This is a genomic window from Achromobacter insolitus (assembly GCF_002209555.1).
Classification (GTDB): Bacteria; Pseudomonadota; Gammaproteobacteria; order Burkholderiales; family Burkholderiaceae_B; genus Achromobacter; species Achromobacter insolitus.
Genome location: NZ_NJIF01000001.1, coordinates 738,839 through 793,889, shown reverse-complemented (window position 1 = coordinate 793,889; position 55,051 = coordinate 738,839). Strand labels below are relative to the sequence as shown.

55 protein-coding genes, 1 pseudogene and 1 riboswitch (2 of these 57 cut by a window edge) are annotated in these 55,051 nt (G+C 65.9%); of the genes and pseudogenes, 22 read left to right on the top strand and 34 right to left on the bottom strand.

Annotated features, from left to right (window positions below):
• The 4 genes from CEY08_RS03540 to CEY08_RS03525 all read left to right on the top strand — a co-directional run.
• Window positions 1–443 carry the end of a LysR substrate-binding domain-containing protein gene (locus tag CEY08_RS03540; RefSeq protein ID WP_076815967.1) on the top strand. The gene continues 523 nt to the left of window position 1, outside the view, so 443 of the gene's 966 nt are visible here — the last part of the coding sequence; its start codon lies beyond the left edge, outside the window; its stop codon occupies window positions 441–443.
• Window positions 444–484: 41 nt separating this feature from the next.
• A complete protein-coding gene (argE, locus tag CEY08_RS03535; protein ID WP_042796679.1) occupies window positions 485–1,660 on the top strand; it encodes an acetylornithine deacetylase in 1,176 nt (391 codons plus the stop codon).
• A gap of 103 nt (window positions 1,661–1,763) precedes the next feature.
• Window positions 1,764–2,033, top strand: a complete 270-nt coding sequence (locus CEY08_RS03530; protein ID WP_076815964.1) for a hypothetical protein — start codon at window positions 1,764–1,766, stop codon at window positions 2,031–2,033.
• A 41-nt stretch (window positions 2,034–2,074) separates the two neighbouring features.
• A complete protein-coding gene (locus CEY08_RS03525) occupies window positions 2,075–2,641 on the top strand; it encodes a GrpB family protein (RefSeq protein ID WP_042797591.1) in 567 nt (188 codons plus the stop codon).
• A gap of 33 nt (window positions 2,642–2,674) precedes the next feature.
• Here CEY08_RS03525 and CEY08_RS03520 read toward each other — a convergent pair whose 3' ends face one another.
• Together CEY08_RS03520 and CEY08_RS03515 are read right to left on the bottom strand one after the other, a co-directional pair.
• On the bottom strand, window positions 2,675–3,883 hold the full coding sequence (locus CEY08_RS03520) for an NAD(P)/FAD-dependent oxidoreductase (RefSeq protein ID WP_063642126.1): 1,209 nt from the start codon (window positions 3,881–3,883) through the stop codon (window positions 2,675–2,677).
• A 155-nt stretch (window positions 3,884–4,038) separates the two neighbouring features.
• Entirely contained in the window at window positions 4,039–4,218 is a 180-nt protein-coding gene (locus tag CEY08_RS03515) for a hypothetical protein (RefSeq protein WP_042796681.1), read from the bottom strand.
• A gap of 256 nt (window positions 4,219–4,474) precedes the next feature.
• On the opposite strand from CEY08_RS03515, the gene CEY08_RS03510 reads away from it, so the two are divergent.
• The 7 genes from CEY08_RS03510 (at window position 4,475) to CEY08_RS03480 (ending at window position 11,607) form a co-directional block, all read left to right on the top strand.
• Complete coding sequence (locus CEY08_RS03510) at window positions 4,475–5,614, top strand: CaiB/BaiF CoA transferase family protein (protein WP_063960079.1); 1,140 nt, start codon at window positions 4,475–4,477, stop codon at window positions 5,612–5,614.
• Window positions 5,615–5,655: 41 nt separating this feature from the next.
• On the top strand, window positions 5,656–6,297 hold the full coding sequence (locus CEY08_RS03505; protein ID WP_063642124.1) for a TetR-type transcription factor C-terminal domain-containing protein: 642 nt from the start codon (window positions 5,656–5,658) through the stop codon (window positions 6,295–6,297).
• Window positions 6,298–6,391: 94 nt separating this feature from the next.
• Entirely contained in the window at window positions 6,392–7,168 is a 777-nt protein-coding gene (locus CEY08_RS03500; protein WP_076815961.1) for a crotonase/enoyl-CoA hydratase family protein, read from the top strand.
• Between the two features lie 3 nt (window positions 7,169–7,171).
• Window positions 7,172–8,182, top strand: coding sequence for an NADPH:quinone oxidoreductase family protein (locus CEY08_RS03495; RefSeq protein ID WP_076815958.1), 1,011 nt, complete (start codon window positions 7,172–7,174; stop codon window positions 8,180–8,182).
• Between the two features lie 65 nt (window positions 8,183–8,247).
• A complete protein-coding gene (locus CEY08_RS03490; protein WP_042796685.1) occupies window positions 8,248–9,204 on the top strand; it encodes a Bug family tripartite tricarboxylate transporter substrate binding protein in 957 nt (318 codons plus the stop codon).
• Between the two features lie 28 nt (window positions 9,205–9,232).
• Window positions 9,233–10,474: an acyl-CoA dehydrogenase family protein gene (locus CEY08_RS03485; RefSeq protein ID WP_076815955.1), complete on the top strand. Its 1,242-nt coding sequence runs from the start codon at window positions 9,233–9,235 to the stop codon at window positions 10,472–10,474.
• Window positions 10,471–11,607, top strand: a complete 1,137-nt coding sequence (locus CEY08_RS03480; protein ID WP_042796686.1) for a CaiB/BaiF CoA transferase family protein — start codon at window positions 10,471–10,473, stop codon at window positions 11,605–11,607. The genes CEY08_RS03485 and CEY08_RS03480 overlap by 4 nt, the downstream gene beginning before the upstream one ends.
• Window positions 11,608–11,627: 20 nt before the next feature.
• Here the strand turns inward: CEY08_RS03480 and CEY08_RS03475 are convergent, their stop codons facing one another.
• From CEY08_RS03475 to CEY08_RS03425, 11 genes are all read right to left on the bottom strand, one after another.
• On the bottom strand, window positions 11,628–12,263 hold the full coding sequence (locus CEY08_RS03475; protein ID WP_042796687.1) for a helix-turn-helix domain-containing protein: 636 nt from the start codon (window positions 12,261–12,263) through the stop codon (window positions 11,628–11,630).
• A gap of 84 nt (window positions 12,264–12,347) precedes the next feature.
• Window positions 12,348–13,802 (bottom strand): N-acyl-D-amino-acid deacylase family protein, encoded by a 1,455-nt coding sequence (locus CEY08_RS03470; protein WP_063642119.1) that lies wholly within the window; start codon window positions 13,800–13,802, stop codon window positions 12,348–12,350.
• 12 nt (window positions 13,803–13,814) lie between these two features.
• On the bottom strand, window positions 13,815–14,828 hold the full coding sequence (locus CEY08_RS03465; RefSeq protein WP_076815953.1) for an ABC transporter ATP-binding protein: 1,014 nt from the start codon (window positions 14,826–14,828) through the stop codon (window positions 13,815–13,817).
• An 8-nt stretch (window positions 14,829–14,836) separates the two neighbouring features.
• A complete protein-coding gene (locus tag CEY08_RS03460; RefSeq protein ID WP_063642117.1) occupies window positions 14,837–15,844 on the bottom strand; it encodes an ABC transporter ATP-binding protein in 1,008 nt (335 codons plus the stop codon).
• Window positions 15,845–15,852: 8 nt separating this feature from the next.
• Window positions 15,853–16,728: an ABC transporter permease gene (locus tag CEY08_RS03455; protein ID WP_076815951.1), complete on the bottom strand. Its 876-nt coding sequence runs from the start codon at window positions 16,726–16,728 to the stop codon at window positions 15,853–15,855.
• A 12-nt stretch (window positions 16,729–16,740) separates the two neighbouring features.
• Window positions 16,741–17,676, bottom strand: a complete 936-nt coding sequence (locus tag CEY08_RS03450) for an ABC transporter permease (protein WP_042796689.1) — start codon at window positions 17,674–17,676, stop codon at window positions 16,741–16,743.
• A gap of 51 nt (window positions 17,677–17,727) precedes the next feature.
• Window positions 17,728–19,299, bottom strand: coding sequence for an ABC transporter substrate-binding protein (locus CEY08_RS03445; RefSeq protein WP_076815949.1), 1,572 nt, complete (start codon window positions 19,297–19,299; stop codon window positions 17,728–17,730).
• 53 nt (window positions 19,300–19,352) lie between these two features.
• A complete protein-coding gene (locus tag CEY08_RS03440; RefSeq protein WP_076815947.1) occupies window positions 19,353–20,798 on the bottom strand; it encodes a M81 family metallopeptidase in 1,446 nt (481 codons plus the stop codon).
• 126 nt (window positions 20,799–20,924) lie between these two features.
• Window positions 20,925–21,341: a RidA family protein gene (locus CEY08_RS03435; protein ID WP_042796691.1), complete on the bottom strand. Its 417-nt coding sequence runs from the start codon at window positions 21,339–21,341 to the stop codon at window positions 20,925–20,927.
• A 29-nt stretch (window positions 21,342–21,370) separates the two neighbouring features.
• Window positions 21,371–22,507: an NAD(P)/FAD-dependent oxidoreductase gene (locus CEY08_RS03430; protein ID WP_042796692.1), complete on the bottom strand. Its 1,137-nt coding sequence runs from the start codon at window positions 22,505–22,507 to the stop codon at window positions 21,371–21,373.
• A gap of 112 nt (window positions 22,508–22,619) precedes the next feature.
• Window positions 22,620–22,991, bottom strand: coding sequence for a tRNA-binding protein (locus tag CEY08_RS03425; RefSeq protein ID WP_042796694.1), 372 nt, complete (start codon window positions 22,989–22,991; stop codon window positions 22,620–22,622).
• Between the two features lie 181 nt (window positions 22,992–23,172).
• Here CEY08_RS03425 and CEY08_RS03420 point away from each other — a divergent pair, with 181 nt between their 5' ends.
• Window positions 23,173–23,772, top strand: coding sequence for a nitroreductase family protein (locus tag CEY08_RS03420; protein WP_012478218.1), 600 nt, complete (start codon window positions 23,173–23,175; stop codon window positions 23,770–23,772).
• Window positions 23,773–23,871: 99 nt separating this feature from the next.
• Here the strand turns inward: CEY08_RS03420 and CEY08_RS03415 are convergent, their stop codons facing one another.
• A complete protein-coding gene (locus CEY08_RS03415) occupies window positions 23,872–24,639 on the bottom strand; it encodes a substrate-binding domain-containing protein (RefSeq protein ID WP_076815945.1) in 768 nt (255 codons plus the stop codon).
• A gap of 295 nt (window positions 24,640–24,934) precedes the next feature.
• Between CEY08_RS03415 and CEY08_RS03410 the strand changes: the two genes are divergently transcribed.
• The 3 genes from CEY08_RS03410 (at window position 24,935) to CEY08_RS03400 (ending at window position 27,541) form a co-directional block, all read left to right on the top strand.
• Window positions 24,935–25,759, top strand: a complete 825-nt coding sequence (locus tag CEY08_RS03410; RefSeq protein ID WP_063642112.1) for a lysozyme inhibitor LprI family protein — start codon at window positions 24,935–24,937, stop codon at window positions 25,757–25,759.
• Between the two features lie 429 nt (window positions 25,760–26,188).
• The gene (locus tag CEY08_RS03405; protein WP_076815942.1) at window positions 26,189–26,911 is read left to right on the top strand and encodes an META and DUF4377 domain-containing protein; all 723 of its coding nucleotides are present in this window, start codon (window positions 26,189–26,191) and stop codon (window positions 26,909–26,911) included.
• Window positions 26,912–27,097: 186 nt separating this feature from the next.
• Window positions 27,098–27,541, top strand: coding sequence for a CopD family copper resistance protein (locus CEY08_RS03400; protein ID WP_063642110.1), 444 nt, complete (start codon window positions 27,098–27,100; stop codon window positions 27,539–27,541).
• Window positions 27,542–27,575: 34 nt separating this feature from the next.
• On the opposite strand, the gene CEY08_RS03395 is transcribed toward CEY08_RS03400, so the two are convergent.
• A complete protein-coding gene (locus CEY08_RS03395; RefSeq protein ID WP_063642109.1) occupies window positions 27,576–28,025 on the bottom strand; it encodes a DUF6389 family protein in 450 nt (149 codons plus the stop codon).
• Window positions 28,026–28,085: 60 nt separating this feature from the next.
• A complete protein-coding gene (locus CEY08_RS03390; RefSeq protein WP_042796699.1) occupies window positions 28,086–28,991 on the bottom strand; it encodes a LysR family transcriptional regulator in 906 nt (301 codons plus the stop codon).
• A gap of 133 nt (window positions 28,992–29,124) precedes the next feature.
• Between CEY08_RS03390 and CEY08_RS03385 the strand changes: the two genes are divergently transcribed.
• The 3 genes from CEY08_RS03385 (at window position 29,125) to mntP (ending at window position 32,532) form a co-directional block, all read left to right on the top strand.
• Window positions 29,125–30,708, top strand: a complete 1,584-nt coding sequence (locus CEY08_RS03385) for a sulfatase family protein (protein WP_063642108.1) — start codon at window positions 29,125–29,127, stop codon at window positions 30,706–30,708.
• Window positions 30,709–30,757: 49 nt separating this feature from the next.
• On the top strand, window positions 30,758–31,726 hold the full coding sequence (locus CEY08_RS03380; protein ID WP_063642107.1) for a Bug family tripartite tricarboxylate transporter substrate binding protein: 969 nt from the start codon (window positions 30,758–30,760) through the stop codon (window positions 31,724–31,726).
• A gap of 36 nt (window positions 31,727–31,762) precedes the next feature.
• Window positions 31,763–31,953: riboswitch (yybP-ykoY riboswitch) on the top strand.
• Window positions 31,954–31,959: 6 nt separating this feature from the next.
• Entirely contained in the window at window positions 31,960–32,532 is a 573-nt protein-coding gene (mntP, locus tag CEY08_RS03375) for a manganese efflux pump MntP (protein WP_076817968.1), read from the top strand.
• A 36-nt stretch (window positions 32,533–32,568) separates the two neighbouring features.
• Here mntP and CEY08_RS03370 read toward each other — a convergent pair whose 3' ends face one another.
• On the bottom strand, window positions 32,569–33,519 hold the full coding sequence (locus tag CEY08_RS03370; protein WP_063642106.1) for a LysR substrate-binding domain-containing protein: 951 nt from the start codon (window positions 33,517–33,519) through the stop codon (window positions 32,569–32,571).
• 91 nt (window positions 33,520–33,610) lie between these two features.
• Here CEY08_RS03370 and dsdA point away from each other — a divergent pair, with 91 nt between their 5' ends.
• A complete protein-coding gene (gene dsdA / locus CEY08_RS03365) occupies window positions 33,611–34,945 on the top strand; it encodes a D-serine ammonia-lyase (protein WP_063642105.1) in 1,335 nt (444 codons plus the stop codon).
• On the opposite strand, the gene CEY08_RS03360 is transcribed toward dsdA, so the two are convergent.
• The 4 genes from CEY08_RS03360 to CEY08_RS03345 all read right to left on the bottom strand — a co-directional run bounded on the left by CEY08_RS03360 (window position 34,927) and on the right by CEY08_RS03345 (window position 38,521).
• Window positions 34,927–36,147, bottom strand: a complete 1,221-nt coding sequence (locus CEY08_RS03360) for a hypothetical protein (protein WP_063642104.1) — start codon at window positions 36,145–36,147, stop codon at window positions 34,927–34,929. The genes dsdA and CEY08_RS03360 overlap by 19 nt on opposite strands.
• Before the next feature lie 67 nt (window positions 36,148–36,214).
• Window positions 36,215–36,694: a hypothetical protein gene (locus CEY08_RS03355; RefSeq protein WP_063642103.1), complete on the bottom strand. Its 480-nt coding sequence runs from the start codon at window positions 36,692–36,694 to the stop codon at window positions 36,215–36,217.
• A 14-nt stretch (window positions 36,695–36,708) separates the two neighbouring features.
• Window positions 36,709–37,584, bottom strand: coding sequence for a leucine-rich repeat domain-containing protein (locus CEY08_RS03350; RefSeq protein ID WP_063642102.1), 876 nt, complete (start codon window positions 37,582–37,584; stop codon window positions 36,709–36,711).
• 76 nt (window positions 37,585–37,660) lie between these two features.
• Window positions 37,661–38,521 (bottom strand): DMT family transporter, encoded by an 861-nt coding sequence (locus CEY08_RS03345; RefSeq protein WP_063642101.1) that lies wholly within the window; start codon window positions 38,519–38,521, stop codon window positions 37,661–37,663.
• A 118-nt stretch (window positions 38,522–38,639) separates the two neighbouring features.
• On the opposite strand from CEY08_RS03345, the gene CEY08_RS03340 reads away from it, so the two are divergent.
• The gene (locus CEY08_RS03340) at window positions 38,640–40,025 is read left to right on the top strand and encodes an aminotransferase-like domain-containing protein (protein ID WP_076815940.1); all 1,386 of its coding nucleotides are present in this window, start codon (window positions 38,640–38,642) and stop codon (window positions 40,023–40,025) included.
• A 148-nt stretch (window positions 40,026–40,173) separates the two neighbouring features.
• Window positions 40,174–40,602 (top strand): annotated as a pseudogene (locus CEY08_RS03335) (VOC family protein).
• Between the two features lie 30 nt (window positions 40,603–40,632).
• Here CEY08_RS03335 and CEY08_RS03330 read toward each other — a convergent pair.
• From CEY08_RS03330 to CEY08_RS03290, 9 genes are all read right to left on the bottom strand, one after another.
• Window positions 40,633–41,337: an ABC transporter ATP-binding protein gene (locus tag CEY08_RS03330; RefSeq protein ID WP_042796709.1), complete on the bottom strand. Its 705-nt coding sequence runs from the start codon at window positions 41,335–41,337 to the stop codon at window positions 40,633–40,635.
• The gene (locus tag CEY08_RS03325; protein WP_042796710.1) at window positions 41,337–42,053 is read right to left on the bottom strand and encodes an ABC transporter ATP-binding protein; all 717 of its coding nucleotides are present in this window, start codon (window positions 42,051–42,053) and stop codon (window positions 41,337–41,339) included. Before CEY08_RS03325 ends, CEY08_RS03330 begins: the two co-directional genes overlap by 1 nt.
• Window positions 42,050–43,063 (bottom strand): branched-chain amino acid ABC transporter permease, encoded by a 1,014-nt coding sequence (locus tag CEY08_RS03320; protein ID WP_076815938.1) that lies wholly within the window; start codon window positions 43,061–43,063, stop codon window positions 42,050–42,052. Before CEY08_RS03320 ends, CEY08_RS03325 begins: the two co-directional genes overlap by 4 nt.
• A complete protein-coding gene (locus CEY08_RS03315) occupies window positions 43,063–43,944 on the bottom strand; it encodes a branched-chain amino acid ABC transporter permease (RefSeq protein ID WP_063642097.1) in 882 nt (293 codons plus the stop codon). The genes CEY08_RS03320 and CEY08_RS03315 overlap by 1 nt, the downstream gene beginning before the upstream one ends.
• Window positions 43,945–44,010: 66 nt before the next feature.
• The gene (locus tag CEY08_RS03310; protein ID WP_063960107.1) at window positions 44,011–45,270 is read right to left on the bottom strand and encodes an ABC transporter substrate-binding protein; all 1,260 of its coding nucleotides are present in this window, start codon (window positions 45,268–45,270) and stop codon (window positions 44,011–44,013) included.
• Window positions 45,271–45,317: 47 nt separating this feature from the next.
• The gene (locus tag CEY08_RS03305) at window positions 45,318–46,544 is read right to left on the bottom strand and encodes a serine hydrolase domain-containing protein (RefSeq protein ID WP_076815936.1); all 1,227 of its coding nucleotides are present in this window, start codon (window positions 46,542–46,544) and stop codon (window positions 45,318–45,320) included.
• Window position 46,545: 1 nt separating this feature from the next.
• The gene (locus CEY08_RS03300) at window positions 46,546–47,475 is read right to left on the bottom strand and encodes a phytanoyl-CoA dioxygenase family protein (RefSeq protein WP_063642094.1); all 930 of its coding nucleotides are present in this window, start codon (window positions 47,473–47,475) and stop codon (window positions 46,546–46,548) included.
• Window positions 47,476–47,497: 22 nt separating this feature from the next.
• Complete coding sequence (locus tag CEY08_RS03295) at window positions 47,498–49,042, bottom strand: class I adenylate-forming enzyme family protein (RefSeq protein ID WP_084738618.1); 1,545 nt, start codon at window positions 49,040–49,042, stop codon at window positions 47,498–47,500.
• Complete coding sequence (locus CEY08_RS03290; RefSeq protein WP_076815931.1) at window positions 49,039–49,887, bottom strand: phytanoyl-CoA dioxygenase family protein; 849 nt, start codon at window positions 49,885–49,887, stop codon at window positions 49,039–49,041. Before CEY08_RS03290 ends, CEY08_RS03295 begins: the two co-directional genes overlap by 4 nt.
• A 166-nt stretch (window positions 49,888–50,053) precedes the next feature.
• Between CEY08_RS03290 and CEY08_RS03285 the strand changes: the two genes are divergently transcribed.
• Window positions 50,054–51,019 carry an AraC-like ligand-binding domain-containing protein gene (locus CEY08_RS03285; RefSeq protein ID WP_076815929.1) on the top strand — a complete coding sequence of 322 codons (966 nt, stop codon included), beginning with the start codon at window positions 50,054–50,056 and terminating at the stop codon, window positions 51,017–51,019.
• Window positions 51,020–51,025: 6 nt separating this feature from the next.
• Here the strand turns inward: CEY08_RS03285 and CEY08_RS03280 are convergent, their stop codons facing one another.
• From CEY08_RS03280 to CEY08_RS03265, 4 genes are all read right to left on the bottom strand, one after another.
• Entirely contained in the window at window positions 51,026–51,346 is a 321-nt protein-coding gene (locus CEY08_RS03280; protein WP_076815927.1) for a DUF4148 domain-containing protein, read from the bottom strand.
• A gap of 297 nt (window positions 51,347–51,643) precedes the next feature.
• Window positions 51,644–52,729: a helix-turn-helix transcriptional regulator gene (locus tag CEY08_RS03275; protein WP_076815925.1), complete on the bottom strand. Its 1,086-nt coding sequence runs from the start codon at window positions 52,727–52,729 to the stop codon at window positions 51,644–51,646.
• Between the two features lie 285 nt (window positions 52,730–53,014).
• On the bottom strand, window positions 53,015–54,103 hold the full coding sequence (locus tag CEY08_RS03270; protein WP_076815922.1) for an ABC transporter substrate-binding protein: 1,089 nt from the start codon (window positions 54,101–54,103) through the stop codon (window positions 53,015–53,017).
• Window positions 54,093–55,051, bottom strand: partial view of a sensor histidine kinase gene (locus tag CEY08_RS03265; protein ID WP_223306422.1) — the 3' portion only. Its footprint extends 514 nt past the window's final position; 959 of the gene's 1,473 nt are visible here — the last part of the coding sequence; its start codon lies off the right edge, out of view; it ends in the stop codon at window positions 54,093–54,095. Before CEY08_RS03265 ends, CEY08_RS03270 begins: the two co-directional genes overlap by 11 nt.

Genomic DNA, 55,051 nt, shown 5'->3' with positions numbered 1-55,051 from the left:
GCGAACTGCATCCGCTGTCGCAGCAGATCGCGGTAACGCTGGAAGAGCTGGCGCGTTTGCCCATGGTGCTGCTGGACCTGCCCCTGAGCCGCGATTACTTCATGTCCTTGTTCGCGAAATTCGGCCTGGAGCCGAATATCGTGGCGCGCTCGCGTTCGGAGGAAGTGGTGCGATCCATGGTGGCCAACGGCATCGGCTACGCCTTGTTCAATGTGCGGCCCAAGTCCACCCAGGCGCTGGATGGCAAGCGGCTGGTGCGGCTGCGCCTGGTGGGCGAACACCGACCCATGCTGCTCGGCCTCACCACCTACAAACCGATGAAGCCGTCGCGCCTGACCGAAGTGTTCATGCAGCGTTGCCGCGCCTATATCTCGGATCAGTACATTCCGGGCATGAGCGAAGGCAGTTTCTTCGATCCCTACGTGCCTCCCGAAAGCAAATGAATGGGCGGCGCACGCCGTCCGTCTTCCGCAGGTCCCATGCCATGAACAAGCCTTCCCCGGACAACAGTCCAGACCTATTACGCGAATTGCTCGCGTTTCAATCCGTCACGCTGACGCCCAATATCGAACTCATAGAACGGATACGGGAATTGCTGTCGCGGGCGGGAATCCCGTCCACGCTGGTGGCGGATCCGCAGGACGCCAGGCGCAGCAATCTGTATGCCTCTGTCGGTCCCTCGGATGTGCCCGGCATCCTGCTCTCGGGCCACACCGACGTGGTGCCCGTGGCGGGGCAGCCCTGGACCACGCCGCCCTTCGAGGCGACCGAGCGAGACGGCCGCATCTATGGGCGGGGCAGTGCCGACATGAAGGGCTTCGTCGCATGCGCCGTGATGGCCATGATCCGCGCGGCCCGCCTGCCGCTGGCGCGCCCTCTGCATCTGGCGCTCTCGTTCGATGAGGAAATCGGCTGCGTCGGCGTGCGCCATCTGCTGCGCGCGCTGGAAAACGTGGAGCCGGCGCCCCTGCTGTGCGTGGTGGGCGAGCCCACGTTGATGAAGATAGGCACCGGCAACAAGGGCAAGGCGGCCTACCGGGCCATATGTTGCGGCCAGGCGGGCCATTCCGGGCTGGCGCCGCATTTCGTCAATGCCATCCATACGGCCAGCGATCTGATTGGCGCGCTGCGCGACGTACAGCGCGACCTCGCCGAACACGGGCCGCGCGAGGCCGGCTATGACGTGCCGTACACCACGGTGCATGCCGGCACCATCAAGGGCGGCACGGCGCTGAACATCGTGCCTGCGGAATGCGAAGTCAATTTCGAGATCCGCAACGTCGCGCAGGATGATCCGAATCAGATCCTGGAGCGGGTGCTGGCGTTGACCAAGGCGAAGATGCGCGCTGCGGGCGCCCGGCAGGAAGCGGAGCCGCCCCGGGTCGAAGTGGTCAACAGCTACCCTGGCCTGGCCACGGCCGACGACTCGGCGGCCGTGGCGCTGCTGGCCTCGTGGCTACCGCCGGAAACGCCGCTCACCAAGGCGGCCTTCGGTACCGAAGGCGGGCTGTTCCAACAACTGTGGGCGCAGACCTCGGTGCTGATCTGCGGACCCGGCAGCATCGAAGTGGCGCACAAGGCCGACGAATACGTCGAGCTCACGCAGCTGCACGCCTGCGACGCCATGCTGGAGAAACTGACGGAGTATCTGATGGTTTAGGGCTCGCCCGCCGCGCGGCAACGTTTTGAATCAATCGCCACGTGAGCCCTGGCTTCGAGAGCCTGCTATAAAAGCGGCTACAGCTTTTCTGTAGGGCCAGGAAATGTCCATTCAAACGTTGAGCCGCTGGGGTGTGGCGATTTTTGCGGCTGCGCTGATGGCGGGCTGTTCTTCGAGCGGTTCCAAGACTCCGGATAAGGGGGCAGCCAAGTCGTATTCGTCCACCGCCCGCGCTGGCGGCGAGTGTGCGAGCCGCAGCAAGTGCATCTACAAGGGCGCTTACGAGTCGGGGGAACGGAACTACGCCGAAGCGGAAGCCAAGCGCCTGAACATGGCCGAACTGGAGCGCCTGCGCCGCGCTTTCGGCAATTGAACCAGGCAGGAAACCGGCGCGCGCCCACGCCTGAAGAAATCATGCGGCACTACGACGCGGACCCGGACGAAGACCCCTGGGTTCGCGGCAGACCTGCGCCGGAGCCGGTCATGGTCGTAGCCTATGACCCGGCGTGGCCCGTCTGTTATGGCCGGCTGGAAGCACAGGTGCGCCAGGCATTGGGAACGGCCGCGCTCGCGGTCGAGCATATGGGTTCGACCGCGGTCCCCGGCCTGCCCGCCAAGCCGGTAATAGACATCGATCTGGCCGTGGCCGATCCCGTGCGCGAGGACGCGTATGTGCCGGCGCTGGAGGCCATCGGTTACGTGCTGGTCTTGCGGGAGCCATCCTGGCATCAGCACCGCCTGCTGCAATTGGCGTCGCCGCGCGTGAACTTGCATGTATTCGGCCCCGATTGCCCGGAGAATATCCGTCACCGAATGTTCCGGGACTGGCTGCGAGAGCATGAAGCGGACCGCGATCTGTATGCCCAGGCCAAGCACGACGCCGCCAGCGGCGTGATGCAGGTCATGGAATACAACAAGCGCAAAGAGGCCGTCTTGCGCCAGATCTACGAACGCATGTTCCGCGCGGCTGGGTTCATCTGAGGCGCGCCGCAGCGGGCGCGCCCGCTGCCCGTTTCAATAGTGGCTCTTGAGCGGCACGGCCGGGTCGGCCAGCGCTTCCCGGGGCGGATTCAGCCCCAGTTCCAGGAGTTTGCGCGCCGCCAGATGGTCCATCGGAGCGTTGATGGATTCGACGCAGACGAGGTGGCCGTCAGCGAAATGCAGGATCGAGAAACTGCCTGGCTTGGCGCCCGGGCGCAGCAAGCGTTCGGTGTCCGGCGGAGCCAGGCCGGCGATCTGCAGACGCAAGGCGCCTTGGTCGGACCAGAACCAGGGCAGGGCGTGATAGGGCGTTTTTGTGCCGAGCAGGACGCCGGCCAGCGTGCGGGCCTGATCATTGGCGTTCTGGACCGACTCCAGCCGCAGGGTCTTGCCCCAGCGCGCATACGGAAAAGAGGTGCAGTCGCCTATGGCGTAGATGCCGGGCGCCGAGGTCTGCATCAGGGCGTCGACCACGATGCCGTTCAGGCAGTCCAGGCCGGCGGCCTGCGCCAGCGTGATTTCGGGTACGGCGCCGATGCCGGCGACCAGCAGGTCGACCGGGTGCTCTGCGTCATTGACCACGATGCTGCGCACGCGGCCGTTCTCCGTCCGGATATGTTGCAGGTCCGAGGACAGGCGCAGATCGACGCCGGACTCATGCAGCACGCGGGCGACATGTTCCGAGGCCTCGGGCGACACGGAACGGGCCAGCAGCCGGGGCGCGGATTCGAAGACGGTGACCGGCCGGCCCAGGGCGCCGGCCGTGGCGGCAATTTCCAGGCCGATGAAACCGCCTCCCACGACGGTGACCGAAGGCGCATCGGCGATCGCGGCGCGCAGGCGCGCGGCATCGTCGGCGTTGCGCAGGTAGATCAGGTTCTGCAGATCGTCAGGCACGTCGGGCAGGCGCCGCGCGCGGGTGCCCGTAGCGAGTACCAGGGCGTCGTAGTCCAGTTGCTTGCCCGAGGCCAGCGTCAGGCGGCGCGCATCGCGGTCTATGCCGACGGCGGGATCCGCCAGCAGGACCTGCACGCCAGCGTTGGCGTAGGCGGTCTCTGGGCGCAGCAATTGGATCGGGGCTTCCGGATCCTTGATGAAAGTCTTGGAGAGCGGCGGCCGGTGGTAGGGCAGCGAGGCTTCCTCGCACACCAGCGTGAGGCTGCCGGGAAAGCCGCCTTCGATCAGGCTGGCGCACAATTGCGCCGCCGCGTGGCCGCCGCCGACAATGACCACCTTTTGCATGCATGACTCCTGTTCTGCCTGGCCCGGTTGCGGGCGGAATCGGCAATCCTACCGCAGGTGGCGGCGGGAAGGGCGGCATGAAGAGGAGGTGGCGGGCGTTGCGCGCATCGGGGAACGCGTGCCGCACCCTTGCGCGCGGCAGGGAAAAACCGGACTCAGGCGCCCGGCAGCATGTAGCGGGCGGAAACGGCCAGGATGCGCTGGGCGGATTCGCGCAGCATGCGCGCTTCGCGGTGGGCGTTCAGGGAAGCCACGGCGTCGTAGCGGCGCGCGCTGAGCGGGCCGGCCAGCAGCACGGGACGGCGGGTAAGGATCGGGGATATCAAACGTTGCATGTGGAGCATTCCTGCGGGCGCCAGGCCCAGTCGATGCCAGGCATCGTAAGTCGGCCAGGAGCGGCGGCCAACGAAATACCTTTCATATGGATATCCGGGGCGTTCCCGCCTGCGGGTTCCGGATTTCCGAACGCCAGTATGGCGCGCGAGTATGACAGCCATATGCCAGGCGGCCATGGGGTCTTCCCCAGGATGCTTGTGAATTCTAATACTACGCGGTAGCATTAAAAAAACGAATGCTGGATCGGAGACGGAAATGGCATTGCCCTTGGAAGGTCTGCTGGTGATCGCGGTGGAGCAGGCTGCCGCGGCGCCCTACGCATCGTCGCGCCTGGCCGATGCCGGCGCGCGCGTGATCAAGATCGAACGCGCGGCCGGCGATTTCGCGCGCGGCTACGACGGCGCGGTAATGGGCGACAGCACCTACTTCGTCTGGCTCAACCGCGGCAAGGAATCCATCGTGCTGGACTTCACGCAGCCGCAAGACCTGGCGCTGTTGCGCACCCTGATCCTGCAGGCCGACGTGCTGATCCAGAACCTGGGGCCGGGCGCGGCAGAACGCGCCGGCTTCGGCTGGAAGGAAATGCGCGCCGCGAATCCCCGGCTGATCACTTGCGACATCACCGGTTATGGTGAGTCCGGTCCGTATGCGGACATGCGGGCCTACGATCTGCTGGTGCAAGCGGAGTCGGGCATTGCGTCGGTGACGGGTACGCCGGAGGCGCCCGGCCGGGTCGGCATATCCGCCTGCGATATCGGCACCGGCATGTATGCGCATGCGGCCATCCTGGAAGCGCTGCTGCAGCGTGAACGGACGGGAGAGGGCAGCGCGCTGCACGTGTCGTTGTTCGATGCAATGGCCGACTGGATGACGGTGCCGTTGCTGCATTACGACTACGCTGGCACCGTCTGGCCGCGCGTGGGCCTTGGACACCCCACCATCGCGCCGTACGGCGCCTTTACGTGCCAGGGCGGCCAGTCGCTATTGATCGGCGTGCAGAACGACGGTGAATGGCGTCGCTTTGCCTGCGACGTCCTGCTGAAACCCGAATGGGTCGACGACGCGCGCTACCGCAGCAACCGCGACCGTGTGCAGCACTCGGAAGAACTGAAAACCGCTATCGAAACCGTGCTCGGCTCGGTGGACCTGGCGGAACTGCGGCGGCGCCTGACACTGGCGAAGATTGCCTTCGCCTCGGTCAATGGCGTCAAGGAATTGTCCGCGCATCCGCACCTGCGCCGCTCGGAAGTGCGCACCGCGCATGGCGTGGCATCCATTGTGGCGCCGCCCGCGCAGGTGCGCGGAGAACCGCGGCGCCTGGGCGACGTGCCCGCAATCGGCGCCCACACGCAGGCGATCCGCGCTGAGTTCGCGGGCGCCGGCAAGCAGGGCTGAGGGTAGAATTTCGCGTTTGTTTCCGGTACAGCAAGGACATTATGGGACGGCCTAGCCTGATAGACAGCACGGAAGGAATCGAGAAGCGGCTCGGCATTCTCGATGCGGCCGCGTCCGTGTTCATGAACCTGGGCTTCTCCGCGGCATCGCTGGACGACATCAGCGTGGCTTACGGCGCCACCAAAGGCATCATTTATTACTACTACCGCAACAAGTCGGCGCTGTTCTTCGCCGTGCAGCGGCGTGCCATGGAGCTCACCCGCGAAGCGATCGAGCCGCATGCCCTGTCCGCGGAGCTGCCGGCCGTCAAGCTGCGGAAAATGGCGCACGATCACACCGTGCTGATGATGGAGCACCTGGCTTATTTGCGCGTTGCCGCGCAAGGCCTGGAGCTGCATCTGACGGGCCGCACCACCGCATCCGAGCGCGCCGAACTGGAAGAGATCCTCAAACTGCGCGCCGCGAACGAAGCGCTCTATGTTCGAGTCATCGAAGAAGGAGTGGAGAGCGGCGATTTCCGTGCGATGGATGCGAAGCTGCTGGTCAAGCCGCTCCTTGGCGCCCTGAACTGGACGTCGCGCTGGTATCACCCGCGCAAGAACGAAACCGCCAAGGATCGCGAGCGTGTCGCCAGCGAGCTGGCCGGTTTTGCGGTCAGCGCCTTGTTGCCGCATCCGCAGTAAACGCCATGCCGCGCCGACAAGCCAATGCGCGCGGCTTTTTTTAACTCGTTTTAATACTGCTTAGTATTATTTAAATAACGGACGACAGCGATTCATGGCTCCGAAAATCCTGGTGGAACGCGCAGGTTTTATAACTACGGTCATCATCAACCGGCCCGAAGTGCGCAATGCGCTGGACCGCGAAGCAGCCTTCGAGCTGGCGCGCGCGCTACGCGAATTCGATGCCGACGAGCAAGCCCGGGTGGCCGTCTTGTGCGGCGCTGGCGGCGCCTTCTGTTCCGGCGCGGACCTGAAAGAGCTGGCTGCGGGCACCGATTACGAGCCGTGGGCGGGCAGCCCGGAGGGACCCTTGCACGCGCCGCTATCCAAGCCCGTCATCGCGGCGGTGGCCGGGCACGCCTGCGCGGGCGGGCTGGGGGTGGCACTGTGGTGCGATCTTCGCATCGCGGAGGAGAGCGCTTCGTTCGCCGTGCTGTCGCGACGCTGGGGCGTGCCCATGAGCGACGGCACGACCGTGCGCCTGCCGCGTCTGATAGGCATGAGCCGAGCGCTGGACATGTTGTTGACCGCCCGTATCGTGCAAGCCCCGGAGGCCGAGCGCTTTGGGCTGGTCAATCGGGTCGTGCCAGACGGACGCGCACGCGCCGAAGCCGAGGCGCTTGCCCATCAGATGGCGCAGTTTCCGCAGATCGCCATGCGTTCGGACAGGCAGTCGGCCTACGCCCAGGCAGCGCTGTCCGAGCGGGACGCAGTGGCCGCGGAGATGGCTTACGCCGCCGCCGCGCGCAAGCTGGAGGCGCGTGCCGGCGCACAGCGTTTCGAACAGGGGGCGGGCCGCCATGGCGCCTTGCCCGAGACCGATCAGGAGTAGACCATGCGAGCCGTTATCTGCCGGGGACTGGACGATCCGAGCCAAGTCAGCGTCGAGACCTGCGACGCGCCGCCCTTGCGGGCGGACAGCGTGCGCATCGAAGTGCATTCGTGCGGCGTGAGTTTCGCTAACCTGCTGGTGCTGCAGGGCAAGCACCAGAATCGGCCGCCGCTGCCCCTGACTCCGGGCACGGAAGTCGCGGGCATCGTGCGGGAATGCGGGCCCGGGGTAACACTGTTCCGGCCGGGCGACCGCGTGGTGGCAGGTGTGCAGTCGGGCGGCTTCGCCAGCGAAGTGGTGGCGCCGGTCGACACGACCTTCGCTTTGCCGGACGGCGTGGACTTCGACAGTGCCGTGCAGTTTCCGACCATTTACGCCACGGCTTACGGCGCCTTGCGCTGGCGCGCGCATCTGCAACCGGGCGAGACCGTGCTGGTGCATGGCGCCAGCGGAGGCAGCGGGCTGGCGGCGATTGAAATCGCCAAGCGACTGGGCGCGCACGTGATCGCATGCGCCAGCACTCAGGCCAAGCTCGATGCGGCGCGGGCCCATGGCGCCGACGAGGGACTGAATTATCGGACAGGCGGGTTCCGCGACGCGGTGCTGTCGCTGACCGGCGGACGGGGCGCCGACGTCATCTTCGATCCGGTAGGCGGCAAGGTGTTCGAGGAATCCCTGCGCTGCGTCGCGCCGGAAGGCCGGTTGATTCCCATGGGATTCGCCGGCGGCGAGATTCCGCAGATCCCCGCCAACATCCTGCTGGTCAAGAACGCCACCGCCATCGGCATCTATTGGGGCTACTACATGGGCTGGGGCAGGGTGGCCGTTCCTCCCGAGCGCCGCGCGGCGGTGCGCGCCGCCTTCGCCACGATGTTCGATTGGGTCGTCGAGGGGGCGCTGAAACCCTACACCCAGCAGACCTACGCGCTGGAAGCCTACGAGGACGCATTGGCCGCGCTGGCTTCGCGTGAGGTCATTGGACGGGTTGCGTTGCATCCACAGTCGTTTTCCTGACCGCGGGCACAGGCGCCCGCAATACCAAAAACCGATAACAAGGCACCATCAAAGGAGTTGGAGACATGAAGCGATTGACCACCATGCTCGCAGGCGCCGTGCTGGCGCTGGGCGCCCAGCTTAGCCACGCTTTTCCGGACAAGCCGATCCGGCTGATCGTTCCGTATCCTCCCGGCACCGGCACGGACACCTTGGCCCGCTACACCGCGCGCCAACTGGAGGCCAAGCTTGGCCAACCCGTGATCGCGGAGAACCGGCCCGGAGCAAGCGGCATCATTGCGACCCAGACGGTCGTGTCGGCGGCGCCCGACGGCTATACGCTGTTGCTGGCGGCCAATGCGCCGGTGGCCACCAATGTCGCGGCGTTCGCCAAGCTGCCCTACGATCCGCTGGTCGATCTGGCGCCGGTCGCAGTGCTGGCGCAGGCGCCGATGGGCTTCTACGTCTATCAGGACTCGCCTTACAAGACGGTCGCGGACCTGGTTGCCGCCGCCAGGAAGGATCCGAAGAAACTGAACTACGGAGCGGGTAGCGCTACCTATCAGATTGCCACTGAATGGTTCCTTTCACTGGCGCAGGCCAGCGCCAACGGCATTTCCTACAAGGGGGCGGGCCCGGCGCTCAATGACCTGGCGGGCAAGCAGGTCGATTTTGTGATTGCCGAGTACAGCGGGGCGCAGGCCCTGGTGCAGGCGGGCAAGCTGCGCCTGCTGGCAGTGACAACCGACAAGCGGCTGGCCAGCGCGCCGGACGTGCCCACCCTGCAGGAGCTCGGTTTCAAGGACTTCTTCAAGGTCGCATGGTGGGCCATGTTCGCGCCGGCCAAGACGCCCGCACCGGTCGTGAAGACGCTGCAGGACGCCCTTCTCGAGATCTATGCCGATCCCAAGACGCAGGCTTTCCTGGCGCAAAGCAATTTCATTTCCTTCATCGGCGATGCGGCCGCGTTGGCCAAGTTCCAGAAGAAGGAAATCGAACTTGAAATCGCCACCGCCCAGAGCGCCAACATTCCCAAGCAATAGCGCGGCATCCACCACAGGACGTTTCTTCATGAACATGCAGGCAACGCTCGCGTGGCCGTTCTTCGAGCCTCGCCACCAGACGCTGCTGCGGCAGGCCGACGCCTGGCTGGCGAGCATGCCTGCCGGGCCCGCCCCGCAGGGCCGGCCACAGATGGATGCGCAATGCCGGCGCCTGGTGGCCGGCATGGGCGAGGCCGGGTTGCTGGCCTATGCTGTGCCCGACCCGCGCGAGCCCGGCGCGGGCATCGACGCGCGAGCCATCTGCCTGCTGCGTGACCGGCTGGCGCAACATGGCGCGCTGTTCGATTTTGCGTTTGCCATGCAGGGCCTGGGCACGGCCGCCATTGCGCTGGACGGCACGGCCGCGCAGCGCGCGCGCTATCTGACGCCGGCCCGGGAAGGGCGGCACGTGGCGGCGTTTGCGCTGTCGGAGGCGCAGGCGGGTTCCGACGTGGGCGCGTTGTCGTGCGTCGCCAGGCGGGATGGCGACGCCTACGTCCTGGATGGCGAGAAAACCTGGATTTCCAACGGCGGCATCGCAGACCAGTACGTCGTCTTCGCGCGCGAGCCGGAGAGCGCCGGCACCAAGGGGATATCGGCCTTCATCGTGGATGCCGGTACGCCTGGCCTGCATATTTCGGAACGCATCGACGTCGTTTCCCCGCATCCCCTGGCCACATTGACGTTCAGCGCATGCCGCGTCGGAGGAGGTCAATTGCTGGGCGAGCCTGGGCAGGGATTCAAGCTCGCCATGCGCACGCTGGATATTTTCCGCACCTCGGTGGGCGCGGCGGCGCTGGGCTTTTCGCGCCGGGCGCTGCACGAGGCCACAGGGCACGCGCTGGCGCGCAAGATGTTCGGCAAGACGCTGGCCGATTTCCAGCTGACCCAGGCGAAGCTGAGCCAGATGGCGATCCAGACGGACGCGTCGGCGCTGCTGGTCTATCGCGCCGCATGGGCCCGTGACGCAGGACTCGGCTCGTCGCGCGACGCCGCCATGGCCAAGCTGGCCGCGACCGAACACGCGCAGCAGGTGGTGGACGCGGCGTTGCAGATGCATGGCGGGCTGGGCGTGCGCACAGGTCACATCATGGAGCAGTTGTACCGGGATGTGCGGGCGCTGCGCATCTACGAGGGCGCGACCGAAGTCCAGCATCTGATCATCGGACGCGATCTGCTGCGCGACGCGCGCGAACGGTCCGCGCCGCCGGCGTCCCTTTCAATCTCCCAAAGCCCGAACAGGGCGGCAATCAACCAGGAGCAGCCATGACTGGCCCTTTGTCCGGTGTGCGCGTCATCGACGCCAGCAATTTCGTTTTTGGACCGATGGCGACGCAGCTGCTTGCCGACATGGGCGCCGAGGTGATCAAGGTGGAGCCTCCACAGGGCGATCCGATGCGCATGGTCGGCAAATCGCGCAATGCCAGAATGGGGTCGTTCTTCCTGAACCTGAATCGCGGCAAGCGCAGCGTGGTCCTGGATCTGAAGCAGGCGGCGGACGTCGCGCGGCTGGATGAATTGCTGGCCACCGCCGACGTTTTCGTGCACAACATGCGGCCGGCGGCCGCCAGGCGCCTGGGCATCGACTATGACAGCCTGGCTTTGCGTCACCCGCGGCTGGTCTATGCCGTGGCGCTGGGCTTCCATCAGGATGGGCGGTATGCCGAACGCCCTGCCTATGACGATGTGATCCAGGGCATGAGCGGCGTGTCCGGCCTGCACGCAAGAATGTATGGCGAGCCGGGCTTCATTCCCATGCTGTTTACCGACAAGCTCTGCGGCGTTTACCTGGCGGGCGCCATTGCGTCGGCGCTGGTGGCGCGAGCCGCCACCGGCCAAGGGCAGCAGGTGGAGGTCCCCATGTTCGAAACCATGGCCTCGTTCAACCTGGTTGAACATCTGGCGGACAGCATGTTCGGCGGCGTCCAGGAGGCCGAGCCGCGTGGCTATGAACGGGTCTTCAGCCGTTATCACCGGCCTTTGAAGACACGCGAGGGCTATGTATGCCTGGTGGCCAACACCGATGCGCAATGGCAGCGCCTGTTTGCCTTGCTGGGCCGTCCCGAGCTGGCCGCCGACCCCCGGTTCGCGACCATGGGGGACCGCATTCGCCATGCCGAACCCTTGTACGAGGAAGTCAGCCGGAGCCTGCTGGAACGCGACGCGGCGCAATGGCTGGCGCTGTTTCTTGAGCATGACATCCCCGCCGGTCCGGCCAATGGCCTGGGCGACCTGCTGCGCGATCCGCATCTGGCGGACGTGGGCTTCTTCGAGACCGTCGAGCACCCGACGGAAGGGGAGCTGCTTTGCGCTGCCACGCCGTTCCGGTTTTCGGCGAGCCCCCGGGCACGCGCTGGCGTCGCGCCGGGACTGGGCGAGCACAACGCGGACCTGCTGCGCTAGGCGTCGGGCCCCGCGACGGCTCAGGCGGGAGGCTTGAGCCGGGACGGCACTTCGCCCACGTCGCTGCACACTGCCAGGACCTCGGCGGGCTTTTTGCTCATCGACAGGTAGACGTGGCCGATGCTGCTATCGAAGTAGGCGGTTTCCAGCTTGCCCAGCACGACGCTGTCGCCGTTCTCGAATTGGATACGGACCTTGCCGGACAGCACGACTGCGAATTCCTGGCCAGGGTGCCGGATGTAGTCCTCGAATTCGACGACCTTGCGAGAATCGATCAGCGCCAGCATGGGCGTCATTTTTTTGCCGGGGTACTCGCCCATGAGCAAGCGGTAATGGTAGTTCTCCGTGACGTAGTCGCGGGCGTCGCTGAGCTTGTTCTTGACGAAAGTGGGGGCGACGGCGGCCTGCGAGGCGTCTGGCAGCATGAACATGCGGGTCATGTCTATGCCGAGCGCGCGCGCCAGCGCGGCGAATTTCTCGTAGCTGAGGGCGATCTGCCCCAGCTCCGCTTTCGATAGCGTCGAAACCGCGATGCCGCTGGCGCGGGACAGCGCCTGCAAGGTCATTTTCCGCGCCTTGCGCTCGGCCCGCAGGCGAGCGCCCATTTCTTCCTTGCCCACGATCTCGGGTGGGGATGTAGTGCCGGGTAGGGGCATGTAGCGATCTGGCAGGTAGGGGGTGGTTGGGGGCAGGGCCCGCAAGCCCCGCTGCGTATGCCGGATTGTAAAGGCTGGCGGGGCTCAGGCTCCGGCCCGGTTGAGGACGCGGCCGGCATGCTGGCCAGTGAACGACTGGTCTTCCCAGACGGCCGCGCCGTTGACGTAGACCGAATGGATGCCCGCGGCGCGCTCGGTGGGATGCTCGAACGTGGCCGAGTCCGCCACCGTGGCCGGGTCGAAGACCACCAGGTCGGCGTAGTAGCCGGGCTGCACCTGGCCCCGTTCGGCCAGGCCGAATTTGGCGGCGGTCAGGCCGGTCATTTTCCAGACCGCGGTCTCCAATGGGAACAGGCCCAGGTCGCGCGAGTAGTGGCCCAGCACCCGGGGAAACGTTCCCCACAGGCGAGGGTGGGGGCGCTCGTCGTGGGGCAGGCCATCGGACCCGATCATGGTGGGGCCGAACGCCAGGATGCGCTGCACGTCGGGCTCGTCCATCATGAAGTAGATGGCGCCGGCGGGCTGCAGTTCGGGCACCACGTCGTACTTGGACTTGCCTCGCTCGGCGGCGATTTCTTCCAGGTCGCGTCCGCTCAGTTCGGGATAGGGCTTGCACCAGGTGATAAGCGTGCGGCCGGCAAGCAGGACGCGGTCCTGCTTGAGCATGGTGGAGCCCGCCACGTAGGGATAGGCGTCCAGCGATACGTCCTGGCTGGCCATGGCCGCCTCGATCAAGGCCAGCGTTTCCTTGGAGCGCCCGAAATTGGGCTTGCCCATGACCTTGTGGTGCGAGATAACGACCGGCACGTCCAGTTCGCGGCCGATGCGGAAGGTCTCCTCCAGCGCCTGGACGATATGTTCGCCCTCATCGCGCATATGGGTGGCGTAGACGCCGCCATGCGTGTTCAGGGGGCGGCAGACTTCGATGATTTCCTCGGTGCTGGCATGGGCGGCGGGCGGATAGAAGGCGCCTGTGGAAATGCCGATGGCGCCACTGGCCAGCGCATCGTCGGCCAGCGCCTGCATGGCCTGGATTTCATCGGCCGTGGCTTCGCGCCGCAAGTCGGGCATGACGGCGGCGCGCAGGGTGGAATGGCCCACCATGCAGGCGGCGTTGACGGCAGGCGGCGCGGCGCGCAGGGCTTCGAGGTAGTCCGAGAAGCGTGCAAAGCGGAACGAGCCGCCTTCATCCAGCAGATCCAGCGGCGCGGGCGGATTGGCGTGCGCCAGCGGGGCGAGACTGATACCGCAGTTGCCCGTGACCACGGTGGTGACGCCCTGCGAGATCTTGGGCGTCATGTCGCGGTGTTTCAGCAGGTAGTTGTCGTCATGCGTGTGCGAGTCGATGAAGCCCGGAGACACCACTTTTCCCGCCACGTCGATGCGCCGGCGGGCGCTGCTGGCGCTCAGGTCGCCGACGGCGGCAATCCGATCGCCCCGCACGCCCACGTCGGCGAGCCGGCCTGGCGCGTTCGTGCCGTCGATGACGGTGCCGCCGGAAAGTATGTAGTCGAACGGGGTGGCGTCGGGCTGGGACATGCGGTTCTCCGGCTAAATGGGGGTGGCGAAATGACAGGCGACCTGTTGCTCGGGGGCGATCTGGCGAGGCTGAGGTGTTTCTTCCGCGCAGCGTGGCTGCGCCATCGGGCAGCGGGTGCGGAAAGCGCAGCCCGAGGGGGGCGACAAGGGGCTGGGAATTTCCCCCTTCAGCACTTCCACGGGCTTGCGCTCGCCTTGGCGGGCGGAAGGCACGGCGGCCAACAGGGCGCGGGTATAGGGGTGGGCGGGGCGTTCAAAGATGGCATCGCGCGTGCCGGTCTCGACGATCTTGCCCAGGTACATCACGGCGACGCGGTGGCTGATGTGGCGCACCACGCTCAGGTCATGCGAAATGAAGACATAGGTCAGTCCCAGATCGCGCTGCAGATCCATCAACAAATTGATGACCTGTGCCTGTACCGACACATCCAGCGCCGACACCGGTTCATCGCAGACGATCAGGCCCGGGTCCAGCGCCAGCGCGCGGGCGATCACGATGCGCTGGCGCTGCCCGCCCGAAAACTCGTGGGGGTAGCGGTCGGCGGCGTCCGGGCGCAGGCTGACGCGGGCCAGCAACTGCGTGACGCGGTCGCGGATCGCGGCGCGGCCGTGGCCAAAGGCGCGCAGGGGCTCGCCGATGATGTCGCGCACCCGCATGCGCGGGTTCATCGAGGAAAACGGATCCTGGAAGATGAACTGCATGCGTTGGCGCATGGCGCGCAGTTCGCCGCTGTTCATCGCGGCCAGGTCGCGTCCTTCCAGAAGGATACGGCCCTCGGTAGGGTCCGTCAGGCGGATCAGGCATTTGCCTGTGGTGGACTTGCCGCAACCTGACTCGCCGACCAGGCTCAGCGTCTGGCCGCGCGGCACCGACAAGGACACGCCGTCGACCGCGCGCAATACCTTGGCGCCGTTGCCGCTGTCCACGGGGTAGTGCTTCTTCAGGCCGATGACTTCCAGCATGGGCGGGGCCTCGGCGGCGGTCGCCGGAACGGCGCTCGAAAGGGGGATGTCGTGCAGATTCATGGCGGGCCTCAGGCGGTCAGTGCGGCGGACGCGGGGGCGGCCTCGCGGGCCCAGCACCAGACGCGGTGGCGATTGCCGGCGTCGGCTGCGCTGGGCGCCTGCTCGGCGCAGCGCGGCTGCGCTTCCGGGCAGCGCGCCGCGAAGGCGCAGCCGCGCGACTGCGGCGTCATGACCGGCACGATGCCGGGCAATTCGGCCAGCCGCGCCGTGTGGTCCTGGCCTTCGGCGAAATCCGGCAGCGAACGGATCAACGCCTGGGTATAGGGATGTTGGGCGCGGTCCAGGATGTCATCCACGCTGCCTTCTTCGACCTTGCGTCCGGCGTACATCACGATGACGCGTTGGCACATCTGTGCCACCACGCCCAGGTCGTGGGTGATGAGCACGATGGACGTGCCCAGCCGTTGCTGGATTTCGCGCAACAGGTGCAGGATCTGCGCCTGGATGGTGACGTCCAGCGCGGTGGTCGGCTCGTCGGCGATCAGGACCTTGGGCTGGCAGGCCAGCGCCATGGCGATCATGGCGCGTTGACGCATGCCGCCGGACAGCTGATAGGGATACTCGCGCACGCGGCGCGCCGGATCGGAGATCTGCACCAGCTCCAGCAGCGACTCAGCCTGCGCCATGGCCGCGCGCCGCGACATGCCCTGGTGCAGCATGAGCGATTCGCAGATCTGCCGGCCGACCGTGAACACGGGGTTCAACGAGGTCATGGGCTCCTGGAAGATCATCGAAATCTGGTTGCCGCGGATCGAGCGCATGGACTTCTCGGGCAGCGCCAGCAGATCCTGGCCGTCGAATTCGATGTTGCCGCCGGCCACGCGTCCGGGGGCGCGCAGGAGGCGCATGATGGACAGGGACGTGACGCTCTTGCCGCAGCCGGATTCGCCGACCAGGCCCAGCGTTTCGCCGGGCATCAGGTCAAAGGACAGGCGGTCCACGGCGACCACGGTGGTTTCGTCGCCGTCGAAACAGGTGGTGAGGTCGCGCACGCGCAAGACGGGTTGGGTTTGCATGTGTGCTCCTACAGCTTCTTGGCCAGGCGGGGATCGAGCATGTCGCGCAACCCGTCGCCCACCAGATTGACGGCCAGGACGGCCACGCCCAGGAACAGGCCCGGATACAGGATGATGTGGAAAGCCACGGCGACGAAGTTGCGGCCTTCGGCCATGATGTTGCCCCAGCTGGGGATCTGGGGCGGAATGCCCACGCCCAGGAAGCTGAGCACCGCTTCGGTCAGGATGGCGGATGCCGCGATGAAGGTGGCTTGCACCATCAGCGGGGCGAACAGGTTGGGCAGGATGTGGCGCAGCAGTATGGCGGGCACGCGCGTGCCGCAGGAGACCGCCGCCTCGATGTACGGTTGTTCGCGTATCGTCAGCACCAGCGCCCGCACCAGGCGCACCACGCGCGGTACTTCCGGAATGACGATGGCGATGATCACGGTACCCAGGCCGCCCTTCAGGGTGGCCATCAGCGCAATGGCCAGCAAAACGCCCGGAATGGCCATGAGGCCGTCCATGATGCGCATGATGAAGGCGTCGATGCGGCGGAAGTAGCCCGCCGCCATGCCCAGCGCCACGCCGGCGACGGTGGATACCACCGCCACGACGATGCCGACCACAAGCGAGACGCGGGCGCCCCAGATGGTGCGTGAATAGACATCGCGGCCCAGCGCATCGGTGCCGAAGTAGTGTTCCGATGAGGGCGGCTTCATGCGCGCCAGCGGATTGATGTCTTGCGGGTCGACGGTGGCCAGCCACGGGGCGGCCAGCGCAATCGCGGCCAGCGCCAGCAGGATGACGCCGCCCAGGTACAGCATGGGATGGCGGCGCAGGGACCGCAGCAGGCGCCGGTGGCGCGGACGCCGCGCGGGCAGGGACAGGGTAGTGGTAGTCATGCGTTGCCCCGTTCAATAGCGGATGCGCGGATCGAAGAGCCGGTAGCTCAGGTCGACCAGCAGGTTGATCAGTACATAGATGCCCGAGGCCACCAGCAACACGCCCTGGATCACGGGATAGTCGTGCCGCAGCACGGCGTCGATGGTCAGCCGGCCGAGGCCGGGTATGGCGAACACGGTTTCCGTGACCACGACGCCGCCGATCAGCAGGGCCACGCCCACGCCGATCGTGGTGACGATGGGATTGGCGGCATTCTTCAGCGCATGCCAGACGATGGGCCCCGCTGCCAGGCCCTTGGCGCGGGCGGTGCGGATGTAGTCCTCGGACAAGGCTTCCAGCATGGTGGCGCGCGTCATGCGTGTCAGCAGCGCCATGTAAACGAGGCCCAGGGACAGGCAGGGCAGCACCAGATGGCGCAGATAGGGCGCCACGCCGTCCGCCAGCGGCTTGTAGCCTTGCACCGGCAGCCAGCCCAGTTTGATGGAAAATCCGTAGACGAGGCTGTAGCCGATCAGGAACACCGGCACCGAAAACGCGCAGACCGCGCCGATCATGACCAGCCGGTCCAGCCAGCGTCCAGCGTGCCAGGCCGCCAGCACGCCCAGCGGAATCGCCGCGATCACCGCGAAGAGCATGGTGAAGATGGCAATGGACAGCGTCGGCCCCATGCGCTGGCCGATCAGTTGCGAGACAGGCATCTGCGTAGAGATCGAGGTACCCAGATCGCCCGTGGCGATATGGCTGACCCAGATCCCGAACTGCTGCAGCAGCGGTTTGTCCAGGCCCAGGTTCTGGCGGATCTTCTCCACGTCGTCTGCGGTGGCGTTGTCGCCCGCGATCACGGCTGCGGGATCACCTGGCGACAGGTGGATCAGCAGGAACACCACGACCGCGACCACGGCCATGACAGGAATGACGGCCGCGATGCGGCGCAGTATGTATTTCACGCTGTTTTCCCCCGGCTTGCGGCCGGGCGCAAGCGGCGCCCGGCACGTGCCTTACTGCTTCTCGATGTTCCACATCACCGGGATGCCGGTCTTCAGCAGCTCGGTATGCGCGAGGCCGCGGAACGCGGACACGGGCTTGAATTCGCCCCACATGACATAAGGCACGGTCTGGTAGGCGCGCGCCTGCATCTGCGCGGCGATGTCCTTGCGCTTGGCTGCGTCGGTCTCGCGGATCCAGCTGGTGCGCAATGCATCGAGCTCTTTGTCGCAGGGCCAGCCCGGCAGGCTGTTGCCGCAGGCGGCGGACATCCAGGGGTTGGTCACCGGCGTGCTGGCGTCGTAATAGCCGCCCCAGGTGAGGAACACGTTCCAGCCGCCTTGCGCGGGAGGATCCTTCTTCAGGCGGCGTCCAGCCAGCGAAGCCCAGTCCATGGACTGCAGGTCGACGTTGATACCGGCCTTTTTCATGTTCTGCGTCAGTACCATGACGGCGGGTGCGCTCAGGTGGTCCGTGGGATACAGGACCACAACCTTCTCGCCCTTGTATCCGGCTTCCTGCAGCAGCTGCTTGGCGCGCGCCGGATCGGTCTTGGCATAGGGTGCGGCGCCGGCGTCGCTGGCCAGGGGCGAACCGCAGACAAAGAGGCTGGGGCAATAGTCCACGCGGTATTTTTCCGGGTAGCCCATGGCCGACAGCATTTCTTTCTGGTTGACCAGGTGGTACAGCGCCTGGCGGGCGAGCGGGTTGTCGAACGGCGGATGCAGCGAATTGAGGATGACCATGCCCTGCGTCGCCACCGACGTGTTCAGGGTGATGTCCTTGTTGCTTTCCAGTACAGGCAGGAAGTCCGGCGTGGTCTGTTCGATCATGTCGACTTCGCCGTTCATCAGGGCAGCGGTGGCCGTGTTGCCATCCGGGATGTAGACCCATTCGACGCGGTCAACCTTGACGTTCTTGCCGCCTGCCAGGCCATCCGCGGGCTCGGCGCGCGGCACGTAGGCCGGGTTCTTCACATAGACGACCTTGTTGCCGGGCACCCATTCGTCGCGCTTGAACAGGAAGGGGCCCGAGCCGACCATCTCGGTGACCTGGGTGTTCGGATCCGTCATGGCCAGGCGCTTGGGCATGATGAAGGGCGGCATGCCCGAAGGCTTGGACAAGGCATCCAGCACCAGGCCGAAAGGTTCCTTGAGCGTGAGCGTGAAGCTGTTGTCGCCCGTAACCGCGAATTCGGCGCCCGCGGCCATCAAAGCCTGGCCCAGGGTGTCCTTTTTGGCCCAGCGCTGGATCGACGCCACGCAGTCCTCGGCCTTGACCGGCGTGCCGTCGTTGAATTTCAGGCCGGGACGCAGCGTGAAACTCCAGCTCTTGCCGTCTTCCGAGGCGGTCCAGCTGTCCACCATCTGCGGCTTGACCTGGCCGCGGCTATCCTGCGAGAACAGGGTGTCGAACACCATGTAGCCGTGGTTGCGCGTGATGTAGGCCGTGTTGAAGAGCGGGTCGAGCGTCTTGAGGTCCGCATGCGGAACCAGGCGCAGGGTCTTGGTCTGCGCGAACGCGCCCGTGGCGGCCCCCATGGCCAGCAGGGCGGCTGCGCCCAGCAAACTGAAACGTCTGATCATTGTTATCCCCTAGGTTGTTCCCGTGTCCATGCCGGGCGGCGATGGATGGCGCCTCAGGCCGTGAATGGCCACTTCGGCAATTTGCGCTTGGTGTAAGGCAGCGCGTTGTAGTTTTGCGTGATGGCGCCCGGCGTTTCCACATAGATGACGTGGCGGCCGACCTTCGAGTACGAGGCGTAGAAATGCTGCGACGACTTCACGATGATGAGTTTCATGGCCTGCAGGTCCACGCCGAACTGTGTGAACAGGTCGGTGCCCATGGCCTGGGTCCGGTTGGTGGTCAGCGCGATGGTCACGCCCTGGCTGCGCACGACCGCCACGTCGCCCAGCAGCGCTGGCGTGCCGGCCAGCCCGGTCATGATGGCGTCGCGCTTGAGCGCCACGATCTCGCAGTCCAGGTCCAGCGGCTGGCCGGATACGGGCGCTACCTTGCCGCCGATGCGCAGCTGGATGCGCGCGCCTTCGCCGGCCTCGAAACACAGCTGCACGGCCACCGGGTCCCAGAACGGACCAGTCGCCACATCGGTGATGCCGCGCGCCAGCACGCGCTCCAGGATGAAAGTGGCGTCGCTGGGCGCGCCGCCGCCCGCGTTATCGGCGGAGTCGGCCAGGACCACGGGGAAGTCGTTCAGTGCCAGCGCCTGGTCCAGCGCTTCGTCGGCGCCGGGGTAGGGCGGCGCCAACCGGTCGCGAAAACCGATGATCTCTTCGCCCAGCGCGCGCGCCAGGGCATCGGCCTGCGCCTGGTCGCCATCCGTGTAGACCAGCACCTTGGAACCCATGTCGGGCGTGTCGCCCCAGGGGAAGCCATGTGCAATGGATACGGACAGCACGCCTTCCTTGCCTTCCATGGCAAGCAGGCGGTCCACGAAGCCGCGCATCGGTTCGCGGCTGGTGTGCATGATGGAGATCATCTCGCAGTCGTACACGGCGCGCGCGGGCTTGATGCGGCCTTCGGCGCGCGCTACGCACAGATCCACCAGGTCGTAGGCGCGTTCCAGGATGTCGGTGTGTGGATATTCCTTGAAGCAGACCAGGAAGTCGGCGCTTTCCATCATGTCGGCCGTCATGTGGCAATGCGGGTCCAGCTCGGCGCCGATCACGGCGTCGGGACCAACGATCTCGCGCGCCCGGCGCAGCAGATCGCCTTCGCAATCGTCATAGCCGTCTGCCACCATGGCGCCGTGCAGGCCGAACAACGCGATGTCGACCTTGCCCGCGCGCTTCAGGTCTCCCAGCAGTTCGTCGCGCAGGGTCTCATAGGCGTGGCGCGTGGTGATGCCGGCCGGCGTGGCGCCCGCGGTCAGGCCTTCGATCAGGGTCCAGTTCTTGCCTTGCGCGCGCTGGCGCGCCGCCCACAGCGGCCCGGAGAACATCTGCATGCGGTCCGGGTGCTGGCCCGCGGGATAGTAGCCACGCGCCCGATAGGCGGACAGCCCGGTCGGGATGGGAGAGAAGGTGTTCGTCTCGGTCGCCAGGGACCCGGAAAAAATTTTCATGCTGCCGCTCCGCGTAAAGATGTGCACAGGGGGCGCAGGCGTTGCCGCGAGCGCGAGGGAAAGGCCGCACCGCCTGGCGCCGGGGCCTGGCGATGTCAAGCGATCGAACAAGCCCGCGGCGCGGGCTCAGGCTTCGGACACAGGGCCGGGCGTGAAGCCGCCGTGGCCCGCCGCCGCGCCCAGCCAGGCCTGCACTTCGATTTCCACGTCCACGTCCAAGGCGAGCTTGGCCTCGACCGTCGAACGAGAGGGGAAGTCAGACGAAAAATGGCTGCGGTAGGCGTCGTTGAATTGCGCGAACAGCGCCAGGTCCGACAGCCATACCGTCACGCGCACGACGTCCTTGAGCGTGGCGCCCGTCAGGGCCAGCGTTTCCTTGATGCGCTCGATAGCGGCATGGGTCTGGACGGTGATGTCGCCGCGCACGACCTGGCCGTTGGCGTCCATCGGAATCTGGCCCGACAGGAACAGGAAGCCGCCGGCCTGGGTGGCGCGGGAGAACGGCAGGGGAAGAGGGCTGGGGTAGCGGACGATGGAAGTCATGATGGGCTCTCGGGAGGCAAGGGGAGGGGTCAGCGCAGGCGCGCGGGACGCACGGCTTCGGCGTCCACGCCGTGCGCATGCAGATGGGCGGGCACCGGTTGGCGCGTGAGCAGGGCAGCAGCCAGTTCGGAGGTCGCCGCGGCCGTCTGGATACCATAGCCGCCTTGCGCCGCCAGCCAGAAGAAAGCGGGCGCATCGGCGTCCCACCCGACGACGAAATCGCCGTCGCGCACAAAGGAGCGCAGGCCGGCCCACGTGTGCTTGGGACGGCGGATGGTGAGCGAGGTGGCGGTTTCGATGCGGTAAATGCCGGTAGCGACGTCCAGCTCCTCCGGCACCACGTCGTGGGCCGCGACTGGATCGGCATTGGCCGGCGAGCCCAGCAACTGCCCCGCGTCGGGCTTGAAGTAAAAGCTCTCGTCGACTCCCACCACTGCCGGCCAATGTGAAAAGTCCATGTCCTGCGGGCCGGAGAAGGTGAAAGCGGTGCGCCGGCAAGGCTGCAGGCCGACGGGCGACGCGCCGCACAGGGCCGCGGTATGGTCCGCCCAGGCGCCGGCCGCATTGACCAGCGCGCGCGCTCGAAGGCTGCGGCCGTCGGCCAGGGTCAGCGTCCAGGCGTCGCCAGCGTGCGCGGCCGACACGACTTCCGCATTGTTGTGCAGCACCGCGCCTTGGCGGACCATGCCGCGCAGAAAGCCCTGGTGCAAGGCGTGCACGTCAATGTCGCGAGCGTCCGGTTCTTCGATGGCGCCGCAGATCTGGTCGCCGCGCAGGCAGGGCACACGCTCGACGGCCTGTTCGGCGTCGATCAGCGCCACATTGGGCGATTGGCTGCGGAAGTCGTCATAGACCTCGCGCAGCAGGTCCTGCTGTTCGGGCGTGGCGATGTACAGCACGCCGCGCGGGCTGAGCAGCGGATGCTCGCTGAAGCCTTGCGGCGGATTTTCGTAGAAGGCGCGGCTGGCGCGGGTAAGCGCCTTGATCTGGGCCGTGCCGTAGGTTTCCATGAACATGGCGGCGGAGCGGCCAGTGGAGTGGTAGCCCGGCTGGGCTTCGCGTTCCAACACGGCGACCGTGGCCGTGGCGCTCAGGCGGTAGGCCACGGAAGCGCCGGCGATACCGGCGCCGATCACGGCGTAATCGAATAGGGGTTCTGCTGTCATTTTGTCGGAAGCGAGAATTCTCTTATTTGATAATTCTCGAATACGATAGTTTTTTGACGGCAGACAAGTAATAGGGGAAAGCCCCGATGGAGGAACTCCGGGGCTTGGGGGATCAGGTCAGGCGCGTGCCGTTGGGAACCTGGTCATCCGGCACCGCAAGCACGATGCCGCCGGCTTCGTCCGCGAAACCCAGCACCAGCACTTCGGACTTCACCGGCCCGATCTGGCGCGGAGGAAAATTCACCACCGCCATGACGCGCTTGCCGGCCAGCTCTGGCAGCGCGTAGCGCGCGGTGATCTGCGCAGAACTTTTTCGAATGCCCACGCCGGAGCCGAAATCTATCGTCAGTTTGTAGGCGGGCTTGCGGGCCTCGGGAAAGGCCTGTGCCGACAGGATCGTGCCGACGCGGATGTCGACCTTGAGAAAATCGTCAAAGCCGATGTCGGCGCTGGCCGGGGTGTTCGGGTCTTGGGTGTAATGCACGCGGGCTCCTTGAATTGGGATAGCGCTTGTTGTGTACGGAGCAGATTAGCTTCATGGGCAGAACAGTTTGTTCCGCACGATGAGGGGTTTTTTTAGCTCTGGTACGTATTCGGAACAATCGCCGCTCGTTAGAATTCCTCATGCATTTTCCTCTATCTACTCGTCGGAAGGCCAAATCGTCATGAGCAACGCATATCTGGACGCCCTCAAGCAGCGTCGCACGCAGTATTCGCTGGGCCGCAACCTGTCGATCTCCAAGGAGGAACTGACCTCCCTGATCCAGGACGCGATCAAGCACAGCCCCTCGTCGTTCAACTCGCAAAGTTCGCGCGCCGTGATCCTGTTCGGCGCCGAGAGCGAGAAGCTCTGGAACATCGCAATCGAAGAAGTGCGCAAGGTCGCGCCGGCCGAGAGCTTTGCCCAGACCGAAGCCAAGCTCAAGAGCTTCGCCGCGGGCGTGGGCACCGTGCTGTTCTACGAAGACCAGGGCGTGGTGCAGGGTCTGCAGGAAAAATTTGCGCTGTACGCGGACAACTTCCCGGTCTGGTCCGAGCAAGCGGGCGGCATGGCTCAGTTGTCGGTCTGGAGCACCCTGGCCAGCGCCGGCGTGGGCGCCAGCCTGCAGCACTACAACCCGCTGATCGACGCCTCCGTCGCCCGCGAATGGAACGTTCCGGCTTATTGGAAGCTGCGTGCGCAGATGCCGTTCGGCTCCAACGAGAACGGCTTCGGCGAGAAGGCGTTCATGGACGACGCCGAGCGCTTCCGCGTGGTCGGCTGAGTTCTCGGGGCGCCTTGCGCGTCCCGGTCCGAGCTTTTCCGAAAGCCCGCAAATCCCTGGGAATCGCGGGCTTTTTTTGTGTCCGGCTCCTGATGGACTTCAATCCGTCTTCCAGCCCCATTTCTTGAAGATCGCCCGTCCTTCCGCTGCGGTCAGGAAGTCGACAAAGGCTTGCGCCTGCGCATTGCCCTTGCCTTTTTTGGTGACGACGGCGCCCGCGTCGCGATAGATGCGGTACGGCTCTTCCACCTCGACCACGCTGGCGAGCCCGGGGTTGGACACCTGCCAGATGTTCCAGATCAGCCAGGCGTCTATGGTCTTGTCCTCGGTCCATTGGGTGCGCGCCTGCGCGCTGTTGCCGGCCTCCGGCAGCACGAGGTTGGCGCGGAAGGCGCGCACGGTTTCGATGTCGCCAAGACGGCCGGCCACGTCTTCCCACAGTCCCGTCTGGCCCGCGCCGGACACGGCCATGACCTTGATGCCGGGCTGGAGCAGGTCCTTGAAGCCCTTGATGGCCTTGGGATTGCCGGGCCGCACCAGGATAGCCGAGGGCCGCAGGTACAGCGTGCGGGCCTCGCGCAGCTCGAACACGCCCGGCAGCGCCGAGGCGAAGCCGCTCATCATGTTTTCGGCGCCGCTGTAGATCACGTCGGCGTCCTGTTTGGCCTGGTCGGCCCAGGCCGGCGTCGGGCCCGCGGTGACGCTGACGTCAATGCCGTGCAGCTTGCCGAATGCAGCGGCCGCTTCCTTCATCGCGGGCGCGGGACCGCCGGGGCCGTATACGTTCAGGCTCGGAGCGGCCCAGGCGTTGCCGGCGGCGGTGCAAGCCAGGGCAATGCCGCAGGCAAACGATCTGATCGACTTCATATCAAGACTTCCATTTCTGCGCTGACCGACGCCGGGCGTCCGGCGTGTTCGGCTGGTTGATACGCGGTGCGCCGCGTGATCTCTTGCGCGGCTTGCCACTGAGTAGACGAGCAGGGGAAGGGGAATATTCCAGCGGACCTGCAATCCGCGCCGCGGTGCAAAGGGATGAACTCCGTTTTCAGTCTGTTAAAAAGTCGCGTGCATAGTGCAGCCTTGCTGCCGCTTCGCGCTGGACGACGACACCGTCTTCAGGCATCGAGACAACGCGAGGCGCATCCTCAAAGGGAAACGTCACATGAAATCTGGAATCTCCGCGGGCCGCCTGTTGTGCTTGGCGAGCCTATACGCGCTTGCCGCGCCCGCCTACGCGATCGATTGCGCCAAAGCCGCCACCGCCGTGGAAAAGCTGATCTGCTCGGACCGCAAGACCGTGGCGGCGGACGCCGAGTTGAACCGGGCTTACGCCGCGATACTGAAACAGGCCCCCGACGGCGATATCCGCGCCATGCTGGCGCACAGCCAGAAGCGCTGGATTGTGGCGCGCGACGGCGCGCTGATGAACCTGATCGAGGATCCGGGTTCGGTTCCCGCCGGCAAGACGGTTGCAGGCGTTGCTCGCGATTTGATCCAAAGCCGTACGGCGCAACTCAAGGAAACACACAAGGGCGCCGCGCTGCCCGACATGATCGGCAGCGCCGTTCGCCAGCAGCAGTTCCAGGCGCAATTCACCGGCGGCGCCTACGCCGGCTACTCGACTTCATGCGACATCTTGCCGGGCGAACATGCCTACTACGGTTGCTTCGCGACGCGCCACTACCAGAACCATGACCGCATCTGCTCGGTCGACGAGTACTGGGCTTCGGGCGGCGTTTATACCAAGCGTTATGTCGCCAACATCGTGCACGGCAAACCGCAGTTGGCTGCGTCCTGCTCGTTCAGCAACTCGGACGAGGCATGCTCCGATACGGCAGGCGAGACAAAATGGAACATGAAGCCGCAAAAGCCGGACTTTTCCTATCCCTCCCAGCCGCTGCCCAAGATCGATGGAGAGATCGTGGGCGATGACGACTATGAGTGGGCCCGAGCCTGCCTGACGGGCGCGTCCTACCCCGCCAACTGACGCCGGTGAGTTGATCGCGCCTGCGCGATCAGGCCGGTGTCGCGACGGTTTGCGCGTATTGCGTGCAGTTCCCGGTGTATTGGCAATACTTGCAGTATTTTGAGGGTTATGTATTTAGTTGTAAGCCAGCGAAGACCTCTCGGCTGTTCGCTGGCAGACTAGAGCAGTACGCGTTTGCCTAGGGAAAACCCGTAGGAGACGTTGCCCGGAGGATATTTTTCGGGCCGGATCGGCGGCAAGATTTTGAAACCCACTGGAGGGCCGCGCGTTCAAAACGTCCATCCCGCGAACGTAGAATCCCGCTTTTCATCAGTGCCATCCGGCTGACAGGAACGAACCATGAAGAAAACCATCCTCCTTGCGTCCGTATGCGCCGCGCTGCTGCAAGCTTGCGCTCCGACTTCCTCTCCCCGCGAAGGATCGTCCTCCATGCCCACTACCGCCACCACGCCCGCCAGCCCTGAAGTGAGCCTGCCCGCCTACTACTGGCGCCTGGCTTCCGCCACCGATGCGGCGGGCAAGCCGATCGCCGCGCTGCAGGCCGGCGTCGAACACCAACTGCGCCTGTCGTTCACGCAGGACGCGCTGAATATCCGCGGCGGCTGCAACGCGCAGTTCGGCGGCTACACCTACACGAATGGCGTGCTGCGCGTGGCGAACCTCGCGTCGACCATGAAAGCCTGCGACCAAAGCCTGATGCGCCTGGACGCCGAAATCGGCCAGCGCATGAAGGGCGAACTGCGTGCCACGCTCAGCGGACAAGCATCCGAACCCGGGCTGGAACTGGTCGCGCAGGACGGCAGCGTGCTGAAGTTCGTCGGCGAACCGACGCCCGAGACCCTGTACGGCAGCGCCGGCGAAATCATGTTCCTGGAAGTCGCCGCGAAGAAGACCGAGTGCAGCCACCCGCTGATTCCCAACTATCAGTGCCTGATGGTGCGCGAGCGCCGCTACAACGACGCTGGCGTGCAGCAGCCCACCCAGGACAAGTGGCATCCGCTGTATCAGTCCATCGAAGGCTTCCAGCACCAGGACGGCGTGCGCACCGTGCTGCGCGTGAAGCGCTACGACTGGAAGAATCCGCCCGCGGATGCGCCCAAGCAGGTGTATGTGCTGGATATGGTGGTGGAGCAGGACGCGTCGCGCAAGTAGACTGCGCGCCGCAGTTTGCTGCAGGCCTCCCTCCCAATAAACGCGCCCTCGGGCGCGTTTTTTTCGTGCGGGTTGCTCTGGCGGGCCGGTGCGGCAGGAGTTTGACATTCATCACTTCACGGGTCGCGCCCGGATGGGAAAATTGCTACTGACGGTCACCCCCATCCGTGGGAACTACACGCAGCCATGAATACCTACCCCTTGCTGCTCATCCTGCACCTGCTCGCCGCCTTTCTTTTCGTCGGCACCGTCACCTTCGAGGTGCTGTTCCTGGAGCCCGTGCATAAACGTCTGCCACCCGAGGTGCGCCATGCGCTGGGCAGCCAGTTGGCGCCGCGGGTGCGAGCGGTGCTGCCGTGGTCGGTGGTGGTGTTGTACCTGGCCGGTCTGGGACTGGCCTGGCAGTACCGCAGCGCGCTTGCGGATCCATTCGCCTCGTCTTTTGGCATCCTGCTGTTGCTGAAGATCGCGCTGGCCTTGAGCGTGCTGGTTCATGTCGCCACGGCGTTGACCTTGGCGCGGCGCCAGCGTCTGACCGGCGCCCTGAGCCGGCGCATGCATGTCAGCGTGTTCTGCCACATGGCGTTCATCGTGGTGCTGGCCAAGGCAATGTTCCACGTGTCTTGGTGAGCGCGCCTGCGGCCGGGGTTGCGCGGCAGCGCGGCTAGGCCGGCAAGGCTAGCGGCTCGCGCGTTCCGTAGCCTTCTTCCCCATACACCAGCGCCGGTAGCGGAGAACGGCCCTGGCCGCTTGTTTCCCACAGTTCCGCGACCCATTCCATCGCCGTATCGACGATGACGTCCTGAACGTTGAAACCAGCTTCGTCCGACGCGAACAGCGGCACCTGGGGCTCGATGCCGTCTTCTGTGTGGCGCACGTCGAACAGGTAGCGGTGGTTTTCGATGGCCTTGTTGAGCACGAACAGGTCCGGGCCTTCCAGGCTGGCCACCACGGAGAACGTGCCTTCGCCGTCCTGGTCGGGAAACACCACGAAGTGGATTTCGCGCGCCTTGGGCGGCAGCGCGGCGATCAAGGCCGTCAACGTGGCGCCGGCCGCGGCGCCGTGGGCACGCAGGATGCGCAGCAGTTCGGTTGCGTATTCGGATTGGGTCATGGATAGGTCCGATAGGCGATCAGGATTCGGCGGATTATCTGTCATTTTCCCGAGCCGGACTTAGCGTGCCAGCCGCAGGCATTCCATGAAATACGCCGCATGTTCGGAGGCCAGCGCGGCATCGCGCCACACCATGCCGGTAATGCCCCGGCTGCGCATCGCCAGCGGCAATACCTTGATCATGTGCTGCTTGGCGAAATGTCGCGCCAGCCGCTCCGAGATCGGCAGCACCAGGTCGGATCCGTCCAGCAGCGCCAGGTTGACCAGCACCGACGACGATTCCACCTGATGCCAGGGCGCGGGCTGGCCGGCCAGCGCCAGTTCGTAATCGATGCGGATCCGCATCGGTGTTGAAGCGCCGGGCGCGATCCAGGGATATTCCTGCACATCTTGCCATGTCACCTTGCGCTTGTGCGCGAGCGGATGCGCCGTGCCCACGGCCAGGCAAATGGGTTCGCCGTACAGCTCTTCGTAGTGCAGGTTGCGGGGCAGCGAATGCTGTTCCAGGCGGCCGACCAACACATCGAATGTGCCTTCCTGCACCAGCGGGAGCAGATGGTCCAGGGTGTTTTCGGCAAGCCGCAGCAGTACGCGAGGATAGCGTTCGCGAAAGCGTTGGATGCTGGGCGGCAGCAGCACTGGCGCGATATTGGGCGTGACGCCCACCGCCAGCGTTCCGGTGGCGCCACGGGCAAGTTGCGCCATGGTGTCCTGGGCCCGTCCCAGCTTGCCCAGGATCTCGCGCGCGTGGGTGCGCAGTTCCAGCCCGTAGGGCGTGGGCTCGATGCCTCGCGCGTGGCGGTCGAACAGCGTCAGGCCGATGTCTTCTTCCAGGTCTTTCAGCCACTTGGACAGCGCGGGCTGCGTGATATTCAGCTCCGACGCAACCTGGCTCAGATTGCGGGTGTCGCACAGGCGCACCAGGATGGCCAGGTGGCGCAGGCGGATGCGATGAGTCCAGTCCATGCAGACGTCCCTCAGACATAAATTCAGGGTTATGGCTCGGTAATATTAATTCATTATCAATTTATGTCTCGCCTAACCATAATGGCCACAAAACAGAGTCCAGCCGGTGCAAAGCCGGCGGCGAGGAGACACGATGCAGCCGAATTTCCTGCTATTCATCACGGATCAGCAGCGCGCGGATCATCTGGGCAGTTATGGCAACGCCATGCTGCGCACGCCGGCGCTGGATGCACTGGCGGAGCAGGGGTGGTCGGCGGACCGTTTCTACGTGGCGTCGCCCATCTGCATGCCCAATCGCGCCACCTTGATGACCGGCCGCATGCCCTCGGTGCACGGCGTGCGCCACAACGGTATCCCCTTGTCGCAGCGCGCGACCACCTTTGTCGACCGCTTGCGCGGCGCGGGCTACGCGACGGCGCTGATCGGCAAGTCACATCTGCAGAATATGACGGGCAAGCCGGCGGTCTGGCCGCCCGCCGGCGACGGCGCGCGGGGCGAGGCGTGGGTTGCCGAGCCCGGCAACTATGACCAGGAATGGGGACCGCTCTGGCGCACGGACCCCGCCCATGACCTGGACACCCCGTTTTATGGTTTCGAGCGCGTGGCGCTCGCGGTTGACCATGGCGACCAGGTCTGGGGCCATTACGAACGCTGGCTGGCGCGAGAGCACCCGGAAGCGCGGCGCCTGTGGGGCCCTGAACATGCCATGCCAGCGCCCGGCTATGTGCTGACCGAGCATCACCAGGCCTGGCGCACCCGTGTGCCGGAAGAATGCTCCACCACGGCATACATAGGCGACCAGACCATTGCGCAATTGCGCGAGCATGCCGCGGGTGGCAAGCCATTTTTCATCCAGTGTTCGTTTCCCGATCCGCACCACCCCTTCACGCCGCATGGCAAGTACTGGGATATGTACCGCCCGGAGGACGTCATGCTGCCGGAGTCCTTTCATGCCTGCGTCTCTACCGGGCGCCAGATACCGCCCCATGTGGCCTGGCTGCATCGGCAGCGGGACGAAGGCAAGGCCGTCAAGCATACGCCCGCCATCTTCGCCTGCACCGAGCGCGAGGCGCGCGAAGCCATCGCGCTGAACTATGGTTCCATCAGCCATATCGACGCCACCATCGGCCGGGTCATGCAGGCATTGCGCCAGACCGGGTTGGACGACAACACCGTCGTCATCTTCACCAGCGACCACGGCGACTACTTCGGCGACCATCAATTGCTGCTCAAAGGGCCGGTCCACTACCAAAGCCTGATCCGCACGCCATTCATCTGGCGGGATCCGCAGGCCGCGCCTGCCGCCGCGCGCAGCCAGGCGTTGTGTTCGACCGCCGATATCGCCGCGACAGTGCTGGCGCGCGCTGGCTTGCCTGCCTACAACGGCATACAGGGCGCGTCCTTGCTGCCGCTCATGTCCGGCGAGGCGGAGCGCGTGCGCGATGCGGTTTTGATCGAGGAAGAGGGGCAACGCACCATGTTCGGCTTCCCTGGCCGCACCCGCATGCGCACGCTGCAAACGCCGCGCCACCGGCTCAGCGTCTATGCCGATGCCGCCTGGGGCGAACTCTATGACCTGCGTGAAGACCCGCACGAGCTGCGCAATCTGTGGGACGACCCCGCGGCCGGCTCGCTGCGCGCTGAACTGCTGCTGGAACTGTCGCGCAGCATGATCCGCCACGCCGAGAGCAGTCCGCATCCTTCGGCGATCGCCTGACCACTCGCAGAGACGCTGGCCTACCGGCCAGCCCATCCAGGAGAAAAGCATGATCAAGTCCTTGCTGTTCTGTGCGGCGCTGCTCGTGGCCGGAACCTCATCCGCCATCGCTTCGGATTACCCCTCGCGCCCGGTCCGCCTCATCGTCAACTTTCCGCCCGCGGGTCCACTGGACCTTGAAGCGCGTGCCATCGCGCAGCATGCGGGCAAGCTCCTGGGCCAGACGGTCGTCGTTGAAAACCGCTCTGGCGCGTCCGGCAACATCGGCGCGCAATCGGTAGCGCAAGCTGCACCCGATGGCTACACGCTGTTGATGACGCTGGACACGCTGATGACCGTCAACCCCTACATCTTCAAGGGACTGGACAAGGACGTCACGCAGAGGCTGGAACCGCTGAGCCTGGCGGGATCCTTCGGCCTTGCGTTGGCGGTGCGCCCTGAGCTCGGTATCAATACGCTGGATGACTTCCTGCGGTATGCCAAGACAAATCGCATCACCTATGCTTCGGCCGGCTATGGCAGCCCGGGCAATCTTGCCTTCGAGAAACTCAGGCTCGCGGCGGGCATGGAAGTCGCGCATGTGCCTTATCGCGGTAACGCGCCGGCTGTGAATGCCTTGCTGGGCGACCAGATTCAGGCCGCATTCCTGGCCACCCCCGGCGTTCTGCCGCATGTGCGTGCGGGAAAGCTGAAAGCGCTGGCGGTGTCGGGCAAGGAACGCGATGCCGACCTGCCCGAGGTGCCTACCGCCGCGCAGTCCGGCGTGGCGGCGCTGAAGAACTACGACGTGTCCTTCGCCTTCCTGGTGATGGCGCCCAAGGGCACCCCCAAGGAGATCGCGGACGTCTGGGACAAGACGCTGGCCAAGGTGTACGCCATGCCGGAGTTCCAGCAGAGCATGGCCGGGCTGGGCATGCGCGGGCCCTTCGCGGGCAAGGCGCAGGCGCAGGAATGGGTCGACAGGGAGGCGAAAGGCTGGAAAGAAGTGATCGAGAAGGCGGGGATACGCGGCGAGTAGGGGGTAACACAGGCGTCAGCCAGGTCTGCTAGACTGCCTCTACTCTTTGGGGAGTAGCCTCTTTGCGGTCCGGCCAGTTGCGCCCTGTTCCGTAAAGGCTTGCGTCAACATTCTTGGCTTTTGCAGCCATGGCGCAGGCGGCATTCAAGCTTGGCGAGACCACGGATTTTTCGCGCGACGCCGGGCGGCGCGGAAGGTCCGTGCGGTTCGCGCCCGGCAGGATCCTTCCTCAAATGAATGCCATCGCCATCATCGTTCTCGCGTTCGCCATGTCCACGGACGCCTTCGCCGCAGCCATCAGCAAAGGCGCCGCGCTGCACAAACCCAGATTCCCGGAAGCCTTGCGCATAGGGCTGATCTTCGGCGTGATCGAAGCCATCACGCCAGTGATAGGCTGGGGACTGGGCTCCGTCGCCGCCAAGTACGTGGTCGCCTGGGATCATTGGATCGCGTTTGCAATGCTCTGTGTCCTGGGGCTGCTGATGATACGCAACGGCTTCAAGGAAGAGGACGAAGACGCCGCGCCCGTCACCCGTCATTCATTCTGGTTGTTGGCCGCCACGGGCTTTGCCACCAGCATCGATGCGATGGCCGTGGGCGTGGGGCTGGCGTTCGTGGACGTGAACATCGTGGTGGCTGCCGCCGCGATCGGCCTGGCCACCACCTTGATGGTGACAATAGGCGTGATGCTGGGCCGGGTGCTGGGCAGCGTTGCCGGCAAGCGAGCCGAAATACTGGGCGGAATGGCATTGATGGGCATAGGCGCGGCGATCCTTTATGAGCATCTGAACGCCGCGGCTGCCTGATGCTCCCTGCGCAGGGCGGCCGCTGGTCTTGCGGCGCTACCCCTGTGCGCACCCGATCAGCTCGGAACGCGCGACGTCGAAGTTCCGGCACTCGGATTTCAGCCATTCGGAAAAGATCCGGGTGCGCCGCTCATCAGGCCGGCGCGACAGCAGCACGTAGCGCGCCGGCGCGGGCGCGTGCTTGCCGAACACGTCTACCAGCCGGCCGCTACGGATTTCGTCGTAGACCATCGCGCTGCGGCCGATCGCCACGCCCTGATGATTCAGCGCGGCGCCGATGGCAAGGCTGGCCAGGTTGAATTGCGGCCCGTCCAGGTGACGCAGCCAGCCGGGTTGATGCGCTTGCAGCCAGGTGCGCCATTCGATGAATTCCGCGGCGCCTACCCACGGCGTCGCGTCGTGGAGGAACTCGACGCCGTCGAGTGATTGGCCGGTGCGAAACGCGGGGTGCGCGGCCAGGTATTCGGGCGTGGCGACCACCAGCAAGTATTCGTCCAGCAGGGCATCCGCTTGCAGATGGCTGTAGCGCGCTGGGTCGTAGCGGATGGCGAGGTCTATGTCTTCTTCGTCCATCAGCTTGCGGTCCAACGGTTGGAACTCCGCCTTCAACCGCACCGACACGTCCGGCTGCAAGCGATGGAATTCCGTCAGGCGCGGCATCAGCCATTGCAGCGCGAACGACGGCAGGCAATTGACCTGCAGCGCGGAAGTGGGCAAGCCCAGCCGCTCGATTTCGTGTTGGATATCGCCCAGCGCGCGGTTGACCGTTGCGAACAGCGACTCGCCCTTGGGCGTGAATTTCAAGCCGCGCTGCCGGCGCACAAACAGCAGGTAGCCCAGGCGGTCTTCCAGCTGCCGGATCTGCTGGCTCACCGCGCTTTGCGTGAGGTTCATGGCCGCCGCCGCCCTGGTGAAGCTGAGATGGCGGCCGGCCATGTCAAAACAGCGCAGGGCGCCCAGCAGCGTGGAGTCGAAATGGACTGGCATAAGTCAGGCTAATGGCTGAATTAGAAATGATCGCTATTCTTGCATGGCTCCTGAATCTACGATTTGCGCCGAACCATCAACCCGCAAGTCCATGATTACCGCAAAATTCGATCCTCAGCTATTAGAAAATCTTCAATCAAGAACGCCGTTGCTATGGCTCAACCCGGCTAGGGGAGGGCGCTTGCCCGGCTCCGCGCCGTCCCTGGCGCTGATCGACGAGGCCGAAAGCCGCCTGGCGCGTTGCGCGCCGCTGCTGGCCGCGCTGTTTCCCGAGCTTGCCGCCGCAGGCGGGCATATCGAGTCCCGGCTGATGGACGCCAAACCCCTGCATCTTGCGCTGGGTGCCGGTGAGGCGTCGGGAAACTGGTATCTCAAACGCGACGATGAGCTGCCTGTGGCGGGGTCGATCAAGGCGCGGGGCGGTTTTCACGAAGTGCTGGCCATTGCCGAGTCGATCGCGCTGGAGCATGGCCTGCTGCAGGACGCGTCAACGGACAGGCGCGTCCTGGCCACGCCGCAGGCCCGCGCCTTGTTCGGCCAGTACGCCGTGACCGTTGGCAGCACGGGCAACCTGGGCATGAGCATCGGCGTCATGGCGGCCGCGTTGGGATTCGATGCCGTGGTCCACATGTCCGCCGATGCCAAGGAATGGAAGAAGGACCGGTTGCGCCAGCGCGGCGTGCGCGTGGTGGAGCATGCCGGCGATTACGCCGAGGCCGTCGCGGCCGGGCGGGCCCAGGCGCTCGCCGCGCCCCGCAACCATTTCGTCGACGACGAGCGATCCGAGCTACTGTTTTTCGGCTACGCCGCCGCGGCGCGCGGACTGGCGGCTCAACTGACCGAAGCGGGGCGCGTAGTCGATGCGGACCACCCGTTGTTTGTGTATATCCCTTGCGGCGTCGGCGGCGCGCCAGGTGGCATCAGCCATGGCCTGAAAGCGCTGTTCGGCCCTCACGTGCATTGTTTTTTCGCCGAGCCCGTCGCCTCGCCCTGCGTACTGGTGCAATTGGCCTCGGGATCGGATACCCCTGTGTCGGTCTACGACCTTGGCCTGGACAACCGCACGGAGGCCGACGGCCTGGCCGTTGGCCAGGCTTCCGAATTGGTGACCGCGTTGATGGGGCCGCAGCTTGGCGGTGTCTTCACCGTGTCGGATGACGAGCTTTACCTGAACCTGCTTGCCTTGAAAGACATCCTGGGCGTCGAGGTCGAACCATCGGCCGCCGCCGGCGTCTCGGGACCGAGGTGGCTGCTCGGCTCAGCCGCGGGGCGGTCGTATACGCAGGGTATCGAGATGTCCCAGGCCACCCACGTCATCTGGACTACCGGCGGATCGCTGGTCCCTTCCGACGCGCTGCGCGGCTTCCAGGAGCACGCGAGGCGCCTGGTGCCGTCCCGTGCTCCGTCTCAGTCGGTGACCAGATAGGCCTGTCCGTCCGGCTTCAGATAAGGCGCCAGCTCCTTGAATGGCACGCTGGCATGCGTGCCCAGGCACGCACCCGCAGCGTGGCCCACGCCGGACACGGACAGGCTCAGCGCGCCGGGTGCCTGGACGCCCAAGGCCAGATAGTCGGGCCACAGATCCGCGCAATCTTCCAGATTGGGACGATCCTCGGATGGCGCGGTTTGCGTTCCCGCCTTGACCGCCTGTGATACCAGGCCGAGCAACGCAGGGCTCTTTTCACCGCCCGGGAAGCGCTTGCCCGGCGCATACGCGTCGAACACCCGATTCCAATCCAGGTATTCGCCGCGCAGCAGGTCGAACGTGTAGGGCTCGAAATGGTTGTAAGGGTGGGCGCCGCCGCAGTCCAGGCTGCCCGACTCGGTCACCGTCATCAGCGCGCGGGACAGCCAGCTGACGTTGACGGCTTCTTCGTCGAACCCGCCCAGCGTGCCCGCGCCAGGATTGCCGCTGGTGTACGCGGACGCCATGCAGTCCAGCGCACCCAGGCTCTTTTGCCAATGGCGTTGTTCGAGCAGGTAGTTGATGCGCTGGAGAACCTGCGCATCGGGGTGCCGGCTCAGCCGGGGATACGTGAATTTGGTGCGCGGGTCACGCCACAGGCGATAGGCCACCGGGCCGCTGCCCGATTCCTTGCCGACGGGCTCGGAATGTCCGGCCAGCTTCAGGGTTTCGTAGGGCGCGCGATGGATATTGATGCCCGCATGGAGGTCGATGTCGCCGGGATTCAGCTGCTTGGCTCGGGCCTGCCCGCGGTCTTTTTCCAGCTGGTCCGTGTCGTATTGGGCGACCGGCTTCAGGTCGAAGCGGCGTTGCCGACCCGTGCCGGCGTCGACCCAGAGTCCGCGGTAGCCGTTGGTGTCACGGATGCCTTGCCAGGTTGCCGCGGGCAGCGCTTGCCTGGAGCCCTGAGGGGCTTCCCCATAGGGCTTCGGCTCGACCAAATCTTTGGCGGTGCCGCGCAAGGGGATATCCACGCCATGCCGGGCGTAGAAGTAGCGTCCGGTCAATACGCCGTCGGCGCTTGCTTCGGTATCCAGTTCGAGCACCACGTCACCCGCGCCCTGCAATGTTCCCGTATAGACGATGCGTTGGGCGGCGGCAGCGTGTGTGAGGGGCAAGGACAGCATGGCCAGCGCGAGCGCCGGGAGCAGGGTGCGGTGCATGCGGGAGCGTGGTCGAATCATCTGAGGCGTACGGCCCAAGGGGAGTCGGCTGAATATACCGGAACCATCAGCCCAGCAGCGCGGCCGCCTTGCCGCCCGCAAGCATTTGATCGAAGAGACTCTCGAGGCTTGGGGCCATTTCACTGACAGCCTCGAACTCCGGCTCGGCGCCGTGTACGACCGCGCCCGAAACCCGGTCCAGCGCCAGAAACTCATACTCGCCGTCCACGCTCATGAAGAGTGGCACATGGCGCGCCCAGAACGTTTCGACCATTTGGCGGTCGGCGTCGCTGATGGCGGCTTCCAGGCTGATGTCGCGAAAGGTGTCCTGATTGAAGGCGCTCTCGGCGGTTCCGGCATAGTCGGTTGCGCTGAGGAACCAGCGCGTGTCGTCCGCGCTGGACAGCTGAGTGAACAAGGACAGGAACACCGCATGGGCTTCGCTGCCTGCGGAGGAGGCCGGGATGACGGCACGGGGTGCTGTACGCAGTACCGTCCAGCCGCGGGCCGAAAGATGGTCCAGGAAGCGTTCGTGCAATAGGTTCATCAGGCTCGCCCCGGTTATCGCGTTGCCGCGATGTTCGCGCGCGGCACTCGCGCGCGCAAGGCCTGCTCCAGTTGGCCCAATCCCACATCGCCGCAACCTACCAGCGTCAGCTCCTTCAATTGAGGCAGCGCATCCAGCACGCCTATGTCCTCAATCCGTTTGCAATACTGAATGTCCAGCCTTTCCAAGTCGGGGAGCATCGCAATGGGAGCTATCGTCTGCAGCATGCCCTGGTTCTTCAGCCGTAGCGAGCGCAATTGGCTCAGCTGTTCGATGCCGGACAGGGTTTTCATTCCACGGCCGGCGAGCAGGCCTAGTGCCAACAGCGGCAATCCGGCGATGCGATCGAATAGGGACGAATCGAATGGCACGGTCCAGAGATTCAGCTCCATGAGTGATAGTCGCATGGCGTGATCGAGCAGCGCGCCACGCCGGTCTGGCACCGTCGATAGCGATATCAAGGCGGGGAAGTCTTCCGGATCGAACCGTAACATTGCGTTCACGGTCAGCGACTCCAGCCCGGGCATAGGGCCGCCCTGCCAGTGGTAAGTCCCTGATTCGGGATGGATGGAAAGGTGGCGCAGGCTGGCGGGCAGCATGTCTGCGTGCAACGCCGTCAGGATATCGGCGGCAATGGCGCCGGGACCGATGGATAGATGGACCAGGGACGGCAACTGGGCGATGAGCGAGGGTAGTTCGCGCAGCGGATCGCCATGTGGCGCCCAAAGATGCGCGTCTTCGATCGACGCCAGGGTGGCGGCATCCGGCGGGGCATCGTAGAGCACGATGCGGTCATCCGGATTGGGGACCTGCGGGAGCTGGCGGCTGTGCATGAAGCGCCAGGTCTGTTCGCGAGCCGGGCGCGGCTTGGAAAAGGGGATGAAGGACATGCTGCGTCCCAACGGGCCATGGCACGCCAGTTTACGACGTGAGCGCGCTCGCCTTGCGGCTGCGCGGCCACGATCACTACGCGTACCGCTTCGCGCCGGCCACGCAGACCACTGCCGCGAGGGTCACGATCAGCATGGTCCAACTCACATTCTCATGCAGCAGGGCCGCCGCCAGCCCCAAGCCCATGAATGGCTGGAACAGCTGCAATTGCCCCACGGCTGCAATCCCGCCTTGCGCGAGCCCGCGGTACCAGAACACAAAGCCGATGAGCATGCTGAAGAGAGACACATAGGCGAAGCCGAGCCAGGCCGGCGTGCCGACCTGCGCGAACGAGGCCGGCATGGTGAGCAGCGCGATCGGCAACATGATGGGCAGCGACAAAACCAGGGCCCAGCTGATGACCTGCCAGCCGCCCAGTTTGCGGGAGAGCTTGGCGCCTTCGGCGTAGCCCAGGCCGCAGACGATGATGGAGGCGAGCATGAGCAGGTCGCCCGTGGGCGAAGCCTCCAGTCCGCCCCACGCGGCATAGCCCGCCACGCAGCCGGCACCAATGATGGAGAACATCCAGAACGGTGGACGCGGACGTTCGCCGCCGCGTATGACCGCGAAGATGGCCGTGCTGAGCGGCAGCAGGCCGAGAAAGACAATGGAGTGGGCCGAAGTGACGTGCTTCAGGGCCAGCGCCGTCAGCAAGGGAAAGCCGACCACGACTCCCAAAGCCGTCAGCGCAAGGGAGGGAAGGTCGGAGAGGGTCGGCCTGCGTTGGCGCAACAACAGCAAGAGCGCCAGGCCCAGCAGACCTGCGATGGCGGCTCGCGCGCAAGTCAGGAAGACGGGATCCAGGTCTGCCACCGCCACCCGGGTCGCAGGCAGAGATCCTGCAAAGATGACGACGCCGATAAAACCGTTTACCCAGCCGCTGGTGGCCTTTTCCATCTGAAGCTCCTTGATACCGGGCTTCAGTACAGCACGGAGGCCCCAGGGAGTCCACGCACAATCCAGTACAATTTCAAGAAACTGTTATGCACTGGTAGCCAGTACAGCGGAGAACTCCATGGCGCGCGGCGGCACTCTCATCAAGAAGGTCATGAGCGAGATCCTGGGACGGATTGCGGCGCGCACCGCGCTGCCCGGCGCCCGCTTGCCGTCGGTGAGGATGCAGGCCAAGGCGCTGGATGTGTCGGTGTCCACCGTGGTTGAGGCCTATGAGCGGCTGGCGGCCGAAGGGGTGCTGGTGTCGCGTCCCGGTTCCGGTTTCTATGTGGCGGGGCACGTGGCGCCTTTGGCGCTTACCGAGATGGGGCCCAAGCTGGACCGCGAAGTGGATCCGCTCTGGGTTTCGCGCCAATCGCTGTCGGCGGATTCGGACACGCTGCGGCCGGGCTGCGGCTGGCTGCCCATCAGCTGGATGTATGAAGAAGGGCTGCGTCGCGCCATGCGTGGCATGGCGCGGGCCGACACCGGCGAGCTGACCGAATATGGCACCCCATTGGGCCATCCCCCCTTGAGACAGCTGTTGGCGCGCCGGATGGCGGGCATGGGAATAGAGGCCGGGCCCGAGCAGATCATGCTGACCGATTCGGGCACCCAGTCCATCGACCTGATTCTGCGCTTTCTGCTGGAAGCCGGGGATACCGTGCTGGTGGACGATCCTTGCTACTTCAACTTCCATGCGCTGTTGAAGGCGCATCGCGTCAAGGCGGTCGGGGTGCCATACACGCCGAACGGTCCGGACGTCCGGGCATTCGAGGCGGCGTTGCAGGAACATGCTCCGCGTCTGTACATCACGAACTCGGGCGTCCACAACCCCACGGGGGCGACGCTATCGCCCCTGGCCGCGCATCGTTTGCTGAAGCTTGCGGAGGATTCCGAGCTGGTGATCGTCGAAGATGACATCTTCGCGGATTTCGAGAACACGCCTGCCCCGCGGCTGGCCGCGTTCGACGGGCTGTCGCGGGTCATCCACATCGGCAGCTTTTCGAAGACCGTATCGGCGTCGGTGCGCTGCGGCTACATCGCCGCGCGCTCGGACTGGATGGAAAGCCTGACCGATCTGAAACTCGCCACCACCTTTGGCAGCAGCCGGCTGGCGGCCGACATCATCTTCAGGACCTTGACTGGCAGCGGCTACCGCAGGCACATGGAGTCGACCCGGCTGCGTCTGGCACAGCAAATGGACCGGACCGCCGCGAGGCTGCAGAAGCTTGGCGTCCAGCCCTGGCTGATGCCCCGCGCAGGGATGTTCCTGTGGTGCCGCCTGCCGGAGGGCAAGGACGCGGCGACAGTCGCCCGGCGTTGCCTGCAGGACGGCGTGGTGGTGGCGCCCGGCAATGCGTTCAGCCAGTCCTTGGCTGCCGGGGACTTTTTGCGGTTCAACGTTGCGCAGTCCACGGACGAGCGCGTGTTCACCGTGCTGGGCAAGGCGCTGAGCGCGGCGTGACGGCTCCCAGCCGCGGCGCAGGTGGCGACATGATCGCGGCTGCAATCACCCGCGCGACGAAGTCGTTTCGTACCTGGCATGAACCGCCGCGACGGGGCCGCATGGCGGGCGGTATAGTCAAAGGCTCTCTTTCCGACGGGAGTGCCTCATGCAGACCAATGAAATCCATCGCGGCCGGCTGATCGATCACATCCAGCTGGTGGTACGGGACCTTTCGGCCAGCCAGCGGTTCTATCAGGCGGTTTTCGATGCGTTGAAGGTGCCCATGGGCGGCACGGGCGACAGCTACTTCTGGGCGGACGAACTGTTCGTGTCCACCGCCGACAGCAAGGCCGCGGCGGGGTAACTGACCGGCCGCCATCACCTGGCGTTCCAGGCACAGGATCAGGCGATGGTCGATGCCTTTTACCAGGCGGCATTGGCCCATGGCGGCAAGGACAACGGCGCGCCGGGGTTCCGGGACTATCACCCTGGGTACTACGGGGCCTTCGTGCTGGATCCCGACGGCAACAATATCGAAGCCGTGTTCCACGGCGAGGCCAAGCGCAGCGCGCCCTCGGTCAAGGTGACATTCTGACCGGGGCGCGCGTTGACCGGCGCCCCGGCGTCAAACCCCCAGGTAGGCGCGGCGCAGCCCTTCATCGGCCAGCAGCTCGGCGCCAGGCCCGGACATGACGATCTCGCCGTGCTCCAGCACATAGCCGCGGGCGGCCATGCTGAGCGAACGGTGCACATCCTGCTCCACCAGCAGGATGGTGATACCCCGCGCATTGATCAGCGGCAGCTTGTCGAAAATGTCCTTGACCATGATGGGCGCCAGCCCGATGGACGGCTCGTCCAGCAGCAGGAGCTTGGGCGACGTCATCAGGGCGCGGCCGATGGCCAGCATCTGCTGTTCGCCGCCGCTGAATGACCGTGCCAGTTGGCGGCGGCGCTCGCGCAGGCGCGGGAACAGCTGGTAGACCCAGTCCAGGTTGTCCCGGCTGCGGCGCTTGTCGCGCAGCACGTCGGCGCCGACCAGCAGGTTGTCCTCGACGTCCATGTGGCCGAACAGGCGGCGGCCCTCCATGACCTGGGCCATGCCCAGGCGGGCCACCAGGTGCGCGGGCAGACCGCTGATGCGTTCGCCCAGGAAGCGGACCTCGCCGGCCAGCGCGGGCAGGGAGCCCATGACGGTGCGGATCAGCGTGCTCTTGCCGGCGCCATTGGCGCCGACCAGGCTGACGATCTCGCCTTCGTCCACGCGCAGGTCCACGCCGCGCAAGACCTGCACGTCGCCGTAGCCGGCGTCCAGTTGACGGATCTCCAGCATCAGGCGGCCTCCCCCAGATAGGCGCGCACCACCAGCGGGTCGTTGGCGACCTGCTGCGGCAGGCCATCGGCGATTTTGCGCCCCTGTTGGATGACGACGATACGGTCGGACAGTTGCATGATGGCCTTCATATTGTGTTCGATCACCAGGACGCTGATGCCGTCGCCGCGCAGCGACAGGATCAGCGCCACCATTTCCTCGGTCTCCACCGGCGTGAGGCCAGCCATCACTTCATCCAGCAACAGCAGCCGGGGCTGAGTGGCCAGGGCCTTGGCGACTTCCAGCCGCTTGCGGCCCGACAGCGTGAGGGTGCGCGCGACCTGGTGCTCCCGTCCGGCCAGGCCGACGCGATCCAGGACGGCCTGCGCGATTTCCTCTGCCTGGGCTGGTGCGCGATGGCGCAGGAAGGCGCCGATCATGGCGTTCTCCAGAACGGTCATGTCGCCAAAGGGCTTGACGATCTGGAAGGTGCGCGCGAGTCCCGCCGCGCAGATGCGCGCCGGATCCTGACCGTTGATGCGAGCGCCGTTAAAGCGGATTTCGCCGCTGCTGGGCGGCACGAAGCCCGAGGCCATTGCGAACAAGGTGGTCTTGCCGGCGCCGTTGGGGCCGATCAGGCCCACGATCTCGTCCGCGCCGACGGCGAAGCTGACCTCGTCCGAGGCCCGCACGCCGCCGAAGTTGCGGCTGACGCTGTGGAATTCAAGCAGGTTCATCGCGTGCCTCCCATGACGGGGCCGGCGGCCTTGACCGGCGAGCTGGCGCCGCGTGCGGGCACGCTGGCGCGGCGCGCCAGTATGGCCATCAGCCCGCGCGGCTCCCAGCGGATGACGATCATCAGCAAAAGGCCGTACAGCATCATGTCGGCGCCGACCATGCCCCCGGTGAGAGAGCGCGCCAGTTCCTCGCCCGGCAACAGGAGCAAGGCGCCCAGCACCGGTCCCCACAATGTGCCGCGTCCGCCGATGATGCAGACCACCGCGATCACCACGCTGAGGTTGGCGCCGAAGACCTTGTCCGGGCTGATGTAGAGCACGAACTGTGCATAGAAGGTGCCGCCCAGCGCGGTCATGGCGGCGCTCAGCATGGCGGCCGTCAACTTGTAGCGCCGCACCGGCACGCCCAGCGCCATCGCCGCATCCTGGTCATTGCGCACCGCCGTCAGGCAATAGCCGAAGCGGCTGCGCAGCACGTGGCGGTTGATCAGCAACGCGGCGATGGTGAAGACCAGTGCCACGATGTAGTAGTAGGCCTTGCCGGTGTGCTGGAAGTACAGCGGCGCATCGCGCAGAAGCGTGACCTCCATGCCGCGCGGCCCGCCCAGCAGGGTGTCGGCGTTTTCCACCAGGGTCTTGAGCACCATGCACGAGGCGATGGTGGCCAGCGCGAAGTAGGCACCGCGCAACTGCAGGCAGGACAGTCCCACGATCAGGGCGGCGCCCATGGCGACGACGGCGCCCGCCCACATGCCCAGCCATGGGCTGATGCCCAGGTTCACGAACAGCCAGGTGGAGGTGTAGGCGCCCAGCCCGAAGTAGGCGGCGTGGCCGAGCGAGAGCTGGCCGGCGATGCCGCCCAGGATGTTCCACGACAGCGCCAGGTAGGCATACAGCAGCGTCATGGCGCCGACCGACAACAGGTACTGGTTGCCGCTGGCAAGCGGCAGCAGCGCAAGCACGGCCAGCGCGGCAATGCCGGCCGCCGACGTCATATTTTTTTTGGCCATTATTCGTTCTCCACGCCGAACAGCCCGCTGGGCCGGAAATACATGGTGGCGAGAAACAGCAGGAAGATAAGCGCCTCGGCGTAGGTGATGGGGATCAACTGGCTACCCACGGATTCCAGTACGCCGACCAGGATGCCGCCCCAGAACGCACCGGCGACGGAACCGATGCCGCCCAGCACGACGATGACGAAGGCGCGCAGGCCGAAGATGTCGCCGACGAAGGGATTGACCGGGTAGAGCGGCAACAGCAGGGCGCCCGCCGCCCCGAGTACGAGCAGCCCGATGGCGAACGACAGCCGGTAAACGCGGGTGCTGTCGATGCCCAGCACGCTGGCGGCTTCGCGGTCCTGGCCCGTGGCGCGGATGGCGCGGCCGGTGCGCGTATGGCGCAGGAACAGCACCAGCGCGGCGGTAATCAGGCAGGCGAAGAACAGGCCGGCGATTTGGGGATAGGTGAAGATCAGGTCGCCGGGCATCCAGACCTCATTGGCCCAGGGCGCATCGATGGTGCGGCTGTCGGGCCCGGCCAGCGCGAGGAACGCGTTGTCCAGGAAGATCCACAGGCCGGTGGTGAAGATCAGCACGCCGATCGGCTCGCGCGAGGTCTCCTTGCGGTAGATGCCGTCGATCAGCCAGCGCTGGCAGGCGTAGCCGACCGCGAACAGCACCGCGGCCGTCAGGGGCATGGCGGCCAGCGGATGCAAACCGAAATGGCTGGTCAGCGCAAAGCAGACATACATGGACATCATCAGGAAGGCGCCATGCGCGAAGTTGATGATCTTCATGACGCCGAACTGCAGGCTGAGCCCGAGCGCGATCAGTCCGTAGACGGCGCCGCTGGCGATACCGCCCAGCAGCGCCTGGAGTAGGGTAGTGGTCAAGGAAAGGCTCCTAGCGGTAACGGGGCGCCGCCGCGACCTTGCAGGGACGCGGGCGGCGCCGGGTTGTCAGGGCTGGGCGGCGGGCCAGACCATCTTGTAGGACTTGGACGCCAGGTTTTCCGGCCATACGGTGCGGTACTGGCCCTCGGGCGTGATCTGCTGCATGACGTAGCGCTTCTGCGGATTCTGGCCCTTGGCGTCGATCACGATGTCGTAGCCCACCAGCTTGTTCAGATCGGTGCCTTCCAGCTTGGTCTGGGCCAGGGCGTCGCGGATCGCCTCGGGTTCGGCCTTGCCCGCGCGCTCCAGCGCGTCCTTGATGACCCAGACGGCCGCGTAGGCGCTGACCGACAGCTCGTTGGGTTCGACCTTGTAGGCGGCGACGAAATCGTCCCAGAACTTCTTGGCGAACGGCGTGGTGATGGACGATTCGTAGCCCGCCCAGCCATTGGTGGTGTAGACATGGCTGGCGATGTCCTTGCCGACCAGCGGGATGAAGGTGCTGTCGATCTGGCCGGCCGCGCTGCCGACATAAGTCGAGCCGACCCGCATTTGAGCCAGCAGCTTGTGCAGCTGCACGGCGTCCGCGCCGTAGGAAGTCACGGTGACGACGTCGGGCTTCTTGCCCTTGATCTTCAGTACCAGCGGCCGCAGGTCGGGCGAGTTGGGCGGGTAGCCCTCGTCGAGCACCAGGTCGATGCCGGCGGCCTTGAATTTGGCGCGCAGCGTGTTGGCCATGTCCTGGCCCCAGTCGGTGTTCTCGTAGACCATGGCGACGGTCTTGGCGGGCTTGCCGGTCGTCTTGCCCGCGTAGTCGATGAACTCGGCCATGCTCTCTGCGTTGCCCGAAGCCGGAATCTGCGTCGGACGGAACACGTACTTGAAGCCGCGCTCGGTGATGTCGGCCTTGGCGGCCAGGTCCACCACCCATGGCACGCGGTTCTTTTCCGCTACGGCGGTGGCGGGAAAGGTCACGCCGCTCTGGAAGGCGCCAAGCAGAACCGGCGTTTTCTCGCGAGTGATCAGGCGTTCGACTTCCGTCATGGCGACCTTGGCGTCGCCGCGGGTGTCGACTTCGACCAGTGCCAGCTGCGCGCCGCCCAGCGCCTTGATTCCACCTGTTTCATTGATGTGCTTGACGGCCAGATGGGTGGCGCGCGACATGTCTTTGCCGATCGAGGCGGTGGCGCTGCCCGACAACGGAATCAGGTAGCCGATCTTGACCGGGTCGGCGGCCAGGGAGGCGCCGTGGACCAACAGGGTCGCGCCGGCGGCGGCGAAGAGCCGCCACAGGACGGAGGGGCGATGAGGGAAGTGCGTGTTCATGAGGATTTGTCTCCAGTGTTTTTTGTGATTGGTGTGCCGCGCTGGCTTCAATAAGGCGGGGGCGCGCCGATCGCGGCATGCGCCGCGCGCACCAACCGGTGCGCGCGGTTGTCGAGCAGCACCGTGCGGCCCATGCGGTTCATGGTGTAGGCAAAGGCGAGCCGCCGTTGCGGCCAGGCGAAGGCCAGCGATCCACCGGCGCCCGTATGACCGTAGGCCTGCTCGCCGAAGCAGGCGCTGTCCAGGCCGAGCGCGCGGTTGTCCATCTGGCGCATGAAGCCGCTGGCATAGCGCGACGGCACGCGCAGGCAGGCGTCGTCGTCCGTCCGCGCGGACAAGGCGGTAGCCGCGGCCAACGTGTCCTCGCGCAGCAGGCGCACGCCGTCGCGCGCACCGCCCAGCGCCAGCGTCCCGTACAGGCGCGCCAGGCTGCGCGCATTGCCGATGCCTCCTGCCGCGCACAGTCCGGCGGCGTGGCCTGCGCGGCTGTTGAAGCCGGACGGGCGCCAGCCGCCGGTGTTCTTGGCATACAGCGCAGTGGGGCTGTCGGGTTCGTCCTTGAGGGACTGCTCGAAGGGGCTTAGCGGCGCTTGCGGCGCGGGCGGCGGCACGATGGGCGCCACCCGCGCTTCCTCGCTGGCGGGCAAGCCGATCCAGAAGTCCAGGTCCAGCGGCTGCGCGATGTGGCGGCGGAAGAATTCGCCAGGCATGCAGCCGGCGAGCCTGCGCACCAGCTCGCCGACCAGCCAACCGTAGGTCAGGCCGTGGTAGGCCACGCGTTCGCCCGGTGCCCAGAAGGGCGCGGCGGCGGCCAGGCGGCCGGTCATGCCTTCCCAGTCGAAAGCGGCATCCGCCGGCAAGGGATCGCGCAGCGCGGGCAACCCCGCGGTGTGATTGAGCAGCATGCGCGGGGTGGTGCCGCCCTTGCCCGCCGCCGCGTATTCCGGCCAGTAGCGGGCGACGGGCGCGTCCAGGTCCAGTTCGCCAGCCTCGGCCAGCATATGGGCGCATAGCGCCGTGGCCGGCTTGGTGTTGGAGAACACGATACAGACGGTGTCGCGTTGCCAGGGCTGGCTGTGGTCGGTATCGGCCCAGCCGGCCCATAGGTCGACCACCGGCCGCCCATCGACCTCGATGGCGACGGAGGCGCCCAGCTCGCCGCCGTCCTGGAAGTTGCGTGCGAAAGCCGAGCGCACTGCTTCAAACGCGGGATCACAGTAACCGTGGATGGTGACCGCGGCGTCGCGGGCCTGGGGCAAGGTAGCGGCGGCCATGTCAGCGCGTCAGCGGCGCGCGCGCGCCGTAGCCCAACAGGTAGCGCGCATCATTGGACAACCCGGCCGCAATGCCGTCGGCCAGCGTGCTGGTGAAATCGGCGAAGCCGCGCAGCCACGACACGTTGTAGTTGCAGAGGATTGCGCGGCGCTCGCGGTCGGTATGGTTCGGACCCGAGCGGTGCCAAGTGTTGGACAACCAGATGGCGACCGAACCGGCAGGGGCGGTGAGGGTGACCTCGCCGTCCAGCGGGCCGCTCCCCCAGGGCGGCGACTTGCGCAGCTTATGGCTGCGCGGCATGACGCGGGTGGCCCCGTTGTCGGCTGTGAAGTCGTCCAGCATCCAGACGTTCTGCAGCGTCAGCGGAAATTCCGGCAGCGGTTCGGCGATCTGGCCCAGTGGCGCGTCCACGTGCCAGGCGCCGCCTCCGGTGCCCGGGCCGATGCTGGTGGCCTGGAAGTCGTGCAGATTGCAGTCCTGGCCCATCACGCTGCGCACCATGGGCAGCACCACCGGGTGCTCGATCAGCGGGATCATGTCGGGCGCCTTGTTCAGCAGATTCCAGACGCGTTGCGACTTGTCGTCGTCGAACAGGGTGGGCAAGTGCAGGAAGTTCTTCGACACTTTGTTAATGGGTACCGGCCAGCGCGTGTTCTCGTTGTCGCGGCGGTACTGGTGCACGCGCGCCACCATGCGCCGGGCCTCCATGTCGCTCACCGTGTAGTGGCGCTTATAGTAGGCCAGGATGTCGTCGTCGTCGTCATGCCGTTCGTCGTCCAGCGGGAACGGCTCGGCGCGCTCGGCGGCCATCAGGGCGGCCACGCGCGCGCGCGCCTGTTCCAGTTGCGCGGCGTCCAGCACGTTCTCGATGACGGCATATCCCTCTTCGGCGAGCTGGTGTTGCAGCGCCTGCAGATCGAGTTGATTCATGTTCCTCCCCTTGTGTTGAATGTCACTGCGAAATCGGGCCGGGCGCGGCCACGGGGGGCAGCGCGCCGCGGGCGAGCTTGCCGATGCTGGTGCGCGGCAGGGCGTCCATCGCGCCGATCCGGCGCGGCACCTTGTAGCCCGCCAGGTGCGCGGTGCAGTGGGCTTGCAGGGCGGCCGCGTCCAGGCGTTGGCCGGGCGCGGCCGTCACCCAGGCATGCACCACCTGACCCAGCCTTTCGTCCGGCACGCCGAAGGCGGCGGCTTCGCCGACTTCAGGGCGTGACAACAGCACTTGCTCCACTTCCAGCGGATAGACCTTGAAGCCGCCGACATTGATGCAATCGTGCCGGCGGCCTTGCAGGTGGAGATAACCTTCGTCGTCCAGCACCGCCACGTCGCCGGTATAGAACCAGCCCTCGCGCAAAGCCTGGGCGGCATCCGGCGCCGGCTGCCGGTAGCCCGCCATCACGTGCGGGCCGCGCACGCGGATTTCGCCCGGCTGGCCCGGCGGCAGGACCCGGCCGCCGTGGTCCAGGTCCACCACCTGCAGTTCGCCGCCCGGCACGGGCAGGCCGACCGATCCGGGTTTGCGGGGAAGATGCATGGGATTGAACGCCAGGCAGGGGCCGGCCTCGCTCATGCCATAGCCTTCGTAGATGGGGCATCCGGCGCGTTGTTCGAAGCGCGCCAGGGTTTCGCGCGGCAGGGGCGCCGCGCCGGAGAAGCAGGCGCGCAGGCTGGCCAGGCGTTCCAGGCTCAGGGCCGGACTCAGCAGCAGATCGTGGAAGATCGCGGGCGCGCCCGGCAGCAGGGTGACGCCGTGAGTCGCAATGGCCTCGATGGTGCGCGCGGCGTCGAAGCGCCGCATCAACACCAGTTCGCCCCGCGCGTGCAGGCTCAGGTAGAGCGACATCGAGACCGCCGAAACATGGAACAACGGCATCACGCAGAGCACGACTTCGCTGTTGCGTCGCGTTGGCAGCCAGGCTTCGCGTTGCGCGATGTTGTAGGCGATTTGCCGGTGCAGGATGTTCACGCCTTTGGGAAGCCCCGTCGTGCCGCCGGTGTATTGCAGCGTGGCCAGGTCCTCGTGCCGCGGCAGGTCCTCGGGCAGCGCGCAGGCTTGCGGCAGCATGGCGATCATGCCCGCGCCATTGCCTGTGCACAGAATGGCGCCGGCATCCAGTCCGGGGCACAGGGCGCCCAGGTCCAGCTTCACGCTGTCGTCATGCAGCAGCATGCGGGGCGCGGCGTCTTCCAGCATATAGGCCAGCTCGCGTTCGCGATAACCGGGATTCAGCGGGACCGCCTGCGCGCGCAGCGCATGTACCGCGAACGTGGCGACGGCAAGGTCCAGCGAGTTCTGCATCAGCAAGGCGACCCGGTCGCCGGGCCGGACCTGTTCCCCCAGGCGGCGCGCCAACGCCCCGGCCAGGCCGGCGTATTGCGCATAGCTCAGGCGCGCGCCCTCGAAGGACAAGGCTGGCAGATCGGGCGTTTCGCGGGCGGCGTCGCGCAGTAGGTGGACCACCGAGTCGGGGACGGCGGGCAAGAGAGGGGCGCTCATGCTTTGCGCTCTGCGGCCTTGCGGGCGGTCTTGGCGTCGCTGGCCTGCCAGACCGTGGGCCGTCCCTCGCCGCCCAGCAGGGTGATGGGGTCGGCGTTGTCGATGTGGCCGTATTGCCCCTTGTAGATGCTGTAGCCGCACAGTTCCTGCAGACGGCGCGGGAACTGCCGCGCGAGGTCGGCGGGAATGCCCAGTTGCAGGTTTTCCTGCTGGCGCATCCAGCCTGCGCAGTAGTAGCACGACAGCGCATAGCGGCGCGCGTTGCTGTTGTTGGCGCCGCCTTTGTGCCACAGCGCGCTGTCGAACAGCATGACGCTGCCGGCCTTCATGGTGGCCTGCACGGTTTCTATGTCCTGCGCGCCATAGGGCGGCGACGCATCGTAGCGGTGGCTGCCAGGCACGATGTGGGTGGCGCCGTTGTCGGCCGTGAAGTCGCTCAGGGCCCAGATGGCGTTGACCGCCAGCGGCGGGCGGGGCCGGGGCAGCGCCAGCTGCTGAGTGTCTTCATGCAGGGGCTGGGCGCCTTGGCCAGGCGCCAGCGTCAGTGAACACAGCGAGGACAGCAGCAGTTCCCGGTCCAGCAGGCGTTCGGCCAGCGCCAGCACCTCGGGCTGCAGCGGCACGTCCCAGAATCGAGGGTCGTAGACCAGCAGGTTATTGATGCGCACCGTCTTGTGGCCCTCGAACGAGGTCTTGGCGTAGCCGAGGTTGTGTTCGGCTTCGATCCGTATCAGGGCTTCCTGCAACTGGCTGACCTGCTCGGGCGGGATGATCCCGGGCAGCACCACGAATCCGTCGCGTTCAAAGGCGGCGATCCGCTCGTCGAGCGGCTCGGGCGTGGACATCTTTTGTCTCCTGATGGGGGCCTGGATCAGCGTCCGGCGATATAGGTCTGTGCGTATAATCGGCCGGTAGTCTTCGCCCTGCCAGCGCGTAGCGTCCACGGCAGTGGCGCAAAGCGTCCATCCCCACAGAAGATGGCGGCCCCGTCGGCATGATCCGGTACTCAAGATGAGCGCGCAGGCCTACCACCACACCACCGATGTCATAGCGCCGCAGGATCAGTTCGCGTATTGGCGCGATGCGATCTGCGATGCGTACGTGCCTCTCGAACCCGAGCGCGACGCCGCGCGCAGCTTCCGCGGCCAGATAGACGGCCTGCTGCTGCCAGACCTGCACGGCTCCACCATCACGGCGCAGTCCCATGTGGTCAGGCTGTCCGCCGCCGGCCTTTCGGCCCGCACGCAATCTCCTTTTTTCGCCAATCTGCTGTGCGCGGGAGAGGCGGTGGTGTCGCAGGGCGGCAGCGCCATGCGCGCGCGGGCGGGCGACGTCTACGTAGTGGATTGCGCGTCGCCCTGGGAAGTCGATTTCCGCACCGATTTCCGCATGTTCTGCATAGAAATCCCCGAAGGCCTGCTTCGGCCGCAACTGGGCCGCCGCGGGCGCCTGGCCACGCCGGTGCTGGACGGCGGTTCAGGGGCAGGGCGTGTGCTGGCCAGCTATATGCGCCTGGTCAGCGAATTGCCGGCGAACGAGCTGCAGCAGGTCCAGGCCTTGATGGTCAGGCATTGCAGCGACCTGCTGTCACGCACGCAGATCGACGGCGTGGATGCCGGCGCGCAGGTCGCCGAGCGGGTGCGGCACGAGGTCCTTGATCGCATACTGGCGCTGGTGCAGCGCCGTCTGGCCGACCGTGGCCTGACGCCGGTTTCGGCTAGCGAAGAACTCGGCATTTCCCGCAGCTATCTGTTCAAGATCCTGGCCGAGCACGGACTGAGCTTCAGCGCCCATGTGCGGCAGTGCCGCCTGGAAAAGTGCCGCCAGGCCATCGAAACCCAGCCGGGCCGATCCATTGCGGACATTGCCGCCAGCTGGGGATTCGAGGAAGTTTCCACGTTCAATCGGGCGTACCGCGCGCACTATGGCCGCTCGCCGGGCAGCGAGCGCGGCGGTGCGCCCTCGCGGGCAGGATAACGGGCATTACCACTTGCTCTGGCCCTGCGATTGCTGCATCTGCGGCGCGTTGGCCGGCCGGACCGTGTCCACATACTTCCGATAGGCTGCAACGTACTCGGGGCTATTGATGTCCGGGGTGCTGTCGCTATCCCAGTTTCTTTCGACGCCAGATTGCTTCCAGGCGGCCAGGTCGCGTTCTACCTGGTCACGGCTGAGCTGGACGTCGGAGGGCGGCGCCGCGGTGGTGGGGGCGACGGCCGTTTGGGCGGCGGCGGGGCCGGACAGCAGGGCGAAGGCCGCCAGAACGACGGGAATCATGGCGCGGACGGTTAGGGCAGTTTTCATGAAGTGCTCCTGATGACGTGAGTGACCGCAGCATTGGAAACCGGTGTCCATGGGGGCGTGCGGCTATGCAGCCCGAGGCAGGGACAGCTGCGCAACCGGATTGGCGCATTGGTGTTCTTCTTGGGCAGGCCGGCTCGCGAGCGCACGCGTGCCTGGCGCGGGGAAACGCCACCAGGTTTACGACTCGGGCCGGATGGGGCGTCCGGGCCTCATGCCTTCGTGCTCATCGTAGGACGCCCCAGGTGGGCGCCACATACTCAATATTGGGTACGTCATGCAGGCGTCGGCAGGGCGCCTCTACAGCAGAGAGGCCAGCCGAACCAGCTCGGATTGCCGGTTGCATTCCATCTTGCTGAGCAGGGATGCAACCTGTTTTCGCACCGTCAGCACGGAGGCGTGGCGCAATGTGGCGACTTCCTCCACGCTGTGGCCCATGGCAAGCCCGGCCAGCACCGCGGCTTCCGCATGGGTGATGGCGAAGACGGATTCCAGCCGGTCCACATCCGGCTGCGCGAAGGCGCTCTTGCGCCGCATGCGCACCAGCAGCATGCGGTTGCCGATCAGGCTCAGCGCCTGCGGCGCCGCGCCGATGTCTACCCACGTCAATTCGCCCCATCCGGCTGCCGCCGCCAGCGACCGCGCCTTGCCGTCGCGCGAGACCGCCAGGCAATAGGCGTCGAACAGCGCCTGGATCTTGGCGTCTGGATGGCGCAGCTTGCCCCCGCGCACGTGCCAGCCGTGTCCGTGGTCCAGGTAACGCATGGCGAGCGCGGACATTTTTTCGACCGTTGCGTCGTGGCTGACCAGCAGGACGGCCTCGTCGACATCCGAGAGGGCGCTTTCGATGGTGGCCCATCCGATCGCGCGTGCCTTCTCCCTCTGCGCCAGTTGGCGTTGGAGCAGGCGGAAGTACTCGGCGAAGTCGCCGGATCGCAGGCGGTCGCTGGCCTTGCTGTCCACCTTCGCGCGTTGAAAGGCGATAGCGGCGCGCAACATGGCGCTGGATTCGATCACCAGGCAAAGGACTTGCGCCATATGGTGCTTGAGCATGAAGTCCGTGTAGAACTCGGAACGCTGCAAGCGCCCGTGGTCGCACATCGTCGCGGTGTCCAGCCACGTGCCCGCGGGAAGCAGCCGCGAGTCCTGTTCGACGATGTCGCAGCTGTAGTAGTGGTTTTGATAGTCCAGGGTGCCCTCTTCGGGGAAGCTCACGGAAGAGAGGTTGAGCAGTTTGTGGCGGGCGTCGAAGACGATCAGCGTGCCGCTGTCGGCGCCCACCATATCGCGCGCGGTCAGGAGGATGTCATGCCAGGGCGGCTCGGGATCCGTCAGGTGGTCCAGGGCCTCGATCGCGCGCCGGACGGCAATCTGGTGTTCAGCCATTTCGTGCCTCCAACTCTGGTTCAGACGCAAACGCTGTCACGCATCACAGATCGTTGTAGAGGTGGCTCCTGCCAGATAGGGGGGAGCGCTGCGCGGCCATGGTCTGCCGGCGCGAGGCGGCTGGGCGGCACAGAGGGCCGGCAGCCACCGCCCTGAAAAGAAATTATCCTCGCAAAATCCTGGGTCAGACCAAAAAAATGGCCGCCTGCCGGTGTCAGGCGGCCGACCTGCGGAAAATGGTGCGGATATACCGGGCCATGCTTACCAGCCCCCGTCGCAATACGGTCAGCGTTGGACGCTGCCGCCGCGAGGATGGATCGCCGCGCGCCACAAATCCAGGAAATGCCGCTGCTTGAGCGGATCCAGATACACCAGCAGGCCCACGCCCAGTCCCACGGGGCGCACGCCGGCCTGCGGGTTGGCCGAGGCGCTGACCGGCCGCATGCCGGACTGGCGCGCCACCATCTCCTGGCCACGGGCCGACAGCAGGTAGTCCAGGAACATCGCGCCCAGGTCCGCGCGCGGGGCCTGCCTGGGGATGATGGCCGAGCGCGACAGCATCAGCGTGTAATCCTGCGGATACACGATGGCCAGCGGCGCGCCTTGGTCGATACGGTGCCGTGTATAGGATTCCAGCAGGTTGTAGGCCAGTGTGATCTCGCCGCGTTCGAGCTTGTCCAGCGCGTCTTCCGTGGAAGCATGGACCGCCACGCGGTTGCGACCCATTTCGGCCAGCAGCGCGCCGGCCATGCTGTCCAGGCGCGTGTCCTGCGTCGCAGCCAGGTAGCCGATGCCGCTGCCCTCGACGTCGTAGGTGGAGATGGCGTCAGCCAGCGGCTGGTCGGGTGCCTGGAGCAGGGAAAGCAGTTCACGCCGCGTGCGCGGCGCCCGTTCGGGCGCAAGCTTGCCGGTGTTGTAGACCATCACGATCGGATCGGTGCCGATGCTGAAGACCTCGTCGCGCCAGTTGGCCCAGGCGGGCAGCGCGCGGGTTTCGGGCGAGAGATGGGGTTGCGCGTAGCCGTCGTTGACCAGCTTGGTCTGCAGGTCCATGGCGCTGCTGATGATGATGTCGGGGCCGGTCTTGGACGCCGGACCCTGCGCGGCGCGCGAGAGGGTGCCGGCATACAGCTCCTGCGTGGACAGTTCGGTGTATTCCAGGCGCAGGCCGGGGTTGAGGCTGCTGAAATCTTCCAGCACGCCGCGGAACACCTGCACGCTGTTGGAGGCATGGACGATCAGCACGTTCTTGCTGCCGGCGGGACCCAGCGTCAGGCCTTCGGCGCTGGTTTCCGCGGCATGGCCGGCCAGGGCCGTCAGCAGGGCTGCCAAGGTCGTCAATAGGCGCAGGGATTTCAGGAAATCAATCTTCATGAGGATCGGCGGGCAGCGTGATCGCGGCCTCCAGGCCGCCGTTGACGCGGTTGCTCAGGGCAAGGCGGCCTTGATGGATGTCGACGACGCGCTTGATGATGGACAGGCCCAGGCCGGCGCCAGGCGAGCGCGGATTGGGGCCGCGCACGAAGCGCTCGAAGGCCGCGTTGGCCAGCGCCGGGGGAATGCCGGGCCCCTGGTCCGAAACGGAGATGCGCCATTCCCGGTCCTGTCGTTCCAGCCGTACGTCGATATGGCCGTCATCCGTAGCCCCGTGGCGCAGCGCATTGTCGATGAGGTTCTTGAAGGCTTCGCGCAGCATCAGGCTGTCGCCCAGCACGGTGGGCGGATTGCCGCCGGGCGCATGGGAGGGCAGGTGCAGGCGCACGTCGGGCTGCGGATCCGCCTGCGGGACCGTGTCGTACACCGCCTGGCGCAGTAGTTCGGCCAGGTCCACGGGTTGGAAATGGCGCACGTTGCTGCGGTGGATGACGCTGGCGTCGCTTAATAACTGGTTGACCAGGCGCGAGAGTTTTTCGGCATTGCGCAATACGGCCATCAGGCTGCGGCGCTGTTCGGCGGGATCTTCCTCGTCCAGCGCGATTTCCATCTGCGCGTGCAGCGCGGCCAGCGGCGTGCGCAACTGGTGCGCGGCCTCGGCAATGAAGAGGCGCAGGGTGTCCAGGTTATCCGACAGGCGCGCCATGAAGCCGTCCAGCGAGTGCACGAGGGTGTCGAGTTCCTCGGGTACCGGAGCGGCGATGGGGTGCAGGTCGGAGGCGCTGCGGGCGGCCAGCTCGCGTTCGATGCGACGGATGGGCGCCAGAGAGCGCAGCAAGCCCCAGTAGGCCAACGCCAGCGCAGCGGCGGTGAAGCCGATCAGCGCCAGGGTGCCTCGCCACAGAATGCTTTCTGCCAGCGCGTTGCGGGCTTCGCGGGTCTGGGCGA

What these genes read in the sequence shown, in the direction of transcription:
- argE (WP_042796679.1), top strand. Translation starts at nt 485, where the DNA reads ATGAACAAGCCTTCCCCGGACAACAGTCCAGACCTATTACGCGAATTG.
- CEY08_RS03530 (WP_076815964.1), top strand. Translation starts at nt 1,764, where the DNA reads ATGTCCATTCAAACGTTGAGCCGCTGGGGTGTGGCGATTTTTGCGGCT.
- CEY08_RS03525 (WP_042797591.1), top strand. Translation starts at nt 2,075, where the DNA reads ATGCGGCACTACGACGCGGACCCGGACGAAGACCCCTGGGTTCGCGGC.
- CEY08_RS03520 (WP_063642126.1), bottom strand. Translation starts at nt 3,883, where the DNA reads ATGCAAAAGGTGGTCATTGTCGGCGGCGGCCACGCGGCGGCGCAATTG.
- CEY08_RS03515 (WP_042796681.1), bottom strand. Translation starts at nt 4,218, where the DNA reads ATGCAACGTTTGATATCCCCGATCCTTACCCGCCGTCCCGTGCTGCTG.
- CEY08_RS03510 (WP_063960079.1), top strand. Translation starts at nt 4,475, where the DNA reads ATGGCATTGCCCTTGGAAGGTCTGCTGGTGATCGCGGTGGAGCAGGCT.
- CEY08_RS03505 (WP_063642124.1), top strand. Translation starts at nt 5,656, where the DNA reads ATGGGACGGCCTAGCCTGATAGACAGCACGGAAGGAATCGAGAAGCGG.
- CEY08_RS03500 (WP_076815961.1), top strand. Translation starts at nt 6,392, where the DNA reads ATGGCTCCGAAAATCCTGGTGGAACGCGCAGGTTTTATAACTACGGTC.
- CEY08_RS03495 (WP_076815958.1), top strand. Translation starts at nt 7,172, where the DNA reads ATGCGAGCCGTTATCTGCCGGGGACTGGACGATCCGAGCCAAGTCAGC.
- CEY08_RS03490 (WP_042796685.1), top strand. Translation starts at nt 8,248, where the DNA reads ATGAAGCGATTGACCACCATGCTCGCAGGCGCCGTGCTGGCGCTGGGC.
- CEY08_RS03485 (WP_076815955.1), top strand. Translation starts at nt 9,233, where the DNA reads ATGAACATGCAGGCAACGCTCGCGTGGCCGTTCTTCGAGCCTCGCCAC.
- CEY08_RS03480 (WP_042796686.1), top strand. Translation starts at nt 10,471, where the DNA reads ATGACTGGCCCTTTGTCCGGTGTGCGCGTCATCGACGCCAGCAATTTC.
- CEY08_RS03475 (WP_042796687.1), bottom strand. Translation starts at nt 12,263, where the DNA reads ATGCCCCTACCCGGCACTACATCCCCACCCGAGATCGTGGGCAAGGAA.
- CEY08_RS03470 (WP_063642119.1), bottom strand. Translation starts at nt 13,802, where the DNA reads ATGTCCCAGCCCGACGCCACCCCGTTCGACTACATACTTTCCGGCGGC.
- CEY08_RS03465 (WP_076815953.1), bottom strand. Translation starts at nt 14,828, where the DNA reads ATGAATCTGCACGACATCCCCCTTTCGAGCGCCGTTCCGGCGACCGCC.
- CEY08_RS03460 (WP_063642117.1), bottom strand. Translation starts at nt 15,844, where the DNA reads ATGCAAACCCAACCCGTCTTGCGCGTGCGCGACCTCACCACCTGTTTC.
- CEY08_RS03455 (WP_076815951.1), bottom strand. Translation starts at nt 16,728, where the DNA reads ATGACTACCACTACCCTGTCCCTGCCCGCGCGGCGTCCGCGCCACCGG.
- CEY08_RS03445 (WP_076815949.1), bottom strand. Translation starts at nt 19,299, where the DNA reads ATGATCAGACGTTTCAGTTTGCTGGGCGCAGCCGCCCTGCTGGCCATG.
- CEY08_RS03440 (WP_076815947.1), bottom strand. Translation starts at nt 20,798, where the DNA reads ATGAAAATTTTTTCCGGGTCCCTGGCGACCGAGACGAACACCTTCTCT.
- CEY08_RS03435 (WP_042796691.1), bottom strand. Translation starts at nt 21,341, where the DNA reads ATGACTTCCATCGTCCGCTACCCCAGCCCTCTTCCCCTGCCGTTCTCC.
- CEY08_RS03430 (WP_042796692.1), bottom strand. Translation starts at nt 22,507, where the DNA reads ATGACAGCAGAACCCCTATTCGATTACGCCGTGATCGGCGCCGGTATC.
- CEY08_RS03420 (WP_012478218.1), top strand. Translation starts at nt 23,173, where the DNA reads ATGAGCAACGCATATCTGGACGCCCTCAAGCAGCGTCGCACGCAGTAT.
- CEY08_RS03415 (WP_076815945.1), bottom strand. Translation starts at nt 24,639, where the DNA reads ATGAAGTCGATCAGATCGTTTGCCTGCGGCATTGCCCTGGCTTGCACC.
- CEY08_RS03410 (WP_063642112.1), top strand. Translation starts at nt 24,935, where the DNA reads ATGAAATCTGGAATCTCCGCGGGCCGCCTGTTGTGCTTGGCGAGCCTA.
- CEY08_RS03405 (WP_076815942.1), top strand. Translation starts at nt 26,189, where the DNA reads ATGCCCACTACCGCCACCACGCCCGCCAGCCCTGAAGTGAGCCTGCCC.
- CEY08_RS03400 (WP_063642110.1), top strand. Translation starts at nt 27,098, where the DNA reads ATGAATACCTACCCCTTGCTGCTCATCCTGCACCTGCTCGCCGCCTTT.
- CEY08_RS03395 (WP_063642109.1), bottom strand. Translation starts at nt 28,025, where the DNA reads ATGACCCAATCCGAATACGCAACCGAACTGCTGCGCATCCTGCGTGCC.
- CEY08_RS03390 (WP_042796699.1), bottom strand. Translation starts at nt 28,991, where the DNA reads ATGGACTGGACTCATCGCATCCGCCTGCGCCACCTGGCCATCCTGGTG.
- CEY08_RS03385 (WP_063642108.1), top strand. Translation starts at nt 29,125, where the DNA reads ATGCAGCCGAATTTCCTGCTATTCATCACGGATCAGCAGCGCGCGGAT.
- CEY08_RS03380 (WP_063642107.1), top strand. Translation starts at nt 30,758, where the DNA reads ATGATCAAGTCCTTGCTGTTCTGTGCGGCGCTGCTCGTGGCCGGAACC.
- mntP (WP_076817968.1), top strand. Translation starts at nt 31,960, where the DNA reads ATGAATGCCATCGCCATCATCGTTCTCGCGTTCGCCATGTCCACGGAC.
- CEY08_RS03370 (WP_063642106.1), bottom strand. Translation starts at nt 33,519, where the DNA reads ATGCCAGTCCATTTCGACTCCACGCTGCTGGGCGCCCTGCGCTGTTTT.
- dsdA (WP_063642105.1), top strand. Translation starts at nt 33,611, where the DNA reads ATGATTACCGCAAAATTCGATCCTCAGCTATTAGAAAATCTTCAATCA.
- CEY08_RS03360 (WP_063642104.1), bottom strand. Translation starts at nt 36,147, where the DNA reads ATGCACCGCACCCTGCTCCCGGCGCTCGCGCTGGCCATGCTGTCCTTG.
- CEY08_RS03355 (WP_063642103.1), bottom strand. Translation starts at nt 36,694, where the DNA reads ATGAACCTATTGCACGAACGCTTCCTGGACCATCTTTCGGCCCGCGGC.
- CEY08_RS03350 (WP_063642102.1), bottom strand. Translation starts at nt 37,584, where the DNA reads ATGTCCTTCATCCCCTTTTCCAAGCCGCGCCCGGCTCGCGAACAGACC.
- CEY08_RS03345 (WP_063642101.1), bottom strand. Translation starts at nt 38,521, where the DNA reads ATGGAAAAGGCCACCAGCGGCTGGGTAAACGGTTTTATCGGCGTCGTC.
- CEY08_RS03340 (WP_076815940.1), top strand. Translation starts at nt 38,640, where the DNA reads ATGGCGCGCGGCGGCACTCTCATCAAGAAGGTCATGAGCGAGATCCTG.
- CEY08_RS03330 (WP_042796709.1), bottom strand. Translation starts at nt 41,337, where the DNA reads ATGCTGGAGATCCGTCAACTGGACGCCGGCTACGGCGACGTGCAGGTC.
- CEY08_RS03325 (WP_042796710.1), bottom strand. Translation starts at nt 42,053, where the DNA reads ATGAACCTGCTTGAATTCCACAGCGTCAGCCGCAACTTCGGCGGCGTG.
- CEY08_RS03320 (WP_076815938.1), bottom strand. Translation starts at nt 43,063, where the DNA reads ATGGCCAAAAAAAATATGACGTCGGCGGCCGGCATTGCCGCGCTGGCC.
- CEY08_RS03310 (WP_063960107.1), bottom strand. Translation starts at nt 45,270, where the DNA reads ATGAACACGCACTTCCCTCATCGCCCCTCCGTCCTGTGGCGGCTCTTC.
- CEY08_RS03305 (WP_076815936.1), bottom strand. Translation starts at nt 46,544, where the DNA reads ATGGCCGCCGCTACCTTGCCCCAGGCCCGCGACGCCGCGGTCACCATC.
- CEY08_RS03300 (WP_063642094.1), bottom strand. Translation starts at nt 47,475, where the DNA reads ATGAATCAACTCGATCTGCAGGCGCTGCAACACCAGCTCGCCGAAGAG.
- CEY08_RS03295 (WP_084738618.1), bottom strand. Translation starts at nt 49,042, where the DNA reads ATGAGCGCCCCTCTCTTGCCCGCCGTCCCCGACTCGGTGGTCCACCTA.
- CEY08_RS03290 (WP_076815931.1), bottom strand. Translation starts at nt 49,887, where the DNA reads ATGTCCACGCCCGAGCCGCTCGACGAGCGGATCGCCGCCTTTGAACGC.
- CEY08_RS03285 (WP_076815929.1), top strand. Translation starts at nt 50,054, where the DNA reads ATGAGCGCGCAGGCCTACCACCACACCACCGATGTCATAGCGCCGCAG.
- CEY08_RS03280 (WP_076815927.1), bottom strand. Translation starts at nt 51,346, where the DNA reads ATGAAAACTGCCCTAACCGTCCGCGCCATGATTCCCGTCGTTCTGGCG.
- CEY08_RS03275 (WP_076815925.1), bottom strand. Translation starts at nt 52,729, where the DNA reads ATGGCTGAACACCAGATTGCCGTCCGGCGCGCGATCGAGGCCCTGGAC.
- CEY08_RS03270 (WP_076815922.1), bottom strand. Translation starts at nt 54,103, where the DNA reads ATGAAGATTGATTTCCTGAAATCCCTGCGCCTATTGACGACCTTGGCA.